The 56270-nt window shown below is 69.9% G+C and carries 59 protein-coding genes (2 of these 59 running past the window's edge); 15 read left to right on the plus strand and 44 right to left on the minus strand.

Features of this window, described 5'->3' with window-relative positions:
• Positions 1–417: the 5' portion of a tetratricopeptide repeat protein gene (locus G6N45_RS21500; protein WP_163724433.1), read on the minus strand. The gene continues 51 nt to the left of window position 1, outside the view; 417 of the gene's 468 nt are visible here — the first part of the coding sequence; it begins with the start codon at positions 415–417; its stop codon lies beyond the left edge, outside the window.
• Positions 414–1151, minus strand: a complete 738-nt coding sequence (gene dapB, locus G6N45_RS21505; protein ID WP_163724436.1) for a 4-hydroxy-tetrahydrodipicolinate reductase — start codon at positions 1149–1151, stop codon at positions 414–416. The genes G6N45_RS21500 and dapB overlap by 4 nt, the downstream gene beginning before the upstream one ends.
• A 195-nt stretch (positions 1152–1346) precedes the next feature.
• Between dapB and G6N45_RS21510 the strand changes: the two genes are divergently transcribed.
• Together G6N45_RS21510 and G6N45_RS21515 are read left to right on the plus strand one after the other, a co-directional pair.
• A complete protein-coding gene (locus G6N45_RS21510) occupies positions 1347–2705 on the plus strand; it encodes an HNH endonuclease signature motif containing protein (protein ID WP_163724439.1) in 1359 nt (452 codons plus the stop codon).
• A 22-nt stretch (positions 2706–2727) separates the two neighbouring features.
• The gene (locus tag G6N45_RS21515; protein WP_163724442.1) at positions 2728–3099 is read left to right on the plus strand and encodes a hypothetical protein; all 372 of its coding nucleotides are present in this window, start codon (positions 2728–2730) and stop codon (positions 3097–3099) included.
• Here the strand turns inward: G6N45_RS21515 and G6N45_RS21520 are convergent.
• The 9 genes from G6N45_RS21520 to G6N45_RS21560 all read right to left on the minus strand — a co-directional run bounded on the left by G6N45_RS21520 (position 3086) and on the right by G6N45_RS21560 (position 11502).
• Positions 3086–3919 carry a hypothetical protein gene (locus G6N45_RS21520; RefSeq protein WP_170312462.1) on the minus strand — a complete coding sequence of 278 codons (834 nt, stop codon included), beginning with the start codon at positions 3917–3919 and terminating at the stop codon, positions 3086–3088. The two genes, G6N45_RS21515 and G6N45_RS21520, sit on opposite strands and share 14 nt — an antisense overlap.
• Positions 3916–5109, minus strand: coding sequence for an NHL repeat-containing protein (locus G6N45_RS21525; RefSeq protein WP_163724445.1), 1194 nt, complete (start codon positions 5107–5109; stop codon positions 3916–3918). The genes G6N45_RS21520 and G6N45_RS21525 overlap by 4 nt, the downstream gene beginning before the upstream one ends.
• Complete coding sequence (locus G6N45_RS21530) at positions 5106–5957, minus strand: NifU family protein (RefSeq protein WP_163724449.1); 852 nt, start codon at positions 5955–5957, stop codon at positions 5106–5108. The genes G6N45_RS21525 and G6N45_RS21530 overlap by 4 nt, the downstream gene beginning before the upstream one ends.
• Complete coding sequence (locus G6N45_RS21535; protein ID WP_246228754.1) at positions 5954–7189, minus strand: tetratricopeptide repeat protein; 1236 nt, start codon at positions 7187–7189, stop codon at positions 5954–5956. Before G6N45_RS21535 ends, G6N45_RS21530 begins: the two co-directional genes overlap by 4 nt.
• 16 nt (positions 7190–7205) lie before the next feature.
• A complete protein-coding gene (locus G6N45_RS21540; RefSeq protein ID WP_057147693.1) occupies positions 7206–7448 on the minus strand; it encodes a hypothetical protein in 243 nt (80 codons plus the stop codon).
• 5 nt (positions 7449–7453) lie between these two features.
• Positions 7454–8227 (minus strand): hydrogenase maturation protease, encoded by a 774-nt coding sequence (locus G6N45_RS21545; protein ID WP_163728840.1) that lies wholly within the window; start codon positions 8225–8227, stop codon positions 7454–7456.
• Positions 8228–8303: 76 nt separating this feature from the next.
• A complete protein-coding gene (locus G6N45_RS21550) occupies positions 8304–9914 on the minus strand; it encodes a nickel-dependent hydrogenase large subunit (protein WP_163724452.1) in 1611 nt (536 codons plus the stop codon).
• Between the two features lie 20 nt (positions 9915–9934).
• Positions 9935–10900, minus strand: a complete 966-nt coding sequence (locus G6N45_RS21555) for an NADH-quinone oxidoreductase subunit B family protein (protein WP_163724455.1) — start codon at positions 10898–10900, stop codon at positions 9935–9937.
• A gap of 74 nt (positions 10901–10974) precedes the next feature.
• Positions 10975–11502, minus strand: coding sequence for a DUF1641 domain-containing protein (locus G6N45_RS21560; RefSeq protein WP_163724458.1), 528 nt, complete (start codon positions 11500–11502; stop codon positions 10975–10977).
• A 224-nt stretch (positions 11503–11726) separates the two neighbouring features.
• On the opposite strand from G6N45_RS21560, the gene G6N45_RS21565 reads away from it, so the two are divergent.
• Positions 11727–12788 (plus strand): AraC family transcriptional regulator, encoded by a 1062-nt coding sequence (locus tag G6N45_RS21565; protein WP_163724461.1) that lies wholly within the window; start codon positions 11727–11729, stop codon positions 12786–12788.
• A gap of 1 nt (position 12789) precedes the next feature.
• Here the strand turns inward: G6N45_RS21565 and hypE are convergent, their stop codons facing one another.
• From hypE to hypF, 4 genes are read right to left on the minus strand one after another with little or no spacing between them, the layout of a single operon-like run.
• Entirely contained in the window at positions 12790–13860 is a 1071-nt protein-coding gene (hypE, locus tag G6N45_RS21570) for a hydrogenase expression/formation protein HypE (RefSeq protein ID WP_163724465.1), read from the minus strand.
• On the minus strand, positions 13853–14959 hold the full coding sequence (gene hypD, locus G6N45_RS21575; RefSeq protein ID WP_163724468.1) for a hydrogenase formation protein HypD: 1107 nt from the start codon (positions 14957–14959) through the stop codon (positions 13853–13855). Before hypD ends, hypE begins: the two co-directional genes overlap by 8 nt.
• Positions 14956–15231: a HypC/HybG/HupF family hydrogenase formation chaperone gene (locus tag G6N45_RS21580; protein ID WP_057147370.1), complete on the minus strand. Its 276-nt coding sequence runs from the start codon at positions 15229–15231 to the stop codon at positions 14956–14958. The genes hypD and G6N45_RS21580 overlap by 4 nt, the downstream gene beginning before the upstream one ends.
• Positions 15204–17540, minus strand: a complete 2337-nt coding sequence (hypF, locus tag G6N45_RS21585) for a carbamoyltransferase HypF (protein ID WP_163724471.1) — start codon at positions 17538–17540, stop codon at positions 15204–15206. Before hypF ends, G6N45_RS21580 begins: the two co-directional genes overlap by 28 nt.
• 121 nt (positions 17541–17661) lie before the next feature.
• Here hypF and G6N45_RS21590 point away from each other — a divergent pair, with 121 nt between their 5' ends.
• Together G6N45_RS21590 and hypB are read left to right on the plus strand one after the other, a co-directional pair.
• Positions 17662–18027, plus strand: a complete 366-nt coding sequence (locus G6N45_RS21590; protein ID WP_163724474.1) for a hydrogenase maturation nickel metallochaperone HypA — start codon at positions 17662–17664, stop codon at positions 18025–18027.
• A complete protein-coding gene (gene hypB, locus G6N45_RS21595) occupies positions 18020–18784 on the plus strand; it encodes a hydrogenase nickel incorporation protein HypB (RefSeq protein ID WP_163724477.1) in 765 nt (254 codons plus the stop codon). Before G6N45_RS21590 ends, hypB begins: the two co-directional genes overlap by 8 nt.
• A gap of 3 nt (positions 18785–18787) precedes the next feature.
• On the opposite strand, the gene G6N45_RS21600 is transcribed toward hypB, so the two are convergent.
• Entirely contained in the window at positions 18788–19300 is a 513-nt protein-coding gene (locus G6N45_RS21600) for an HTH-type transcriptional regulator AldR (protein ID WP_163724480.1), read from the minus strand.
• A 95-nt stretch (positions 19301–19395) separates the two neighbouring features.
• On the opposite strand from G6N45_RS21600, the gene ald reads away from it, so the two are divergent.
• Positions 19396–20511 carry an alanine dehydrogenase gene (ald, locus tag G6N45_RS21605; RefSeq protein ID WP_163724483.1) on the plus strand — a complete coding sequence of 372 codons (1116 nt, stop codon included), beginning with the start codon at positions 19396–19398 and terminating at the stop codon, positions 20509–20511.
• 7 nt (positions 20512–20518) lie between these two features.
• On the opposite strand, the gene G6N45_RS21610 is transcribed toward ald, so the two are convergent.
• Positions 20519–20887 (minus strand): YchJ family protein, encoded by a 369-nt coding sequence (locus tag G6N45_RS21610; RefSeq protein WP_163724486.1) that lies wholly within the window; start codon positions 20885–20887, stop codon positions 20519–20521.
• A gap of 46 nt (positions 20888–20933) precedes the next feature.
• Here G6N45_RS21610 and G6N45_RS21615 point away from each other — a divergent pair, with 46 nt between their 5' ends.
• A complete protein-coding gene (locus G6N45_RS21615) occupies positions 20934–21491 on the plus strand; it encodes a DUF4334 domain-containing protein (protein ID WP_163724491.1) in 558 nt (185 codons plus the stop codon).
• On the opposite strand, the gene bla is transcribed toward G6N45_RS21615, so the two are convergent.
• The 6 genes from bla to G6N45_RS21645 form a co-directional block, all read right to left on the minus strand.
• Entirely contained in the window at positions 21474–22379 is a 906-nt protein-coding gene (gene bla / locus G6N45_RS21620; protein ID WP_163724494.1) for a class A beta-lactamase, read from the minus strand. The genes G6N45_RS21615 and bla overlap by 18 nt on opposite strands.
• On the minus strand, positions 22376–23731 hold the full coding sequence (locus G6N45_RS21625) for a M16 family metallopeptidase (protein ID WP_246228756.1): 1356 nt from the start codon (positions 23729–23731) through the stop codon (positions 22376–22378). Before G6N45_RS21625 ends, bla begins: the two co-directional genes overlap by 4 nt.
• Positions 23709–25976, minus strand: coding sequence for a polyribonucleotide nucleotidyltransferase (locus G6N45_RS21630; RefSeq protein ID WP_163724497.1), 2268 nt, complete (start codon positions 25974–25976; stop codon positions 23709–23711). Before G6N45_RS21630 ends, G6N45_RS21625 begins: the two co-directional genes overlap by 23 nt.
• A gap of 28 nt (positions 25977–26004) precedes the next feature.
• Positions 26005–27069, minus strand: a complete 1065-nt coding sequence (locus G6N45_RS21635; RefSeq protein ID WP_163724500.1) for a class I SAM-dependent methyltransferase — start codon at positions 27067–27069, stop codon at positions 26005–26007.
• A 54-nt stretch (positions 27070–27123) separates the two neighbouring features.
• On the minus strand, positions 27124–27393 hold the full coding sequence (gene rpsO / locus G6N45_RS21640; protein ID WP_057147381.1) for a 30S ribosomal protein S15: 270 nt from the start codon (positions 27391–27393) through the stop codon (positions 27124–27126).
• A gap of 124 nt (positions 27394–27517) precedes the next feature.
• Positions 27518–28492 (minus strand): bifunctional riboflavin kinase/FAD synthetase, encoded by a 975-nt coding sequence (locus tag G6N45_RS21645; RefSeq protein ID WP_163724503.1) that lies wholly within the window; start codon positions 28490–28492, stop codon positions 27518–27520.
• An 81-nt stretch (positions 28493–28573) separates the two neighbouring features.
• Between G6N45_RS21645 and mntR the strand changes: the two genes are divergently transcribed.
• On the plus strand, positions 28574–29275 hold the full coding sequence (gene mntR / locus G6N45_RS21650) for a manganese-binding transcriptional regulator MntR (protein WP_057147383.1): 702 nt from the start codon (positions 28574–28576) through the stop codon (positions 29273–29275).
• 12 nt (positions 29276–29287) lie between these two features.
• On the plus strand, positions 29288–29719 hold the full coding sequence (locus G6N45_RS21655) for a type II toxin-antitoxin system Rv0910 family toxin (RefSeq protein WP_163724506.1): 432 nt from the start codon (positions 29288–29290) through the stop codon (positions 29717–29719).
• A gap of 1 nt (position 29720) precedes the next feature.
• Here G6N45_RS21655 and truB read toward each other — a convergent pair whose 3' ends face one another.
• Genes truB through G6N45_RS21670 form a run of 3 tightly spaced genes read right to left on the minus strand, consistent with a single transcriptional unit; the run spans position 29721 to position 32220 of the window.
• A complete protein-coding gene (gene truB, locus G6N45_RS21660; protein ID WP_163724510.1) occupies positions 29721–30602 on the minus strand; it encodes a tRNA pseudouridine(55) synthase TruB in 882 nt (293 codons plus the stop codon).
• Positions 30599–31276, minus strand: a complete 678-nt coding sequence (gene pptT, locus G6N45_RS21665) for a 4'-phosphopantetheinyl transferase PptT (RefSeq protein WP_163724513.1) — start codon at positions 31274–31276, stop codon at positions 30599–30601. The genes truB and pptT overlap by 4 nt, the downstream gene beginning before the upstream one ends.
• Positions 31273–32220 carry an ACP phosphodiesterase PptH gene (locus tag G6N45_RS21670; protein WP_163724516.1) on the minus strand — a complete coding sequence of 316 codons (948 nt, stop codon included), beginning with the start codon at positions 32218–32220 and terminating at the stop codon, positions 31273–31275. Before G6N45_RS21670 ends, pptT begins: the two co-directional genes overlap by 4 nt.
• Before the next feature lie 140 nt (positions 32221–32360).
• Here G6N45_RS21670 and G6N45_RS21675 point away from each other — a divergent pair, with 140 nt between their 5' ends.
• The gene (locus tag G6N45_RS21675) at positions 32361–32933 is read left to right on the plus strand and encodes a DUF3558 domain-containing protein (RefSeq protein WP_163724519.1); all 573 of its coding nucleotides are present in this window, start codon (positions 32361–32363) and stop codon (positions 32931–32933) included.
• Positions 32934–32971: 38 nt separating this feature from the next.
• Complete coding sequence (locus G6N45_RS21680; protein ID WP_163728846.1) at positions 32972–34579, plus strand: CocE/NonD family hydrolase; 1608 nt, start codon at positions 32972–32974, stop codon at positions 34577–34579.
• Here the strand turns inward: G6N45_RS21680 and G6N45_RS21685 are convergent.
• Together G6N45_RS21685 and G6N45_RS21690 are read right to left on the minus strand one after the other, a co-directional pair.
• A complete protein-coding gene (locus tag G6N45_RS21685; RefSeq protein WP_246229158.1) occupies positions 34568–35116 on the minus strand; it encodes a DUF1802 family protein in 549 nt (182 codons plus the stop codon). The two genes, G6N45_RS21680 and G6N45_RS21685, sit on opposite strands and share 12 nt — an antisense overlap.
• 8 nt (positions 35117–35124) lie before the next feature.
• Entirely contained in the window at positions 35125–35391 is a 267-nt protein-coding gene (locus G6N45_RS21690; RefSeq protein ID WP_163724525.1) for a DUF2277 domain-containing protein, read from the minus strand.
• A 45-nt stretch (positions 35392–35436) separates the two neighbouring features.
• Between G6N45_RS21690 and G6N45_RS21695 the strand changes: the two genes are divergently transcribed.
• Both G6N45_RS21695 and G6N45_RS21700 read left to right on the plus strand, forming a co-directional pair.
• Positions 35437–36198, plus strand: a complete 762-nt coding sequence (locus G6N45_RS21695; protein ID WP_163724528.1) for an enoyl-CoA hydratase — start codon at positions 35437–35439, stop codon at positions 36196–36198.
• 120 nt (positions 36199–36318) lie between these two features.
• The gene (locus G6N45_RS21700; RefSeq protein WP_163724530.1) at positions 36319–36960 is read left to right on the plus strand and encodes a class I SAM-dependent methyltransferase; all 642 of its coding nucleotides are present in this window, start codon (positions 36319–36321) and stop codon (positions 36958–36960) included.
• On the opposite strand, the gene G6N45_RS21705 is transcribed toward G6N45_RS21700, so the two are convergent.
• From G6N45_RS21705 to rimP, 7 genes are all read right to left on the minus strand, one after another.
• Entirely contained in the window at positions 36926–38257 is a 1332-nt protein-coding gene (locus G6N45_RS21705; RefSeq protein ID WP_163724534.1) for an MATE family efflux transporter, read from the minus strand. The genes G6N45_RS21700 and G6N45_RS21705 overlap by 35 nt on opposite strands.
• Positions 38250–39242: a DHH family phosphoesterase gene (locus tag G6N45_RS21710; protein WP_163724536.1), complete on the minus strand. Its 993-nt coding sequence runs from the start codon at positions 39240–39242 to the stop codon at positions 38250–38252. Before G6N45_RS21710 ends, G6N45_RS21705 begins: the two co-directional genes overlap by 8 nt.
• Positions 39223–39738, minus strand: coding sequence for a 30S ribosome-binding factor RbfA (gene rbfA / locus G6N45_RS21715; protein WP_163724540.1), 516 nt, complete (start codon positions 39736–39738; stop codon positions 39223–39225). The genes G6N45_RS21710 and rbfA overlap by 20 nt, the downstream gene beginning before the upstream one ends.
• A 3-nt stretch (positions 39739–39741) precedes the next feature.
• Entirely contained in the window at positions 39742–42510 is a 2769-nt protein-coding gene (gene infB / locus G6N45_RS21720; protein WP_163724544.1) for a translation initiation factor IF-2, read from the minus strand.
• A 101-nt stretch (positions 42511–42611) separates the two neighbouring features.
• Positions 42612–42962 (minus strand): YlxR family protein, encoded by a 351-nt coding sequence (locus G6N45_RS21725; RefSeq protein WP_163724547.1) that lies wholly within the window; start codon positions 42960–42962, stop codon positions 42612–42614.
• A gap of 70 nt (positions 42963–43032) precedes the next feature.
• Entirely contained in the window at positions 43033–44082 is a 1050-nt protein-coding gene (gene nusA, locus G6N45_RS21730) for a transcription termination factor NusA (protein WP_163724550.1), read from the minus strand.
• Between the two features lie 2 nt (positions 44083–44084).
• Positions 44085–44612: a ribosome maturation factor RimP gene (gene rimP / locus G6N45_RS21735; RefSeq protein ID WP_163724554.1), complete on the minus strand. Its 528-nt coding sequence runs from the start codon at positions 44610–44612 to the stop codon at positions 44085–44087.
• 152 nt (positions 44613–44764) lie between these two features.
• Here rimP and G6N45_RS21740 point away from each other — a divergent pair, with 152 nt between their 5' ends.
• Together G6N45_RS21740 and G6N45_RS21745 are read left to right on the plus strand one after the other, a co-directional pair.
• A complete protein-coding gene (locus G6N45_RS21740) occupies positions 44765–45295 on the plus strand; it encodes a hypothetical protein (RefSeq protein ID WP_163724556.1) in 531 nt (176 codons plus the stop codon).
• The gene (locus tag G6N45_RS21745) at positions 45292–45762 is read left to right on the plus strand and encodes a ferritin-like domain-containing protein (RefSeq protein ID WP_163724559.1); all 471 of its coding nucleotides are present in this window, start codon (positions 45292–45294) and stop codon (positions 45760–45762) included. Before G6N45_RS21740 ends, G6N45_RS21745 begins: the two co-directional genes overlap by 4 nt.
• Before the next feature lie 3 nt (positions 45763–45765).
• Here G6N45_RS21745 and G6N45_RS21750 read toward each other — a convergent pair whose 3' ends face one another.
• The 9 genes from G6N45_RS21750 to mqo all read right to left on the minus strand — a co-directional run.
• Positions 45766–47508 (minus strand): proline--tRNA ligase, encoded by a 1743-nt coding sequence (locus tag G6N45_RS21750; protein ID WP_163724562.1) that lies wholly within the window; start codon positions 47506–47508, stop codon positions 45766–45768.
• A gap of 23 nt (positions 47509–47531) precedes the next feature.
• Positions 47532–49004 carry an MFS transporter gene (locus G6N45_RS21755; protein ID WP_163724565.1) on the minus strand — a complete coding sequence of 491 codons (1473 nt, stop codon included), beginning with the start codon at positions 49002–49004 and terminating at the stop codon, positions 47532–47534.
• Positions 49005–49082: 78 nt separating this feature from the next.
• Complete coding sequence (locus G6N45_RS21760; protein ID WP_163724569.1) at positions 49083–50687, minus strand: MFS transporter; 1605 nt, start codon at positions 50685–50687, stop codon at positions 49083–49085.
• Positions 50688–50720: 33 nt separating this feature from the next.
• The gene (gene cobA / locus G6N45_RS21765) at positions 50721–51917 is read right to left on the minus strand and encodes a uroporphyrinogen-III C-methyltransferase (protein ID WP_163724571.1); all 1197 of its coding nucleotides are present in this window, start codon (positions 51915–51917) and stop codon (positions 50721–50723) included.
• A complete protein-coding gene (locus G6N45_RS21770; protein WP_163724575.1) occupies positions 51914–53284 on the minus strand; it encodes a cobyrinic acid a,c-diamide synthase CobB in 1371 nt (456 codons plus the stop codon). Before G6N45_RS21770 ends, cobA begins: the two co-directional genes overlap by 4 nt.
• Positions 53285–53315: 31 nt before the next feature.
• The gene (cobO, locus tag G6N45_RS21775) at positions 53316–53930 is read right to left on the minus strand and encodes a cob(I)yrinic acid a,c-diamide adenosyltransferase (protein WP_163724578.1); all 615 of its coding nucleotides are present in this window, start codon (positions 53928–53930) and stop codon (positions 53316–53318) included.
• Positions 53931–53943: 13 nt separating this feature from the next.
• Positions 53944–55809 (minus strand): magnesium chelatase subunit D family protein, encoded by a 1866-nt coding sequence (locus G6N45_RS21780; RefSeq protein WP_163724581.1) that lies wholly within the window; start codon positions 55807–55809, stop codon positions 53944–53946.
• Entirely contained in the window at positions 55806–56252 is a 447-nt protein-coding gene (locus G6N45_RS21785) for a GNAT family N-acetyltransferase (RefSeq protein WP_163724584.1), read from the minus strand. Before G6N45_RS21785 ends, G6N45_RS21780 begins: the two co-directional genes overlap by 4 nt.
• 13 nt (positions 56253–56265) lie before the next feature.
• On the minus strand, positions 56266–56270 hold the final stretch of the coding sequence (mqo, locus tag G6N45_RS21790) for a malate dehydrogenase (quinone) (protein ID WP_163724587.1). 1552 nt of this gene lie beyond the right edge of the window; only the last 5 of its 1557 coding nucleotides appear in the window; its start codon lies beyond the right edge, outside the window; it ends in the stop codon at positions 56266–56268.

Here is a 56270-nt window from a genome sequence, read left to right on the forward strand (position 1 = left end):
GCGGCTGCGATCCCCGGCGTAGTCGTAGGCGCGGGCCAACCGGTACCAGCGCCGCCAGTCGTCGGGGTCGGCCTCCACTTCCTCCCGGACCGTGGCGAACAGCGCGTCGGCGGCGTCGCGGCTGATCCGACCGGAGGGCCTCCGCGGCAGGTCGCTGACGTCGAGTTCCATGCCCTGCTCGCGCGCGAGCCGCGCCAGCCGCTGATGCGCCAGACCGGCACGCAACGTGGCGATCATCGCCCAGGCGCCGACGACGGGCAGGATCAGGATCGCCGCGCCGAGTCCGATGGCGGCCGCCTCGCCGGACCGGATGAGGATGATCGCCGCCCTGCCGAGCAGCACGAAGTAGACCACGAGCGCGACGCACATGAAGCCGATCAGCAGCTGGGTGCGCAGCGCGCGGGACCCTTCGCTCATGTCAGGTCGAGCAGCGGTTCGAGACCCACAGTGAGGCCCGGGAAGTCGCGGATCTTGCGCACGGCCAGCAGCACACCCGGGACGAACGACGTGCGGTCGATGCTGTCGTGCCGGATGGTGAGCGTCTCGCCCTGAGTGCCGAAGAGGACTTCCTGGTGGGCGACGAGGCCGGCGAGCCGGACCGAGTGCACCGGGATGCCGTCGACATCGGCGCCGCGCGCCCCCTCGAGTCCGGTGCTGGTGGCATCCGGATTGGGTGGCATGCCTTTTCGCGCTTCGGCGATGAGCTTGGCGGTGCGCGCAGCCGTCCCCGACGGCGCATCGGCCTTGTGCGGATGGTGCAGTTCGATGACCTCGACGGACTCGAAGTGCTTTGCGGCCTGCTGGGCGAAATGCATCGACAGCACCGCGCCGATCGCGAAGTTGGGGGCGATCAGCACGGAGACGTCCGGCTTGGCGGCGAGCCATTCCCTAACCTGGTCGAGCCGCTCGTCGGTGAAGCCGGTGGTGCCGACGACGGCGTGAATGCCGTTGTCGATCAGGAACTTCAGGTTGTCCATGACGACGCTGGGGTGGGTGAAGTCGATGACGACCTCGGTGCCGCTGTCGGTGAGGGCCGACAGCGAATCGCCGGCGTCCACGCCGGTGGTGAACTCCAGGTCGTCGGCGGCCTCGACCGCCGCGACCATGGTGGCGCCGACCTTGCCCTTGGCTCCCAGCACTCCGACTCGCATGCGCTGAGCCTAAACCAGCGCCGCGTCGGCTCGGTTTGGCGATCGCCACTCGCGCGGCCTCCGCAGACCGTCGAGCCGCCCGGTCGAGATCCGCCTTTCAGTGTTGAGTGAGCTTCCAAATCTCTTTTGCCACTTCCGTTTCTGCTGTCACTTTTGGCGGTGGAGTTGTCAGTGGTTCGAACTAGTGTTCGATGCATGGGTGAAGTCGCGAGCGCGGTGGAGGCGATCCGGTCGCAGATCGCGATGCTGCACGACACCTGCGACACCCTGTCCCACCGCGAGCTCGTCGAGCTGCTGACGGAGCTGACGACCGTGCTGCGCGCCGTGCCCGCCCTGGAACATCGCGTGCTCGCGAAGCTGGTGACGGAGACCGAGCCGCGCCGGCTCGGCGAGGCGTCGTGGAAGAAGGTGCTCACCACCGCGCTGCGGGTCTCGGAGACCGAAGCCAAACGACGATTGGCTCACGCCGCGGCGCTGGGTCCACGGCAGTCGATGACCGGGGAGCCGCTGGCGCCGCTGTGGGAGGCCACCGCTGCCGCCCAAGCCCGTGGTGCGCTGGACGCCGAACACGTCAAAGTGATCGCCACGTTCCACGACAAGCTCCCTTCGTGGGTCGATGTGGACACCCGCGCCTCCGCCGACCGCCAACTCGCCACCCTGGGCGCCGGGTTGGCCCCCGAGGACTTGAAGAAGGCCGCGAACCGGCTGGCCACCATGATCGATCAGGACGGCCCCGCACCCACCGACGCCGAACGCGCCCGCAAACGAGGCGTCACGTTAGGCGAGCAGCAAGCCGACGGGATGAGCAAGCTCTCCGGCTGGATCACCCCGGAATTTCGGGCCGTCTACGAAGCCGTCGAGGCCAAACTCGCCGCGCCGGGAATGTGCAACCCCGACGACGAGACACCATGTGTGGACAGCCACCCCGACGACACTCAACGCCGCGCCGACACCCGCAGCCCGGCGCAGCGCCGCCACGACGCCTGGCTGGCCGTCGGCCGGATAGCGCTGATCTCGGGTGAGCTGGGCCAGCACAACGGATTACCCGTCACCGTCATCGTGTCGACGACCTTGCAGGAGTTGGAAAAGGGTGCGGGGGTGGCGGTCACCGGCGGCGGCAGCTTGCTGCCGATGGGCGATCTGATCCGGATGGCCTCGCACGCGTTCCACTATCTGGCGGTGTTCGACCAGCACACCAGCCAAGCCTTGTATCTGGGCCACACCAAGCGAATCGCCTCCCCGGCGCAGCGGATCGTGCTGCATGCCCGCGATCGGGGCTGCACACGGCCGGGCTGCACCGTGCCCGGCTACTGGACCCAGGTCCATCACGTCACCGACTGGAAGAACGGCGGCGCCACCGACGTCAACGACCTCACCCTGGCCTGCGGCCCCGAGAACCGGATGATCGAGCACACCGACTGGGACACCCGCAAAAACCGCCGAGGCCAGATCGAATGGGTACCCCCACCCGACCTCGACACCGGCCAACACCGCGTCAACGGCTACCACCACCCCGAACGCCACCTCCTCCCCGAAGACGACCAAGGACCGTAGCGGCACGGTTACGCTCGGCTGCATGAACGTCAACGTTCCCGCCCTCGTCGCGGCCGGTGCCGTGGCATCCGCGTGCGTCCTGGCAGCGCCGGCAGGTGCAGCCCCGAGCTACGGCAGCAACGGTGTGTTCGGGGTGACCACCCAACCGCGCGACGGCTGGGCCACGACGTTCATCCCGCCGGGGCGCTACCGGGTGGACCAGTCACCCAGCATGCAGCCCTACCAGAGTCCGCCCGGGTTCTGGCTGCGGTGCCGCGACTTCCCTTGTGCTGGAACATCTCCCGGGAACATCGTCGGTAACGGGGATGCGCTGCGCGATTCGCCGACGTTCGTCGACATTCTGCCGACCGACGTCGCGATCGCTTTGCACAACGTCACGCTCACCCCCGCCTGACCGCCAGCGCCGGATCGAAGGTCGCCCGCGCGGCGACCGACGCGGCCGCGGCGGCCACCACGGCACCGGCGTCGCCGTCTCGACCCTTCGCGAAGACGATCTCCGCGCTGTCTTCTCCGTCGCGGTGTGCCATCAGGTAGTCGTAGAGCAACCAGTCGAGCGCGCACGCCACGTCATAGGGGTCGGCGTCGGGGTGCGCCGCAGCCGATGTCACCGCCCGCATCGACTCGATGTGTTCCGTGCGCGCCGCATCCTTGTTGGTGCCCGAACTGTCGAACAGCAGCATCGCCAGCGTCAACGGCAGCCGCGCGCCCGACTCGGTGCGCACCACCCAGCGGCTGCCCTTCCACGGCCGTACCGGGTCGACGTGCACCATCTCGCCGTAGCCGCCGACGACACCGGGTGCCGGCTCCTGCAACTCATCCTCCAACGGCACCGGGCCCAGCATGTCCAACGGCTGGCGGGCCAGGATCGACATCAGCACCGCCGTCCCGATGATCCGGCCGGCCCGGGAGTCGGGCTGCTCGCCGAAAAGGTCGACCGCCCGCGCGTAGTCCAGGCACGCGTCGTCCAGGCTGCGGTACAGCTGCGCGAGGTCCTCCCGGTCCTGCGGCGTGGGCCGCCGGCCCCCGCCCAGCAGTTCCCCGAACCGCCGCGCAGCGTCGATCATCGCGTCGTCGAGCGCCGAGAGATGCGTCGCCGCCAAGCGGTCCGGTTCATCGTCGTCACCGACGAGGACGGCCAGCGTGGTCGGCAGTCCGGCGGCGGTAGCCCAGTGGAACCCGATCTGGTTGTCCTGCTGAATGATCCGGGGCCTCACGAACGCCGCCACAGCATCACGCGGTTGTTGCCCGAATCCGCCACCGCGAGCAGGCTTCCGTGCAAGCTCAGACCGTACGGCCAGCACAGCGTGTCGCGGCCGACCAGCGCCCACCGGTTCTCGCCATTCGACGCGAAGTCGGGTTGTGCCAGCACATGGTCGGCGGGCCGACCACCGAGCGGCTCCTCCGGCAGCCCGTCCCACATCAGGATGCGGTTGTTGGCCGTGTCGGCGACCACGAGAAGTTCGCCGTCCACATCCACCGCGTAGGGGAACCGGAACCGGTCACCGGTGTGCGGACCGTAGGGCCACTCCTGCGCGGTCACGAAATCCGGCTGTCCCAGGACCGAATTCGCCGACGCATCGGCAGCCGGGTGCGGCGTCCAGCCCAGCACGCGGTGATCACCCGCGTCGGCCACCAACAGCAGATCCGGCGTGCCGGCGATTGCGTGCGGCCAGCGGAAGCTCGCCGGTCCCGCCGCCGCACCACGGTTCTCCTCACGGCCACTCGGTGACGGTTGCCCGAGCACGATGTCGGCGACCTGTCCCGGCTCCGGCACACCGCCGCTGAATCCCAACACCCGCCGATTCCCTGTGTCGGCCACCCAGAACCGCCCGCCGAGCACCGCAAAGCCGAACGGCCAGTAGAACGTTCCCGCCGAGCACACACCGCCCGCGTTCGGTTCCACCGACGCGCTGTCGGGCTGACCCAGCACCACATCGGGGGCGACGTCGTCGGACTGCGGCACCGAGTTCCAGATCAGGATCCGATGATGCCAGGCGTCCGCCACGATTAACCGCCCGTCGACGATCGCGACGCCGGTCGGCAGGTTCATGCCGCGCTCGGGTCCGCGGCCACCCGCCGCACGGCCCTCGGTGCCCCCGTCAGGCTGACCGAGCACCACGTCGGCGGGCTGCTCGTCGGCCTGCGGCACACCGTGCCAGATGAGCACGCGGTGGTTGCCGGAGTCGGCGACCACGACATGGTTGTCATCGACGAAAACCCCGCGGGGAGAATACATCCACGACATGCTCGGCATCGCCTGCGGCAGCGCCAGCCCGCCGGGCGCGGGGGCGCCCAGCCACGTCAGCGGCCGCCACCCACCGCTGTGCTCATCGGCCAGTACCGCGGTGGGCACCCGCCCGGCGGGACGGCCGGCCACGGTGTGCCGCACCGTGTAGCGACTCATCGGCCCGTCCGAACCCAGACATCCCCGTCGTCGATCCGCAGCGGAAGCTGCTCGAGTTGCACGCCGGGAGCCGACATGCACTCCCCCGACGTCGCGTCGTAGCAGAAGCCGTGCCACGGGCATGTCAACGTGCCCGCGGACGCATCGAGAATCGCCTCGTCGAGCGGCAGAGCCTCGTGTGCGCACTCGTTGCGGTACGCCGAAAGCCTCTGACCGAGATTGACAACGATGACGCCGTCGGCGGGCACCGTGATCCCGTCGACCGGGACCGACTCCGCGCGGGTCACCTTCACCCAGCCGTCGTCGGCCGGCCGCGGCGGCATCCGCAGCGACTCGACCGGGATCACCGCCGGTGACGGCTCGGCGGGCACCACCTCGACCGCTCGCAGCGACGGAATACTCTGTCGCAGAGCGGTTTCGACGAGCTCCCGCAGCGTCACCGACGACATCGAGCACCCGTTGCACGCGCCCTCGAGACGTACGAAGGCGACGCCGTCCTCGATGCGGACGAGCGCCACGTCGCCGCCGTGGCTGTGCAGCTGCGGACGCACCGCGGCCAGCGCGCGCTCGGCCAGCGTCACCGGGTCGGGCCGGATGATGCCGTGCAGCGTCAGGAGCATCCTCACCACGGGGTCGTCGACGAGGTCGAACAACAGCGGACGCGCGCCGTCGTCGGCCCGCATCCGCGATACGATCGTCGTCAGCCCGGCGCGGTGGATGCCCTCCAGCGCGGTCTTGAGCTCCTCGGCGGCGGCCCGGGCGGCAGGATCCAGGTCGGCCAGCGCCGCGACCGCGGCGTCGACCCTGCCGGCGAGGACGTCGAGATCGGTGGTGTCGGCGAGCGTCATCGCGCCCCCTCCCGGGAGATCTCGTCGAGCACTCCGCGCACCGAGCGCACCGCATCGGTGTCCCCGAGTTCCTCGAACAGGAACCGCGCCTCGTAGAGTTTCGCCTTCGCCTGGTCGAACGCGCCGAGGTGGGCGAGCACGTTGCCCTGGTTGGCCAGTACCCGCGCACGCCCGCTCGGGTCGGTGTCACGATCGCGGGCTTCGAGCACCGCCTCGTAGATCTCGACCGCCTCGACCAGATTCTCCTGACGGTGCCGAGACGGGGTGTACACCAACGAGTTCGCGAGATTCAGCTGGACACTGGCCCACCGCTGCGGATGCTCGTCGCGGGTGAACACGGTCAGCGCCTGCCGCAGCGACTGCGCGGCGATGCCGAGCCTCAACTGACTGGACGCCTCCACCATCGGCATCGTCAGGTAGGCCGTGGCCAGGTCGGCGTGGCCGGACGCCCACAACAGCGGCGCGTCGTCGCGCCGGATCAGCTGCAGCGCCGAGTGGTAGTGCGGGATCGCGGCGGGCATCAGCTCGGGCCGCTGCGCGGCCTGCTCGTGCAGCACGCCCGCCGCGGCCAGGTGCAGTTCGGCACGGGCGATCTTGAGCCCGTCGGCGCCGTCGAGCAGCTTCAGCGCGCGTTCGAACCGGCTCACCGCGGACGGATCGCCCGCGTCGCGACACAGACCCGCAGCCGCACCCGACAGCACGCCTGCCAACGGGCGGCTCGCCGGCGTCGCCGCGTGCGCGGCGGTGTCGAGGATCGCCACGGCTTGTGTCGGCGCGTGGGCGTCGACGGCGGCCGACGCCGCGACGGCGAGCACCGTGGCGGCCAGCTCGCCGTCGAGGCCGTCGGCGTCGGGCACGGTGTCGCTGCGCCCGAGCACGAACAGGACCACGTCGACGAGCACCCCGAGCTCGCCCAGGCCGGTGCGTACGACGTCGGGCGAGGCGACGTCCGGATCGAGCACGAAGTGGTTGTAGCGCGACACCGGATCGTCACCGGCCAGCGCGGCCAGCGCGGCGTCGCGGTCACCGGAACAGGCGTGCCGGTGGGCGGCCATCCGCTCGGGCCACACCTCGGGCAGACATCCCGACAGCAGTGCGGCACGCGCCGCATCGGTGTCCTGTCCTGCGGGGATGAGCAGGTATCCCAGGGGAAGGCCGAACACGCCCAGCGGTTGCGGGCGCGTCACCAGCCCGGCGCCCGCCTCGGTTGGTTCGACGGCGATATCGGTCACGGCCCTCCCCTGCTTGTCACCTCAGATCACGCTCCGCGGCGCGCTTGATGAGGTCGGCGGCCAGGTCGGCGCGCCGTCGTGTGCGGTGGGTGTTGATCCGTTTGCGGACCACGCCGTCGTCGAACACCACGACGATGTCCACGGCCCACTGACCGCGGTCGGGCACGACCACGGTGTCAACGGCGCGGGCCTCGGCGGCGGAGCTGTCGGGGCGCACCACGGTCGGCGGCCTCTCCTGGGGGTTCTCGCGTTCAATCATGGCGATCACGTTTCCCGCTCCTCGGCCTCGGAAACCGGGATGCGCAACGCGGACTGGTCATCGTCCCAGCATGCGCGACGGACGCCGCACAGTGGGATCTCCCTCAGCAACTCGCTGACGAGCACCGACCGGTCGCCGGCGGGGGTGCGCTGCTTGAGCAGCAGGCCGCCGCTGCGCGGCCCGCGCAGCGGGATCAGCCACAGGGCGCCGTCGCGCAGCAACGCGGCCACCGCGTCGGACGGGAACCGGGCGGCGGCGGTCGCGGCGTCGAGCCGTAGATACCCGTCGGCGGTGAACTCGACGGTCACCTCGCGGGGGACCTCGGGCCGGAGCGGCCCGAGATAGTCACGTTCGATCAGTGCGATCACCTGTTCCATCGCCGCCGTCACCGGCTCGGACAGGTCGGCGCCCATCTCGACGGCGGCGACCTCGATGAGGAACACCGTGATGTCGGTCGGGCAGTCGTCCGCCAGCGCCCAGCGGGCGAACGCGATCGCGTGGTCCCAGCGGAACGAATGGGTGTGCAAACCCTGCAGCGGCGGGAGTTCGGCGAGTTCGGAGCCGGGCACCCGGAACGTCGTGCCCGGCGCCGAACCGGTGGCGGCGGCGTCGACGATCACCACCTGGCGGGCGCCGCGCATCTGGAACGCGACATCCATTCCGGCGGTGCCGCCGTCGACCAGCTTGGCGCCCTCGGGCACGCCGCGCTCCCACAGGTGACGGACCAGGACGGGGCCCACGCCGTCGTCGCCGCGCAGCAGGTTGCCGCAGCCGATCACCAGCACGTCGCAACCCGGCGGCTCGAGCGGCGCCGCCGGGTTGTCCGCGCCTGTGTTCACCTCTGCAGAGGGCAGCTCACACCATCCCGTTGATGACGAACTTGCTCAGCTCCCGGCCGGTCTTGCCGTCGTAGGCGTGCACCGTGCACACCAGGCAGGAGTCGAAGCTGCGGGCGACGTGGCCGAGCTCCACGGGGTCCTCGGCGTCGACGATCGGGGACCCGACCAGCGCCCGCTCGATCGGGCCGAGCACCTCCGAACCGTCCCGCGGGCCGATGTTCCACGCGGTCGGCGTCACCACCTGATAGTTCTTGATCTTGTTGTCCTCGAGCACAATCCAGTCCGACAGCGAACCCCGGGCCGCCTCGGTGGACCCGAAGCCCTTGCCCTCGGCGTACTCGGTCGGCTTGGTGTAGAAGCTCTCCTTGAGCTCCAGCGCGTCGAGCCACTGCCGCGCCCACTTGTAGTACTTCGGCGCCTCGTGCATGCGCGCGAGCTGGCGCACCATCACCGACGGACCGATGGTGTTGTAGATGTCGCCGAACAGCGGGTCGTCGTCCTGGTGCGCCGCGGGGTTCGGGCCGGCCGCCGCCATCCGCCGGGCCAGCGGGCCGGCTTCCAACGGGATGTTGCCAAGGTCGCCGACGGCGTAGCGCGGCGATTTCGCCCAGCTGTACTTGCCCTGCTTGCGTCCCTGCTCCGGGTCGATCGGGATGGTCTCGCCCTCGAACGGATGCAGCGGCCGGTCGCCCTGGTAGAAGGAGTGGGTGATGTCCTCGCGGACGTTCGCCTGGTCGAACTCATAGTACTGCCCGTCGGCGAACACCCCCGAGCGCCCGATCAACGCCGCGTTGCGACCGTCGATGGTGGGGTTCTCGTAGAGCGACGGCTCGAAATACGTTCCGGTGGCGAGATAATTGCCGACGCCCTGGCCGTACTTGTCCAGTCCGACGTCGAGGCAGTAACGGATGAAGAAGCCGCAGTCGCTGTTGTACTGCGCCTCGTTCTCGTCCACCCAGGCGAGCACGTCGTTCCAGGTCTTGTTCTCCAGCCAGCGGTCCACCGAGCAACCCAGCCACTGGCCTTCCAGCCAGGCGTCGTTCCAGTGCTCGAGGATCGCGATCGACCGGGTGACGTCCGACAGCGTCGGCGCGCACATCACGCCGCCGGGCACCATGAAGCTCGAGTGCGGCCACTGCCCGCCGTAGATCGCGTAAACCTCGACCGGCTTGGCGCTCAGCACGACACCGGGCTGATAGCTGGTCCCGACGTAGGGGGCGAAGCGTCGCACCGCCTCCTCGTACATCGAGGACTTGGCGTAGTTCTTGTTCGTCAGGTCGATCGCGAACAGCGCGTAGAAGTAGCGAGGGATCGACTGCAGCGTCTCGCAGGCCTGACAGATGTTGCGGATCAGCGTCGCGTTGTGCGGCATGTGGGTCCGCCATGCCGTGTCCAGCGCGTAGGCCGACTTGTACAGGTGGCTGCCGCCGCAGATGCCGCAGATGCGCGGGCACACCACGAGCCCGGACTGAGGATCCTTGCCGCGCAGGATGATCTCGAAGCCCCGGAACATCGCGGCCTCGGTCCAGGCGGAGGTGACGACCCCGTCCTCGATCGTGACACGCACGTCGAGGTCACCCTCCACGCGGCCCAGCGGGCTGACGAACAGGTCCAGTTGTGACGTCATTACCAGTCCTTCCAGTGGTCTCAGACCACGAACATGTCTTCTTTGGACCACTGCGGCGCCGCGATGCGCGCGGCCGCGGCCAGACCCATGTAGGTCAGGTGGTCGGTTCCCTCGGGTACTTCCTTCGGGATCATGCCGCTGACCTTCTGCGTCTTGAACAGCGTTCCGGGGGCGAGGTCGAAGTGCGGGAACTCGGGCTCGGTGCAGCCGAGGCAGGGCATGCCGGCCCGGGTCTTCGACGACTGCCGGTTCCACAGGATGCGGTTGCACGGTGAATGCGTCATCGGTCCGCGGCAGCCGAATTCATAGAACAGGCAACCGGTTCGGGTGCCCTCGCCGAACGACAGCGTCGACTGCTTGTACTCGAAGAACTGCACTCGGGTGCAGCCCGTCTGGGTGAAGGTCTTGAAGAACGTCTCGGGGCGATGCAGATCGTCGAGGGTGATGTCACCGGCGCGACCTGTGGCCAGTGCGACCAGGATCTGGGTGATCCAGTCCGGGTGGGCCGGGCAGCCGGGCACGTTGATGACCGGCAGCCCCATCTTCGACCGGAAGTCCGAGCCGAGGAAGCCGCCCTTCTCCCGCTTGTGGAACTGCAGCCCCGTCGATCCGGACGGGTTCGGTTCCATCGCCGGAATGCCGCCCCAGCAGGCGCAGTCGCCGATCGCGACCACGATCTGCGCGGCGGCGGCGAGCTCGGTGACCCAGTCCTTCATCGGGCGGTCGGCGAACATGTCGGCCCGGCCCTCGTAGGCCTCCATCACGGTGCCCTCGAACACGAAGATGTCCAGTGGGCGTTCGCCGCTGGCGCAGTCCCGGAACACCTTCTGCGCGTTCTGCCCGAGTTCGAGCCCCAGCGACGGATGCCACAGCAGGTCCAGCCCGAAGTCGACGATCAGGTCGACGACGTTCGGTTCCTCCGCGTTGAGGAAGGACATGGTGTTGCCGCTACAGGCACCACCCTGGAACCACAGCACCGATGCCATGAGGACTCCTCTCCATCACCGAAGGCGTGGGCTACTGCGGCCTCCGCAGCGAAACTTGTTGTGCGTGAGTGTTGTCAGACCCGCCGTCCGAAGACGCGGGCCACCTCGAGCAGGTACGCCACACCACGTGCCACATCGGGGTCTTTGGCCGCGCCGCGCAGCGTCTTCCACAGTCCGCGCACCCCGCGGGGCGCCGGCGGGACGGACGCGCGCGCCGACACCATGGCGTCGCCGAACGCGGCGATCACCTCCGCGCCCTGCGGGTCGGTCAGCGGCGAGTTCAGCAGCGTGGTGATCGCCGGGGCCGCGTGCACCAGGCCGCCCGACAGTTGCGCCAGGCTGGACGACAACCGGCTCAGCTCAACGGATTGGCCCTTGAGCTCGCCCAGCGCCGAGGTCAGATTCGCGGTGATGTCGTCGCCGCGGCGCACGAAGCCGTCGAGGCCGGTGACGAGCACCGCGAGGAGATCCGCGTGCTCGAGCAACGTGTTGAGCGCCTCGGCGATGCGGGGATCGTCGAGCCGTTCCCGGACGGAGGCCGACGGCCCGGAGAGAGCGGCCGGTTCCAGGACGGGAGCGCTCGCTTCACCGTTGGTGCCCATGCTCGACCTCCCTGGCGGACTCCCCTGTTGGAGGGAGAACATGCCCCAAGGTACTCAGTGGTTCTCAACCTGCCTATCGCTTTCGCGCAACTCCTATCAGGATTGCGCACAGATGGTTACGCTGAAGCGAGACCGATGTTTAGGAGTCTTGCCTTGCGCACGCGAACTGCCGTTCCCCGCTGCCAAGGCAGCCTGCCCTTCTCATCCCCCTCGCAACTGTTCTGATGTCGCGTCTGACCCGTCTCGGCTACATCGACATCCGCCGCACCAGTGATCCGGTCCGTCGCAAGGTTCGCTCCCGCGGCGTCCCCCCCGCGCTGACCGACCATGAGATCTTCTACACCGAGGACATCGCCAAGGCGACGCGGCTGATGGGTCGCGCGCTGTCTCCGCTGACCCTCACGGTGGACCCCACCGAGGCCGACGGGTTCGCGGCGACGATGCACGGCGTGCGCCTGCGCAACGTCAGCATGCTCTATGTCGACCTGCACGTGCCTGCGACGGTCGACATCCCCGAATCCGGTCGCTATTACGCGGTGCACATGCCGATGAACGGGGTCGCCACCGTCGTCCATCCGTCCTCGACGTTCCAGGCCAACACGATGCGGTCGCTGGTCTCCAGCCCCGGGGTGCCGCTGCGGCTGGAACTCGGCCTCGACACACCGCAGCTGCTGATCCGGATCGAGGCCCAGGCGATGTCCGCCCATGTGACCCGGCTGATCGGACGAAACCTGTTGCGCCCGTTGGTGTTCGAACCGGAGTTCGATCTGGCGACCGAGGCGGCGATGCGCTGGCACGCCGCGGTCCAGCTGGTGCACACCGAGGTCTACCACGCCGGATCGCTGATCCAGAAGGGGCGGGCGATCGGACCGGTCGAGGAACTGGTGATGAGCAGCCTGCTCTATCTGCAGCCGTCGAACTACCACGCAGACATCACCCAGCCGTCGTCGCCGGATCCGCGCCGCACGGTGATCCAGCAGGCGATGGACTTCATCGACGACCACCTCGCCGAGCGGATCACGATGGAGTCGCTGGCGGGCGCCGTGCACATGAGCGTGCGGTCGATCCAGCAGGGTTTCCGCTCCGAACTGGGCATGTCGCCGATGGCGTTCGTGCGTGAGCGCCGCCTCGAGCGGGTGCACGAGGAACTCACCGATGCGATCCCGTCCGACGGCGTGACGGTGACCGCCGTGGCCGAACGCTGGGGCTTTCACCACCTCGGCAGCTTCTCGGTCGAATACCGCAAACGCTGGGGCGAGGCACCGTCGGAGACGCTGCGCCGCTGATTCAACAGATGCGCGGAAGCTGTTCTCCGAGTTCGCGTTCCACTACCCGCGTGGTGCCGAACGGGGTCCGGGCCACCGCCATCCCCGGGTGCTCGTCGACGACCCGGCCGATCACCGTGGCCGCGGCGCCGTCGGGATGCGCGCGCATCGCAGCCAGCACCGCCTCGGCGTGCTCGGGTGCGACGAAGGCGACCAGCTTGCCCTCGTTGGCGACCTGCAGCGGATCGAGCCCCAGGAACGAGCAGGCGGACGCCACGGTTTCGGGCACCGGGATCGCGGCCTCATCGAGCTGGACCCCCACCGAGGCGGCCCGGGCGATCTCGACCACCGACGCCACCAGGCCGCCGCGGGTCGGGTCGCGCAGCGTGTGCACCGCCGCCGGGCCGGCTGCGGCGAGCATGGCGGCCACCAGCCGGTGCAGCGGGGCGCTGTCGGTGCGCACCTGCGTGCCGAAGTCGATGCCCTCGCGCACGCTCATGATCGCCACTCCGTGCTCGCCGATGGCGCCCGACACGATCACCACGTCGCCCGGTCGCGCGCGCTCCGGCCCGATGTCGACCCCGGCCGGCACGACGCCGACACCGGCGGTGTTGACGAAAAGCTGGTCGGCGCTGCCCTTTCCGACGACCTTGGTGTCACCGGTGACAATCGGCACCCCGGCCGCGGCGGCCGCCTTGCCCATCGTGGTGGCGACTGCGCCCAACACGTCGATCTCCAGACCCTCCTCGATGATGAAACCGGCGGTGAGCCCGATGGGTTGGGCGCCGCTGCAGGCGAGGTCGTTGATGGTGCCGTTGACCGCGAGATCGCCGATGTTGCCGCCGGGGAAGAACAGCGGTTGTACGACATAGGAATCGGTGGTCAGTGCGATGCGGCCGGCGCCGGTCTGCAGCACCGCCGAATCCCGCGACGGGCCCGCGGCACCGCCGAAGGCCGGCAGGAAGAGGTTCTCGATCAGCTCCTCGGAGAGCACGCCGCCCCCGCCGTGGCCGAGCACCACCCGCCGGGTCTCCCGCAGCGGTAACGGACACACCCAGTCCGCGGGATCGACGGACACCGGTGTCTCAGACATGGGTGGTCGCTGCTTCCAGCCGGCGGAACTGGTAGTACGCCGCGCACGCCCCCTCACTGGACACCATCGTCGCGCCGAGCGGTGTACGCGGGGTGCAGGTGCGGCCGAAGGCCGGACATTCATTGGGTTTGAGCAGTCCCTGCAGCACCTCTCCGCTGTGACACTCGGCGGACTCGGCGACCTGCAGATGGCCGACCCCGAAGCGGCGCTCGGCGTCGAATTCGGCGTAGCGGGGCGACAGCGTCCATCCTGATCTGGGGATCATGCCGATGCCCCGCCATTGCCGGTCGGTGACGGCGAAGACGTCGGCGAGGGTCTGCTGCGCCACCGGGTTGCCCTCCGCGCTGACCGCACGCGGATAGGCGTTGCGCAGCGCGGGCGTGCCCTCCTCCAGCAGCTCGACGACCTGACGGACTCCTTCGAGCAGGTCGAGTGGCTCGAAACCGGTCACCACGATCGGTACCCCGAACTCGTCGACGAGCGGCTGGTATTCGGCCGTACCCATCACCGAGCACACGTGGCCGGCAGCCAGGAAGCCCTGGACGCGTTTGCTCGGTGACGACAGGATCGCCCTCATCGCAGGCGGCACCAGCACATGGGAGACCAGCATCGAGAAGTTCGTCAGCCCCAGCCGCTGGGCGTGCAGCACCGCCATGGCGTTGGCGGGCGCGGTGGTCTCGAAGCCGACGCCGAAGAACACCACCTGCTTGTCGGGGTTGTCGGCGGCCACCCGGGTGGCGTCCAGCGGTGAGTAGACGATCCGCACGTCGCCGCCGCGGGCCCGCACCGCGAACAGGTCCCGGCTGCTGCCCGGCACCCGCAGCATGTCACCGAACGAGCAGAAGATCACGTCGTCGCGGGCCGCGATCTCCAGCGCCCGGTCGATCATCTCCAGCGGTGTGACGCACACCGGGCAGCCCGGTCCGTGGATGAACTCCACCGCGCCGTCGAGCAGCTGGTCGATCCCGTTGCGGATGATCGAATGCGTCTGGCCGCCACACACTTCCATCACCGTCCACGTCCGGGTGGCACGGCGGCGGATCGCGTCGACCAGCGTCTTGGCCGCCACCGGGTCGCGGAATTCGTCGAGGTACTTCACGCCGGATCCCTCCTCGCGAGCGGCTGCTCACCGGCGAGTTCCTCGTCGAGCACACCCAGTTCGGCAAACATGCGCAACGTCTCGTGCGCCGACGCCTCGTCGAGCCGAGTGATCGCGAAACCCGCATGCACGATCGTGTATTCGCCGACCTCCATGTCGGGCAGATACGCCAGGCACACCGTCTTGGTGGTGCCGCCGAATTCGACCGTGGACATTCGCGTCCCGGCCTCCTCCCAGATGTCGATCACCTTCCCGGGGATCCCGAGGCACATGGCTCACTCCTTTCCCGAGGCGAACTGGATGACACGGACACCGAGGCCATTGAGGCCACCACGGCCACTGCTGCCTGCCCGAGCGCCAGCCCACCGTCGTTGCACGGCACCACCCGGTGGGTGAGCACCTCCAGTCCTCGCGCGCGCAGTCCGGCTGCGATCCCGGCCAGCAGCAGGCGATTGGCGAACACGCCGCCGGTCAGCCCCACCGTCGGTATCCGCGCGACCGCCGCCGCGTCGCCGGCGGCGCGCACCGTCGCGCGGATGACGGCGTCATGGAACAGCAGCGCCAGGTCGGCGCGCGCCCGGCCGGCGCGCAGACCCTCGACCAGCGCCAGCATCACCGGCGCGGGGTCGAGCACACCGTCCGCCACGTCGAAGTCCGCCGGCGTGCCGTCACGTCCGGCCCGTGCCAGGTGCTCGAGCTCGACCGCCGCCTGGCCCTCGTAGGTGACCTGCTGGCACACCCCGAGCAGGCTCGAGACCGCGTCGAAGAGCCGGCCCATGCTGGTGGTCGGCACGCATCCCACCTCGCGGTCCAGCTGCTGGGTCAGGATGTGCATGCCCGCGGGTCCGAGCGCGGCCACCGGCGGCAGGTCGGCCGCCGGATCGATGCCGGCGCGCCGGAGCAGGTCGACCGCGATCCGCGCCGGGAACCGGACGGCGCCGTCGCCGCCGGGCAGCCGGAACGGCGCCAGGTGTCCCACCCGGGTGAACTCCACGGGGCCGGTGACCGCGAGCAGCTCGCCGCCCCAGATCGTGCCGTCGGTGCCGAACCCGGTGCCGTCGAAGGCGACGGCGAGCATCGGGTCGCCCAGCCGGCGGTGTTCGGCCAGCAGCGACATCGCGTGGGCATGGTGGTGCTGCACGGCGAGCAGCCGGCCTCCGTGGCGCTGCGCCCACCGCGTCGTCGCATACCCCGGATGCGCGTCGTGGGCGACGACGTCCGGCACACTCCCGGTCAGGAATGCCAGGTGGTCCACCGTCGCAGCGAAGCACCTCTGGGTGCGCGGGTCGGCCATGTCCCCCAGGTGCGACGACAGGTGCGCCCGGCCGTGGCTGCCGGTCAGCGCGAACGTGGTCTTCAGATCGCCGCCGGTGGCCAGCACGCACGCCGATCCGCCGTCGCCGAGCGGAACGGGCAGCGGTGCGAAGCCGCGAGAACGCCTCAGCGGCAGTTCGTTTCCGTCGGCGTCCATGCTCACGACGGAGTCCTCGCAGGGCACGTGGATGGGGCGGTCGTGGTCGAGCGCCGCGTCGGCCAATCCGTCGATCCACCCCAGATCCTCGGTGCGGTACACGATCGGCGAGCCGCCCTGGTTGGCCGACGTCATCACCAGGGCAGGCACATCGAGCTCGACGAAGAGCAGGTGGTGGATCGGCGAATAGGCGAGCATCACGCCGAGGTCGCGAAGATTCGGCGCCACCCCGTCGCTCACCGTGCCCGGGTGCGCCGCCAGCAGCACGATGGGCGCGGCGGGCGAGGTCAGCGACCGCGCCGCCGCGTCCTCGACGACGGAGATCCGGCGCGCGTGCTCGACGTCGGCGACCATCACGGCGAAAGGCTTGGCGGGCCTGTTCTTCCGCTGCCGCAGCCGGGCGACGGCGTCGTCGTCGTCCGCGCGGCACGCCAGGTGATAGCCGCCGATGCCCTTGACCGCGACGATCAGGCCGTCCCGCAGCGCCGCTGCGGCGGATTCCAGTGCGGGACCACCGGTGTGCGGGCCGTGCCAGCTCAGCCGCGGCCCGCACTCCGGGCAGGCGATGGTCTGGGCGTGATAGCGCCGGGCGGTGGGGTCGCTGTACTCCGCGGCGCAGACCGCGCACATCGGAAAGCCCGCCATCGTGGTGGCCGGCCGGTCGTAGGGCAGATCGGTGATCACCGTGTAGCGCGGCCCGCAGTTCGTGCACGTGATGAACGGGTGGCGGTGCCGCCGGTCGGCCGGGTCGAACAACTCGCGAAGGCAGTCCGGGCACGTCGCGATGTCGGGCGCCACGAGGGTGCGCCGGCCGTCGTCGCCGCCCGGGGTGCTGTCCAGGATGCGGAACACCCGTTCCCCGAGGACCGGACGGGGCGCCACCACGAAGGTGTCGACATGTGCCAGGGGCGGTGGGGCGTCGCGCAGGGTCTGCACCGCCGCGTCGACGCGCGCGCCGGGTCCCTCGAGTTCGCACTGCACCGAGCCGGCGTCGTTGAGCACGAATCCGCCCAGCCGGTGCGCAGCGGCGATCCGCGCGACCGTGGGGCGGAACCCCACTCCCTGGACCACGCCGGTGACACTCAGCCGTACGCGCGTGTGTGCGCTCATGGCGCGGACTCCTCGAACCGTCAGTATTGCCAATCTATCTGCGCGCGACGATGCCAACTATCGAAATCTCGCACAGACTTCTGCGCATTTCCGACGCCCCGTCGGGATTACGCTGGCGCCTGTGCACGAGTTGTCGCTGTGTCACGCCATCGCCGGTGTGGTGCGCACCCACGCCGACGGCCGCCCGGTCGAGGTGGTGCGGGTGCGCGTCGGAGCGCTGCGGCAGGTGGTCGCCGAATCGCTGATGTTCTGCTGGACGATCGCGGCCGAACACGAGGGTCTGGCTGAGGCCGCCCTGGAGCTGGAGCAGGTACCCGCCGCGGTGTGCTGCCGAGCGTGCGGCCGGGAGTCGGAGATCGAGTCACGGTGGTCGGTGCGCTGCCCGGCCTGCGACAGCGGCGACGTCGCGGTGGTGCGGGGCGAGGAGTTCCTGGTGACGTCGATCGACATCCGGTCGGACGAAGCGGCCGAGGCCTCCCATGGGTAGGTTCCACCGCCACGACGACGGCACCGTGCACAGCCACGACCACGATCACGACCACGACGACGCGCACGGCGACCACAGCGGCTACCAGACCGCGACCCAGCGCGTCGACGTCCTCGAAGCGATCTTCTCCGAGAACGACGTCCGCGCCGCGGAGAATCGGGACGCGTTCGCCCGCAATGGAATCCGTGCACTGAACATGATGAGCTCGCCCGGCTCGGGTAAGACCGCCGTGCTGGCCGCCACGCTGGACGAGCTTGCGGGCGACGTGGACGTCGGCATCGTCGAGGGCGACATCGCCACCGACCTGGACGCCGCTCGACTGTCCGGCCGGGGCGCGCAGATCTCACTTCTGAACACAGACAACGGTTTCGGCGGCGAGTGCCACCTCGACGCGCCGATGGTGAGCCGCGCGCTGGCCGGGTTGGACTTGCCCGGTCTGGACCTGGTGATCATCGAGAACGTCGGGAACCTGGTGTGTCCCGCGGAATTCGACGTGGGTGAGCACGCCAAGGTGATGGTCTACTCGCTGACCGAGGGCGAGGACAAGCCGCTGAAGTATCCGGTGATGTTCCGTGCCGTGGATGTGGTGCTGCTCAACAAGATCGACCTGGCCCCCTACCTGGATGCCGACGTCGCGACGTACACGGAGCGGATCAGGCAGGTGAACCCGGGTGCTGTCGTCCTGCCGGTCAGCGCCAAGACCGGCGAGGGCATGGCCGATTGGTTCGCCTGGCTTCGCGCCTTCGTCGCGGGCTGACGTTCACAGCGGGGACGCGCCGCGCAGATGCTCGAAGATCAACGACGTCTGCGTGCCGGCGACGTCGGCGTCGGCGTTGAGGTTCTCCACGACGAACGAGCGAAGGTCGTCGGTGTCGCGTGCGGCGACGTGCAGCAGGAAGTCGTCGGCACCGGCGAGGAAGTACACGTCCATCACCTGCGGCTTGCTCCGGATGTGGCCGATGAAGTTGCGGATCTTGCCGCGCGCGTTGGCCTGCAGGCTGACCGAGATCATCGCCTGCAGCGTCAGCCCGATCGCCGCGGGATCGATGTCGGCGTAGAACCCCCGGATCACGCCCAGCTCCTGCAGCCGGCGCACCCTCCCGTGGCACGTCGACGCCGCGATGCCGACGAGGTCGGCCAGCGCGCTGTTCGGCATCCGGGCGTCGTCGTGCAGGGCCGTGAGGATGCGCCGGTCGACGTCGTCGATGGCCGCTCGAACATCCTTCGGCCCTGCGTTTCGCTGGCCGGATCGTTCCGACGATTGCTCTGACACGAGGCCAGTCTAACGAATTATCGTCATAATTATTGTGCATTCACCGATAGTTCTTCACAATCGTCGTAACCCTTTCGACGATTTGAGGAGCAACAATGCGTGTCGGTGTCCCGACCGAGATCAAGAACAACGAGTACCGCGTCGCGATCACACCCGCCGGCGTGGCCGAGTTGGTGCACCGCGGCCACGAGGTGCTGATCCAGGCCGGGGCCGGCGACGGTTCGGCGATCACCGACACTGACTTCAAGGGTGCCGGCGCGCAGATCGTGGACACCGCCGACAAGGTGTGGGCGGAGGCCGAACTGCTGCTCAAGGTCAAGGAGCCGATCGAGCCGGAGTACACCAAAATGCGCTCGGGGCAGACCCTGTTCACCTATCTGCACCTCGCCGCCTCCAAGCCGTGCACCGATGCGCTGCTCACCTCCGGCACGACGTCCATCGCTTACGAGACCGTCCAGACCGCTGACGGCGCGCTGCCCCTGCTCGCCCCGATGAGCGAGGTCGCCGGCCGGCTGTCGGCCCAGGTCGGCGCCTACCACCTGATGCGCACCCAGGGTGGTCGCGGCGTTCTGATGGGCGGCGTGCCCGGTGTGGCCCCGGCCAAGGTCGTGGTGATCGGCGGCGGGATGGCCGGCGACAACGCCGCTGCCGTCGCGTGGGGCATGGGCGCGCACGTCACCGTGTTCGACCTGAACATCAACATCCTGCGCAAGATCGACGCCGAGTACGGCGGGGCCATCGAGACGCGGTACTCGTCGCGACTCGACCTGGAGACCGCGGTCAAGGAGGCCGACCTGGTGATCGGCGCCGTGCTGATCCCCGGCGCGAAGGCGCCGAAGCTGGTCACGAATTCGACTGTCGCGGCGATGAAGTCGGGTGCGGTGCTGGTCGACATCGCGATCGATCAGGGCGGCTGCTTCGAGGATTCGCGCCCGACCACGCACGACGATCCCACCTTCGCGGTGCACGACACGGTGTTCTACTGCGTGGCCAACATGCCCGGCGCTGTGCCGCGCACCTCGACCTACGCGCTCACCAACGCCACCATGCCCTACGTGCTCAAGCTCGCCGACAAGGGTTGGCAGGAAGCGTGCCGCGGCGACGGCGCGCTGGCCAAGGGCCTGTCGACGCACGAGGGCGCGCTGCTGTCCGAGCAGGTGGCCACCGATCTGAACCTGCCGTTCACCGATCCGGCCGACCTGCTCGGCTGAGATCCACTCAGAGCACATCCCCGTCGACGTAGAACCAGCGACGGGCTCTCACAGCGAACCGGGACCGCTCATGCAGCGTCCCGGTTCGTTGGCCTTCATCTTCGTAGGACGCCTGGAACTCCACCTCGTCGCCGGCCGCCTCGATGATCTTCAGGCCGGTCCACACCACCGCCGGGTCGATCGTCACCCGCTCGGGGCGGGTCCGCGGGTGCCAGGTACGCCAGAGGTAGTCGGCGTCGCCGAGCGCGAAGGCGCTGTAGCGCGAGCGCATCAGTTCCTCGGCCGTGCCCGCGTGCCGTTCTCCCCACAGCAAGGGCAGGCAGCATCGTGCCGCGGACTCAGCGCTGTCGCACGGGCAGGGTTCGACGGGGTGCATACCTGCAGTCTGCCTCAATTGACGGGTGTCAAGTAGACTTGCGGCCATGTCCGTGCTGACCGATGTGCTCCCGACCGCCCCGACGACCACGGCGGACGCCCTGGCGTTGTTCGACTCGCTCCCTGCCGTCGAGACCGAGTTCATGCTCGGCACCTGGCACGGCGCCGAGGTGCCCACCGGCCACCCCCTCGACGGCATGCTCGAGGCGAGCGGCTGGTGGGGCAAGCGCTACACCGACAGCGAGACCGTGCACCCGCTGCTGTTCCCCACCCGCGACGGCGCCGGCCTCTGGCCGCTCAACCCGCTCCCCGCATTCGCCGGCCTCGGCATCGCGACGAAGATCCCGGCGCTCAAGAACCGCAACCTCTCCGGCGTCATCACCGCGCTCAAGCCCGTGCTGGCGGCCCGGGGCCCCAAGGCGCGGCTGCGCACGACGCGCTACCGCGGCGTCGACACCGCGACGATGATCTACGACCAGTTGCCCATCAACGACGTGTTCCGCCGTCTCGACGACGAGGCCGTCCTGGGCGCGATGGACCTTCGCGGGATCAGGGCGCCGTATTTCTTCGTGCTACACCGCGATTCGTCACTGCGGCTGGTGTAGCTCGGCGACCACCACAGAGGCGATCTCGCCGATCAGCGGGCGCAGGTTCGGCGCGTCGGCATCGTCGCCCGCCGCGCGGGTCATGATCGACAGCAGCCACCGCTGCCCCTGCGGCCCGTAGGCGATGCCGACGTCGTTGGTGGTGCCGTATCCCCCGCTGCCGGTCTTGTCGGCGGTGCTCCATCCAGCCGGCAGACCCGCGCGCATGCTCGACGTCTCGTTGGCCCGCATCCAGTCCTCGAGTTGCTGCCGGTGCGCCGGATCCAGCACGTCGCCGGTCAGCACCGCGCGGAAGCCGGTGCCCAGCGCCCGCGGCGTGCCGGTGTCGCGTGGATCGCCGGGCACCGCGGAGTTCAGCGCGGTCTCCCACCGGTCCAGTCGCGAACGGTCGTCGCCGGCACCGCGGGCGAACTCGGTGATCGCGGGCGGCCCGCCCAGCGTCCGCAGCAACAGGTTCCCGGCGGCGTTGTCGCTCTGCTGCAGCGCCGCCTGGCACAGTTCGGCCAGCGTCATCGTGGTCCCCACCCGCAGTTCGGTCACCGGCGAGTGCGGTTGGATGTCGGCCCGGTCCACCCGCACCGTGCCGGTCAGGCCAAGCCGTCCCTGCTGCGCGCGCTGCAGGATCGCCGCCGACGCATACGCCTTGAACGTCGAGCACAGGGCGTAGCTGTCGCCGTCGCGAACGGCGATCTCCCGACCGGACTCGAGATCGGTTGCATAGAGCCCGATCTCGGCGTTGTGGCGGCGCCGCAGCGCGTCGATCCGGTCCCCGACCGGAGGCAGCGGTTCGGCCGGATCCGACGACCTCGGCGCCTGCGGGGATGCCGCACACCCGGCGACCGCCGCCAGCGAGAGTCCCCCGAGCAGCAGACCGCGCCGCGAGATCATCCTGCGATGGTCTGCAGGGGCCGCGGCAGTGACCGCCGGTTGCGCACCGGGCCGAGGACCGCCGCTCCGAACGGGCGGGTCAGCAGTTGCCGCGCAACGGCATTGACGTCTTCGAGAGTGACCTCGTCGATGCGGGTCAGCGTCTCGGCGATGGTGCGGTGCTTGCCGTAGTTCAGTTCGCTGCGGCCCAGCCGATTCATCCGCGACGCCGAATCCTCCAGGCCCAGCACCAGACCGCCGCGCAACGAGCCCTTCGCGATCCGGCATTCCTCCTCGGTGAGGCCGTCGCGCGCCACCTCCGCCAGCACGTCGGTGGTCACGCGGACCACCTCGTCGAAGCGCTCCGGCAGGCACCCCGCATAGATCGACAGCGCACCGCTGTCGGCGAAGGTGTCCACCGTCGAGTACACCGAGTACGCCAGGCCGCGCGTCTCCCGGATCTGTTGGAACAGACGTGAACTCAGCCCACCGCCGAGGGCGGTGTTCAGCACCGACAACGCCCAGCGCTGCTCCCAGTGCCGGCCAGGGGTGCGCACACCCATCGACAGGTGGGTCTGCTCGGCGTCCCTCTTCACCAGCTGCAACGTCGGGCGGCCGGGCACCCGGCCGGCACCCTTGCGGGGCGGCACCGGCGAGCGACCGCGCACCAGCCGGTCGCCGAAATGCTCTCGGACCAGTGCGACGACCTCGCGATGGTCGATGTTGCCCGCCACCGCCACCACCATCCGGTCGGGGGTGTAGCGGCGCAGGTGGAACGAGTGCAGTTGGGTGCGCGTCATCGCCGAGATGGAGTCGACGCTGCCGATCACCGGCCGGCCCACCGGGTGGTCGCCGAACATCGCCGAGAGGAAGACGTCGCCCAGGGTGTCCTCGGGGTCGTCGTCGCGCATCGCGATCTCCTCGAGCACCACGTCGCGCTCGATCTCGACGTCGTCGGCGAAGCACTGGCCCCGCAGCACCACGTCGGCCACCAGATCCACCGCGAGCGCCAGATCGGAGTCGAGCACGTGCGCGTAGTAGCACGTGTGCTCCCGCGAGGTGAACGCGTTCAGCTCACCGCCGACGGCGTCTACCGCCTGGGCGATCTGTACCGCGGTGCGGGTCGGCGTCGCCTTGAACAGCAGGTGCTCGAGGAAGTGCGCGGCGCCGGCCACACTGCGGCCCTCGTCGCGGGATCCGACGTTGACCCACACCCCGACCGACGCCGAGTGCACGTGCGGGATGTGCTCGGTGACCACGCGCAGGCCACCGGGCAGATCCGTACGGCGGATGGCCGTGGACTTGTCGACCGTCCCGCCGTCACCGCGCACCCGGCGCAGCGCCGCCGCGTCAGCTGCTGGCGGTCGCGGCATCAGCGGGTGCGGGTGCCTCTGTACCGGCTGCTTCGGTGGTCTTGTCCTCGCTGTCCTCAGCGACCAGGACCAGCGAGATCTTGCCGCGGTTGTCGATGTCGGCGATCTCCACGCGGAGCTTGTCGCCGACCTTCACCACGTCCTCGACCTTGTTGATCCGCTTGCCGCGGCCCAGCTTGCTGATGTGCACCAGGCCGTCACGACCCGGCAGCAAGGAGACGAAAGCTCCGAAGTCGGTGGTCTTCACCACCGTTCCGAGGAACCGCTCACCGATCTTGGGCAACTGCGGGTTGGCGATCGCGTTGATCTTGTCGATCGCCGCCTGAGCCGCCTCGCCGTTGGACGCACCGACGAACACCGTGCCGTCGTCCTCGATCGAGATCGAGGCACCGGTCTCCTCGGTGATCGAGTTGATCATCTTGCCCTTGGGCCCGATGACCTCGCCGATCTTGTCGACCGGCACCTTGATCGTGGTGATCCGCGGGGCGTACGGGCTCATCTCGTCGGGGGCGTCGATGGCCTCGGCCATCACCTCGAGGATCGTGATGCGAGCGTCCTTGGCCTGCGCCAGCGCACCGGCCAGCACCTGCGACGGAATGCCGTCGAGCTTGGTGTCGAGCTGCAGCGCGGTGACGAAGTCCTTGGTGCCCGCGCACTTGAAGTCCATGTCGCCGAAGGCATCCTCGGCGCCGAGGATGTCGGTCAGGGTGACGAAGCGACGCTCGGTCTTCCCATCCACCTCGACGTCGTCGGACACCAGACCCATCGCGATACCCGCCACCGGGGCCTTCAGCGGCACACCGGCATTGAGCAGCGACAGCGTCGACGCACACACCGAACCCATGGACGTCGAGCCGTTGGAGCTCAGCGCCTCGGAGACCTGGCGGATGGCGTAGGGGAACTCCTCGACGCTCGGCAGCACCGGCATCAACGCGCGCTCCGCCAACGCGCCGTGGCCGATCTCGCGGCGCTTGGGCGAACCGACGCGGCCGGTCTCACCGGTCGAATACGGCGGGAAGTTGTAGTGGTGCATGTAGCGCTTGCTGGTCTCGGGTCCCAGCGAGTCGATCTGCTGGGCCATCTTGACCATGTCGAGGGTGGTGACACCCATGATCTGGGTCTCGCCGCGCTCGAACAGCGCGCTGCCGTGTGCCCGCGGGATCACGGCGACCTCGGCGGACAATGCGCGGATGTCGGTGACACCGCGGCCGTCGATGCGGAAGTGGTCGGTCAGGATGCGCTGGCGCACAAGCTTTTTGGTCAGTGAGCGGTACGCGGCGCCGATTTCCTTCTCGCGCCCGGCGTACTGCTCGGACAGCCGCTCGAGGACCTCGACCTTGATCTCGTCGGTGCGGTCGTTGCGCTCTTCCTTGCCCGCGATCGTCAGCGCCTCGGACAGCGCGTCGGTGGCCACCGAGGCCACGGAGTAGTAGACGTCGTCGCCGTAGTCGGGGAACACCGGGTAGTCGGCGGTCGGCTTGGCGGCACGGCCTGCCAGCTCCTGCTGCGCATCGCACAGTGCGGCGATGAACGGCTTGGCGGCCTCCAGCCCCTCGGCCACGACGGCCTCGGTCGGCGCTCCCGCGCCACCGGCGACCAGCTCGATGACCTTGTCGGTGGCCTCGGCCTCGACCATCATGATCGCCACGTCATCGTCGGTCTTACGACCCGCGACCACCATGTCGAACACGGCGTTCTCGAGCTGCTCGACAGTCGGGAACGCGACCCACTGGCCGTCGATGAGCGCGACGCGCACACCGCCGACCGGACCCGAGAACGGGATACCGGAGATCTGCGTGGACGCCGACGCCGCGTTGATCGCCAGCACGTCGTACAGGTCCTGGGGGTCCAGGCTCAGGATCGTGACGACGACCTGGATCTCGTTGCGCAGACCCGAGATGAACGTCGGACGCAGCGGCCGGTCGATCAGCCGGCAGGTCAGGATCGCGTCGGTGGACGGACGTCCCTCGCGGCGGAAGAACGAGCCGGGAATCCGGCCCGCGGCGTACATCCGCTCCTCGACATCGATCGTCAGCGGGAAGAAGTCGAAGTGGTCCTTGGGGGTCTTGCTGGCGGTGGTCGCGCTCAGCAGCATGGTCTCGTCGTCGAGGTAGGCGACGACGGCGCCGGCGGCCTGCTTGGCCAGCCGGCCGGTCTCGAAACGAATGGTGCGGGTGCCGAAGCTCCCGTTGTCGATCACGGCGGTGGATTCGAACACGCCGTCCTCAATTTCAACTACAGACATAGACGTCCGTACGGCCTCTCTGGGTCAATCAGCTGTTTCGCGTCGTCACAGCGTGCAAACCCCGGGCCTGATGCGGCGACGGCCATCGATCGAAGCTGCCGGCTTTCGTTCCGGCAGCCACTACCGAAGACCGCGCGATCAAGCGGGTCGGCGATATGACGCGCGGGAACGGCGCTCGCGGGTCTGCGATGGCCGCACCCAAGTCGTCCGGCGGACCGAATCGGCAGCCGAACCAGGCCATCGTACTCTGCGGCCGGTGCCCGACGGAAAACGGCAGGCTCAGTGCCGCCGGCCCCAGCCCCCCACGATCGTCGGCGTGGTCCACACGGCGCCGGCGGCGCTCACCGCCTCGCCGAGGCGTTGTTCGAGGGTGTCGAGATCCAGTTCGCTTTCGGTGACGACGCCCGAGGCCACGATGGCGTCGCGCAGCGCGGACCACCCCGACGACGTACCCCGCCGCCTGCCGGTCCCTCGGCGGCCAGTACATCTGCAGACCCAGCGTGCCGACGTCGTCGAAACCCGCCTCGTCGAAGAGCACGGGGAACCGCATCCCGACGCTCGGATCTGCCTGCACATGTCGGAAACCGGCGTCCAACCACGCGCCGACGCGGGTGAACAGTTCCACCTCCGGCTGAGCCCGCACACCGCTCATGTCGTAGTCGACGGCCACGAAGACGCCGCCGGGGCGCAGATTGCGCCGGTGGTGGGCCAGCACGTCGACCGCGTCCGGCAGGTGCATCAACAGCAGCCGGCAGACCACCGCGTCGAACGGCTCGTCGGCGACGAAGGTCCTGGCGTCACCCTGACTGAACGCGACGTTGCGCAGGCCCAGCGCATCTCGGCGCCGCCCCGCGACGTCGAGCTGGGCGGGATCGCGCTCGAGGCCGAGGACATGGCCGTCGGGCCCGACGATATCGGCGACCAGGAACGACACGTCGCCGGGACCGCTGCCGAGGTCGAGGACACGCATGCCCGGCGCGACACCGCCGCGCCGGAACAGCACCGCGGTCGGTTCGGCGATGATCGCGGCCTGAGCCTGCAGCCGCTCGATCTCGTCGTCGTCGCTACCCAGGGCGTAGTCGGGTGTCGTCATGCTGCGACGGTAGCCCGGCGCCGGCAACTCCGGCGCCGGGTCAGCGGCGCAGTGTCAGCGGCGCAGGCCGAGACGCTCGATCAGCGAGCGGTAGCGCGCGACGTCGACCTGGGCGACGTACTTGAGCAGCCGGCGGCGACGGCCGACCAGCAGCAACAGACCACGACGCGAGTGGTGGTCGTGCTTGTGCAGCTTGAGGTGCTCGGTGAGATCGGAGATCCGCTTGGTCAGCAGCGCCACCTGAGCCTCCGGAGAGCCGGTGTCGGTGTCGTGCAGGCCGTACTGGCCCAGGATTTCCTTCTTCTGTTCGGCAGTGAGCGCCACGAAACAACTCCATCGATTCGGTCCGCGAGGGGAAAGGTCAGGGGTACGGCCACCGCGAACTGCAGCACGCACCCGGTCGAGGGGGGAGTTTAGCAGCGGCGACCGGCAGGAACCGAATCGCGAGCTACCGGGCCGAGAGGATGGTGCGGGCCCGTTCGGTGTCGGCGCTCATCGCCGTCACCAGGTCGTCCACCGAGCCGAACTTCTCCTGGCCGCGCAACCGGGCCACGAAGTCGACGGCGACGTGCTGGCCGTACAGATCGGCGGTGGTGTCCAGGACGAACGCCTCCACGGTCCGGGTGCGGCCGGAGAACGTCGGGTTCGTACCGACCGAAACCGCGGCCTGGTAGCGCTCCCCCGGAGTGACCGTGCCGACCACCGGGCCGTGCCCGAGCACGGTGAACCAGGCGGCGTAGACGCCGTCGGCGGGGATGGCCGAATACATCGGCGGGGCGACGTTGGCCGTCGGGAACCCCAGCACCCGGCCCCGCCCGTCACCGCGGACCACGACGCCTTCGACCCGGTGCGGGCGGCCCAGCGCCTCGGCGGCGGCCACCATGTCACCGGCGTCCACGCAGGACCGGATGTAGGTCGACGAGAACGTCACCGTCTCGTCGCGGTGATGTTCGGCGACCAGATTCAGGGAGTCGACCGCGAAACCGAAGCGCTCGCCGGCCTTACGCAGCAGCTCGACGTTGCCCGCCGCCTTCTTGCCGAACGTGAAGTTCTCCCCGACCACCACCTCGACCGCGTGCAGGCGCTCGACCAGCAGCTCGTGGATGTAGCGCTCGGGCGTGAGCTTCATGAAGTCGGCGGTGAACGGCACCACGAGGAAGACGTCGATGCCCATCTCCTCGACCAGCTCGGCACGCCGCGTCAGCGTGGTGAGCTGGGCGGGATGACTACCCGGGAAGACGACCTCCATCGGATGCGGATCGAACGTCATCAGCACCGTGGGCACGCCGCGGGAGCGGCCGGCCTTGACCGCACGGCTGATCAACTCCTGGTGTCCGCGGTGGACACCGTCGAACACGCCGATAGTGACGACGCATCGACCCCAGTCGGTGGGGATGTCGTCCTGACCCCGCCAGCGCTGCACGCCGTCAGCCTACGACGTACGGGCAACGCAGGCCCAGCAGCATCACCGGATCAGATGATGTTTGCCTAAACTCTTTGTCTTGTGAGTCCTGATCAGAAGCCCGTTGAACTGACGACGGTGGCGCAGGACTACCTCAAGGTCATCTGGACCGCCCAGGAGTGGTCCCACGAGAAGGTCAGCACCAAGTTGCTCGCCGAACGGATCGGTGTCTCGGCGAGCACCGCGTCGGAATCCATCCGCAAGCTGGCAGACCAGGGCCTGGTCGACCACGAGAAGTACGGCGCGGTGACCCTCACCGATGCCGGTCGCCGGGCCGCGTTGGCGATGGTGCGCCGACACCGACTGATGGAGACGTTCCTGGTGCGCGAGCTCGGCTACGGCTGGGACGAAGTGCACGACGAGGCCGAGGTGCTCGAGCACGCGGTGTCCGACCGGATGCTGATGCGCATCGACGCCAAGCTCGGCTATCCGACCCGCGACCCGCACGGCGATCCGATCCCCGCCGCCGACGGGCGGGTGCCCACTCCTCCGGCGCGCCAGCTCTCGGCATGCCAGAACGGCGAGGCCGGCACCGTCGCGCGGATCTCCGATGCCGACCCCGAGATGCTGCGGTACTTCGACACCGTCGGCATCAGCCTGGACTCGCACGTGCGCGTCGTGGCCCGCCGTGACTTCGCCGGGATGATCTCCGTCGCCGTGCGCGGCCCCGGCCCCGGCGGAGCCGAAGAGATCACCGTCGACCTCGGAAGCCCTGCCGCAGAAGCAATCTGGGTCGTTGGATAGGAGCACGCACTGATGGCGAAGCTGGAACTGTCCCGCTCCCTGCCGATGCCGGCCGGGGACGCCTGGCAGCACGTGGCCGACCTGTCCTCACTCGGGGACTGGATGACCATGCATCAGGGCTGGCGTTCGGAGTTGCCCGACGAACTCACCGTCGGCACCACGATCGTCGGGGTGGCCGGCGCCAAGGGGATGCGCAACCGGGTGACGTGGACCATCCGGGAGTTCGACCCGCCAACCGCGCTGGCGATCACCGGCGAGGGCGTCGGCGGCACCCGGTACAAGCTCGCGATGTCGGTGGCCGACACCGCGCAGGGCTGCACCTTCACGGTGCGGATGGATCTGGGCGGGGCCCCGTTGTTCGGCCCGATCGGAGCCGCGGCCGTGCGCGCGGTCAAAGGTGACATCGACAAGTCGATCAGACAGTTCGAGTCGCTCTACGCCTGAGTCACAGGGTCGCCGGGCGGATCACCACCATGGACCGGGTCCGTGGTCCGGCATCCTCCAGCAGCGCCATCACCCGGCCGTCCGGCGCGACCGCCGCGTACAGGCCCTCGATCCCCGCCGGCGCCAACGGCCTGCCGTGGCTGGCGTCCACCGTCTCGGCGTCGGTGATGTCGCGGCGCGGAAACGCCTGCAGGCACGCCTCGTCGAGCGTGTAGGACAGCGTCGGCGCCTCGGCGAGTTGCTCGAGCGTGCGCGCCTGATCGAGGCCGAAGCGGCCGACCCGGGTACGCCGCAGCACGGTGAGGTGTCCACCCACGCCCAGCGTGGCACCGACGTCGCGGGCCAGCGCACGGATGTAGGTCCCGCTCGAGCAGTCCACCACCACATCGACATCAACAGTATCCGAGCCCCTGCGCACCGCCAGCACGTCGAACCGGTCGATCCGCACCGGGCGCGCGGCCAGTTCGACGGTCTGGCCCTCACGGGCCAGCCGGTACGCCCGCTGACCGTCGACCTTGATCGCGCTCACCGACGACGGCACCTGAGCGATGTCCCCACGCAGCGCGGCGACCGCGTCACCGATCTCTCCGTCGGTCACATGCGACGCCGAAACGGATTGCAGCAGTTCACCTTCGGCGTCCTCGGTGGACGTGCTCTGGCCCAACCGGATGGTGGCGGTGTACCCCTTGTCGGCCGCTGTCAGCAGGCCGAGGATCTTGGTGGCGCGCTCGATGCCGACCACCAGGACACCGGTGGCCATCGGATCCAGCGTCCCGGCATGCCCGACCTTGCGGGTGCCGAACAGCCGCCGGCACCGGCCCACCACGTCGTGACTCGTCAGCCCCGGCGGCTTGTCGACGACGACCAGACCTGGCGCACTCACAACACGATCCCGGTCAACGCGATCCCGTTGCGGACGGCCCACCTCCCGGTCAGCGACGTCAGCGGCGGTCCCGACAGGGCCTCCGGGTCGATCAGGATCGTCGAGGTGAACGTGCCCGCCTCGCCGGAGCCGTCCACATCGAAGGTGATGTGGGCGTCCTCGAACCCCAGCCACCGCCGGGTCAGCGGAAACCACGCCTTGTACGTCGCCTCCTTGGCGCAGAACAGGACCCGGTCCCAGTGCACGCCGGCGGGCAGCGCCTGCAGCTCGCCACGTTCGGCGGGCAGGCTGACGGCGTCGAGCACCCCCTGCGGGAGGACACCGTGCGGCTCGGCGTCGATACCCACCGAGCGGACCTCGTCGCGACGCCCGACGACGGCGCCGCGGAAGCCCTCGCAGTGGGTGAGGCTGCCGACGAAGCCGTCGGGCCAGCACGGTTCGCCCTTCTCCCCCTTGAGGATCGGCACCGGGTCCGCTCCCAGCTCGACGAGCGCCTGGCGCGCGCAGTACCGCGCGGTGACGAACTCGTTGCGCCGCTTGGGCACCGACTTGGCGATCAACGGCTCCTCTTCGGGCAGCGGCGCCAATTCACGCGGGTCCGAATACAATTCGGCCGCCGCCAGCGCACCCAGCTCACCGGGCAGCACCCCGGCGAGCAGCGTCGCCGCGATCACGCCCGGTCCCTGATCCGCTGCTGCATCTTCTCGGCGTGCTCCCGCATCTCCTGGGTGATCTGGAAGTGGCCGCCGAACTCGTTGAGGTATCCCGGGGTGTACTGCGGATCGGGCAGGATCTGGCGCAGCCACCGATAGGGCCGCCGCCGGCGCCACTCCCGCGGATAGCCGACCGACACCTCTTCGAAGCGCACCCCGTCGTACCAGGTGGTGCGCGGGATGTGCAGATGCCCGTACACCGAGCACAGGGCGTTGTAGCGGGTGTGCCAGTCGGCGGTGGCGGTGGTGCCGCACCACAGCGCGAACTCCGGATAGAACATCGCGTCGCAGGGCTCCCGCACCATCGGGAAGTGGTTGACCTGAACGGTCTGCATCATCCAGTCGAGGTCTTCGAGCCGCTTGCGGGTGTAGGCCACCCGGTCGCGACACCAGGCGTCGCGCGTCGCATACGGCTCGGCGGACAGCAGGTATTCGTCGGTGCCGACGATGTTGCGATCCTTGGCGATCGCCAGCCCCTCGGCCTTGGTTCCCGCGCCCTGGGGCAGGAACGAATAGTCGTAGAGCAGGAACATCGGCACGATCGTCGCCGGCCCACCCTCCTCGGTCCACACCGGGAACGGGTGCTCGGGCGTGACGATGCCCATCTCGTCGCACATGTTGACCAGATAGTCGTAGCGCGCCTTGCCGAAGATCTGCATCGGGTCGCGGTTGGTGGTCCACAACTCGTGGTTGCCCGGCACCCAGATCACCTTCGCGAAGCGCTTCCGCAGCACATCGAGCGCCCAGCGGATCTCGTCGGTGCGCTCGGCGACGTCGCCTGCCACGATCAGCCAGTCGTCGGGCGAGGCGGGGTGCAGCGACTCCGTGACCGGCTTGTTGCCGGTGTGCCCGGTGTGAAGATCGCTGACCGCCCACAGCGTCGGGCGTCGATCCTCGGAACTCACAACCCGTCAGCCTACTGGTGGCGACGGAAGCGAAGCCGTCCGGCAACTAGAACAGGTTCTAAGTTCTCGCCGTGCGGGGCGTCACCGCCCGTTACACTCCGGGCAGGGACGCGACGGACGAACCGGGACAAAGGGGTGCGATGTTCGCCAAGGTGCGACTGCTCTCGGCACTGTGTGCGCTGGTCGCGGCGGTGATCGTGGTGTGGCAGGCCCAGCCGGACGCGCGTCTGGGCACCGGCGCCGTCGAGCTCCGGTCGACCGACGCTCCGATGACCACCATCAAGTCCCCCGTGCTCGACATCACCGATCCCGATCCCTTCGATCCGTGCCGCGACATCCCCCTCGACGTGGTCCAGCGGATCGGCCTGGCGTTCACACCGCCCGACCCGGAGGACAGCCTGCGGTGCCACTACGACGCCGGTAACTACCAGATGGCGGTCGAGGCGTTCGTGTGGCGCACCTACGAGCAGACACTGCCGCCCGACGCCGTGGAGCTCGACGTCGACGGCCACCGTGCGGCGCAGTACTGGATCATGAAGCCGACGGACTGGAACAACCGCTGGTGGATCACCTGCATGATCGCGTTCAAGACCAGCTACGGCCTCATTCAGCAGTCGCTGTTCTACTCGCCGGTCTACTCCGAGCCCGACCCGGACTGCATGCAGACCAACCTGCAGCGCGCGCATGAGCTCGCCCCGTTCTACAAGTACTGACCGCTAACCTCGCAGGCGTGACCGTCCAGCACTTCCTGATGCACCGGCTCTCGGGCCTCCTGCACACACCCCCGCCGACCACCGAGGTCGACGTCGACCGCGGCCTGCGCGTGCCGATGCGCGACGGGGTCGACCTGATCGCCGACCACTACGCACCCCGGACCGGCACCGCGGCGGGCACCCTGCTGGTACGCGGGCCCTACGGCCGCCGCTGGCCGTTCGCCGCGGTGTTCGCCGAGGTCTACGCCGCCCGCGGCTACCACGTGGTGCTGCAGAGCGTGCGGGGCACGTTCGGCTCCGGCGGCGACTTCGACCCGATGGTCAACGAGATCGACGACGGCGCCGACACCGTGGCCTGGCTGCGGGAGCAGCCCTGGTTCACCGGATCGTTCGGCACGGTGGGGCTGTCTTATCTCGGGTTCACGCAGTGGGCGCTTCTCACCGACCCCCCGCCGGAGCTCAAGGCCGCGGTGATCACCGTCGGCCCGCACGATGTCAGAGGACCGCGCTGGGGCCATGGTTCGTTCGGGCTCAACGACTTCCTCGGGTGGAGCGACCTGGTCGCCAACCAGGAGGATCCGCGCCGGTTCCGCGTACTGCTGCGTCAGCTGCGGGCGCAGCGGATGGTGACCGAGGCGTCGCACGGTCTGCCGCTGGGCGAGGCCAGCCGCGCACTGCTCGGCGAAGGGGCCCCCTGGTTCGAATCGTGGCTCGAGCATCCGCACGGCGACGATCCGTTCTGGGAGAGGATGCACCTGCGCGACGCGCTCGAGCGCACCGAGATCCCGGTGCTGCTGCTCAGCGGCTGGCAGGACCTGTTCCTCGAGCAGACCCTCGAGCAGTACGGCCGATTGCGCGAGCGCGGCGTGGACGTCGCGATGACGATCGGGCCGTGGACGCACTCGCACATGATGACCAAGGCTGCGCCCACGGCCATCCGGGAATCCCTGGACTGGCTGGGCTCGCATCTCGGCGGTACGCCGTCGACGCGGACAGCGCCGGTGCGCATCCATCTCGCGGGTGACGGCTGGCTCGATCTGCCGAGCTGGCCGCCCACGATGCCCGAGCGCGTGTTCCATCTCAACCCCGGCGGCCGACTGGCCGACACCGCGGAGAACGGCGGCACCGCGACGTTCGTCTACAACCCCGGCGATCCGACGCCCACCATCGGCGGCCGGCTGCTCTCTCCGGTCGGCGGCTACCGCGACGACACCGCGCTGGCCCGGCGTGCCGACGTGCTGACGTTCACCGGGGATCCGCTGCCCGCCGACCTGTACGTCGTCGGGACGCCGACCGTGGAGCTCGCCCACGTCTGCGCCAACCCGCACAACGACCTGTTCGTCCGGATCAGCCAGGTCGACGCGCACGGCGCGTCCCGCAACGTGAGCGACGGCTACGTCGCGGCGGCCCCGGACTCGGGCAAGGTGCGCGTCGACCTGGACGCGGTCGCCCACCTGTTCCCTGCCGGCTCCCGCATCCGCGTGCTCATCGCGGGCGGGTCGCATCCTCGGTTCGTGCGCAACCTCGGCACCGGTGAACCCCTCACGAGCGCGCAGACATTCGCGACCCAACGGCACACGATCACCCTCGGCGAGGAGTCGCGACTGGTGCTGCCCGCCGGGTCGCAGCCGCCGTCAGCCGACTGAGCGGCGCACCTGTGCGGCGATCTCGGACAGCACCGCGTCGTCGTGCACGGGCGCACCCCACTGCGGCGCGACCGGCAGCGTCACCCAACTCGTGCAGCCCCGGTACTCCGGCGTACGCGTGAGCCCGACCGGCTCGCGCAGCGGGACCGTCGAGACGACGAGCACCGTCAGCCGGTGCCGCGGACGGAAGTCCAGCCGGTCCTCACGCACCGATGCATCGGTCCAAATATGATGCGGCGCAATCGATTCCAGGTTATCCGGACGGGCCACCTCGACGGCGTCGACCACCCGCGCACCGGCGCGCACGACGATCTCGGCATCGGTGCTGTCGGCGGCGGCGGGCCCGATGAGGTCCCGATGCTCGGGACGGACCCGTTCGGCGTGGCTGTGCGCGACCGTCGGGAACAGCAGGAAGCGTGAGGCCGCCACCTCGAAGCGCTTCTCCCCGATGCCGCCCTTGCGCAGCAGCACGGTCTGCCTGCCGTCGAGCAATGCGTGCACCGCCGCGCTCCACTCCTTGAGCGCAGGCGTGGTCAGTGTCGCGGTCACGTCCGGCTCAGCCGGGCCCGCACCTCGGGGCGTCGCAGCGGCGGAACGGTTTTCGGCGGCTGCCTACGGGGCTGCAGGCCGGCGAGCAGCCGCTGGGTGGTGGCGGTCACCTCGGCGACAGCGGTATCGAACGCGTCGACGTTGGCCCCGGAGGGGCGGGTGACGCCGCTGACCTTGCGCACGTACTGGCGGGCCGCGGCCTCGATCTCCTCATCCGTGGCCGCCGGCTCCAGACCGCGCAACTCGGTGATGTTTCGGCACATGACCTCCACGATAGGCGCGGTCCGGTCGGCCGATACGGTGAGCGCATGACCAACGCCTCGGACGTTCTGCTGATCGACACCCGCGACCGCATCCGGACGCTGACGCTGAACCGGCCCGCGGCGCGCAACGCGCTCTCCGCGGAATTGCGGAGCCGGTTCTACGGTGCGCTGCGCGAGGCGGAGGCCGACGACGCCGTCGACGTCGTGATCGTCACGGGCACCGACCCGGTGTTCTGCGCCGGTCTGGACCTCAAGGAACTCGGCGACACCACCGAGCTGCCCGACATCTCGCCGAAGTGGCCGCCGATGTCCAAGCCGGTGATCGGCGCCGTCAACGGCGCGGCGGTGACGGGCGGACTGGAGATCGCGCTCTACTGCGACATCCTCATCGCCTCGGAGAACGCCCGCTTCGCCGACACCCACGCGCGGGTGGGGCTGCTCCCGACGTGGGGTCTGTCGGTGCGGCTTCCGCAGAAGGTCGGTGTCGGCATGGCGCGGCGCATGAGCATGACCGGCGACTACCTGTCCGCCGATGAGGCGCTGCGCACCGGCCTGGTCACCCAGGTGGTGCCACATGACCAACTGCTCGAGACCGCCCGCCAGATCGCCACGTCGATCGTCGGCAACAACCAGGAGGCGGTGCGCGCGCTGATGACGTCGTATCACCTGATCGACGACGCGCAGAACAGCAGCGGGCTCTGGCTGGAGGCGGCGTCGGCACGGGAGTGGATGAAGGCCACGTCGGGCGACGACATCGCGGCCAGCCGCAGTGCGGTGATGGAGCGCGGCCGCACTCAGGTGCGCTGACCCCTCTCGTCCTCCCCGCGAGCGCGCGGGTCTGTACGCCGACACGCCGCAGAAGCCGGCATTTCGTGCGCACTCGCGGGCCGCGAGCGTCGACTTCTTGACATCCCGCGCTGCCGGGGCATGGTCGGTGTGGTGAGTGAGAAACCGCTTCCGGTCAACCATCACGCCGACCATCCCGGCTTCTCGGGCCTGACGGGCAGCCTCTGCGCGTGGCTGTTCCTGCTCATGGGCCGGGACACCGCGCGGCTGGCAGCGGATCTGTCGGGCGTCGACACGTCAGACGTCGTCGTCGACATCGGCTCCGGCGCGGGCAACGCCGCCCGCGCTGCGGCCCGCCGCGGTGCCCGTGTCACCGGTGTCGACCCGTCGCCGACCATGCTGCGGGTCGCCCGTCGAGCCACACGCGGCTTGCCTGTCCTCACGTGGGCGCAGGGCAGCGCCGAGTCGCTGCCGGTCCCCGACGGATCCGCGACCGTCGTGTGGGCGCTCGCGACGGTGCACCACTGGCGCGACGTCGACGCGGCGTTGCCCGAGATCCTCCGCGTGCTGGCCCTGGGCGGACGGCTGCTCGCCCTCGAACGTCGGGTCGAGCCGGGCGCCACCGGGTTCGCCAGTCACGGCTGGACGGCGCAGCAGGCGGAATCGTTTGCCGCGCTGTGCCGTTCGGCGGGCATGGTCGATGTGCGCGTCACCGAACATCGAGCCGGGCGTCGCGACCTGTGGGCGGTCAGCGGATACCGGGGACCAGCCAGCGTCCGCTGAGCGCCCGCCAGCCGACGAACACCAGACGCAACACCATGAATGTGCTCAGCCCCGACCAGATGCCCAGCAGCCCCCACCCGAACGCCAGCGACAGCCAGATCAGCGGCAGGAAGCCGACCAGCGCGCTGACCAGCGTCGCGGTCCGCATGAACCGGGCGTCACCTGCGCCGAGCAACACCCCGTCGAGCGCGAACACCACCCCGGCGATCGGCAGTTGCGCCACCAGGAACCACCACGGCACGGCGATCTCGTCGAGCACGCCGCGGTCGTCGGTGAACACCGCGGGCAGGACCGACGAGCCGAGGGCGAACGTCGCGGCCAGCACCGCGCCAGCCACCGTGGAGAACAGCGTCACACGCCACGCCACCGATTTGGCGTGGGCGAGCTGGCCCGCGCCGAGCGCCGCGCCGACCAGGGACTGCGCGGCAATCGCGAGTGAATCCAGCACCAGCGCAAGGAAGTTCCACAGCTGCAGCACCACCTGGTGGGCCGCCACCGCCGCCGCGCCGAATCGGGCGGCGACCGCTCCGGCGGAGACGAAACACGCCTGGAACGCCATGGTGCGTACCACCAGATCCCGGCCCATCACCAGCTGAGCGCGCAGCACCGCGGGACGCGGGCGAATGGGCACCTGCTCGACGAACAGCGCCCGGAAGAACAGCGCGGCCGCCAGCCACTGACCGAACACATTGGCCACCGCAGAACCCGCCAGCCCCAGCGCGGGCGCCCCGAACCAGCCGTACACCAGCGTCGGACACAGCACCGCGGCCACGGCGAAGCCGACGACGACATAGCGCAGAGGCCGCATCGTGTCCTGCACGCCGCGCATCCAGCCGTTTCCGGCGGCGGCCACCAGGATCGCGGGCACCGCCAGGCTCGCGATGCGGACCCACGGCAGCGCGGTCGCAGCGATGTCGCCGCCGGCCGCCAGCGCTGACACCAACGGAACCGCCGTGAGTTGCACGGCCGCGACGATCGTCAACCCGATTCCCAGGGCCAGCCAGGTGGCCTGCACACCTTCGGAGACCGCGGCGGTGCGGTCGCCGGCCCCGTAGAACCGGGCGGCGCGCGCGGTGGTGCCGTAGGACAGGAACGTCAACTGGGAGCTCAGCACGCCCATGACGAGCGCGCCGATCGCCAGACCGGCCAGACTCAGCGCACCGAGCCTGCCGACGACGGCAAGGTCGAACAGCAGGTAGAGCGGTTCGGCGGCCAGGACTCCGAGCGCCGGAAATGCCAGGGCTGCGATCCGTCGGCTGGTGGCCGGCGCGACGGCCTCCCCGGCGGCGTCAGCCAAGAACCGTGCGGAGCGCCGTCACGACATCGTCGGCGCTGCCGGTCACCGAGTATCCCGCGGCCAGGCGGTGACCGCCTCCGCCGAAGCCGGCGGCGACGGCCGCGATGTCGAGCGACTTGGACCGCATCGACACCGACCACTGCCCCGGCTCGATCTCCTTGAACACCGCGGCCACCTCGGCCTGCTGGGTGGTCCGGACGATGTCGACGATGCTCTCGACCTCTTCAGGTCGCGCACTGGTCCACTCCTCGTTCGGCACGACCGCGTAGACCAGACCCTGCCCGTCGGCCGCGTCGGCCACCAGCCGCGCCGTGCCCAGCACCCGCGACAGCATCGGCAGCCACGCGAACGGGTGGGTGTCCATCAGCGTCCGGCTGATGGCCGTGTTGTCGACACCGAGGTCGACCAGCCGCGCGGCCAGCCGCAGCGCGCGGGCACTGGCCCAGCGGAAGGAACCGGTGTCGGTGGTCAGCCCCGCGTACAGGCAGTGCGCAACGTTCTCGTCGATCGGCTCGGCCCATGCGTCGAGCAACTCGGCAACCAGCATCGTCGTCGAGTCGGCCGACGCGTCGACGAAGTTGGCGCTGCCGAACAGATGGTTGGAGGCGTGATGGTCGATGACGAGCACCCGGCGGTCGGGCGTCACGAGATCGGCCAGCGAACCGAGGCGGTTGACACTCGGGACGTCCACGGTGACCACCAGGTCGGCGTCGCGCCGCATCAGCTCGGGCGCGACCAGCAGGTGACAGCCCGGCAGCGAGCGCAGCGACTCGGGCAACTCCGCCGGCGCGGCGAAGCCGACCTCGACGTCGCTGCCGGCGCGGTCGAGCACCAGTGCGAGCGCGAGGCCGGCACCTATGGTGTCGGCGTCAGGATGGACGTGGCACACCACGCTGACAGAACGGGCCGACGACAGCAGCGCTGCGGCGTCGCGGGCATCCGCTCGCTCACCGGGCAGCAGGGCGTCAGTCGTCGTGTCTGTCATCGAGCGTGTCGAAGTCACCCGTGTCCTCAGCGTCCGCCTCGTCCGGCCCCCCGCCGTCTTCCTCCGCCCCCGTTACACGGTACGGGTCGGCGTCGCCGGCGTGCTTGGCCCCTTGCCTAACTCTCGCCAAATCCTCATCTGCGGCCCGGGCGCGAGCCAGCAGCTCCTCCATGTGCGCCGCCGTGTCAGGCACCTTGTCGAGCACGAAGGACAGCGTCGGGGTGAATCGCACACCTGTGGCCGCACCGACCTTGCTGCGCAGCGTGCCTTTGGCCCGCTCCAGCGCCGCCGCGGCGGCCGCGTAGTCCGGCTCGTCGTCCAACGTCTCGCCCCGCACCGTGTAGAACACGGTCGCGTCGTGCAGGTCCCCCGTGACCTTCGTGTCCGTGACGGTCACGAAGGCCAGCGGAGGGTCCTTGATCTCGAACTCGATGGCCGAGGCGACGACGGTGCCGATGCGCTTGGCGAGCCGTCTGGCCCGCGCGGGATCGGCCACGACTCAGGTCCTCTCTTTTTCGACCAATTCGTAGGTCTCGATGACGTCGCCTTCTTTGATGTCGGAGTACGTCAGCGTCAGACCACACTCGTAGCCCTCGCGGACCTCGGTGGCATCGTCCTTCTCCCGCTTGAGCGAAGAGATCGTGAGGTTCTCGGCGACCACCACGTTGTCGCGAAGCAGGCGGGCCTTGGCGTTGCGCCGCATGATGCCCGACTGCACGAGGCAACCGGCGATGTTGCCGACCTTGCTCGACCGGAAGATCGCCCGGATCTCGGCGCGGCCGAGTTCCTTCTCCTCGTAGATCGGCTTGAGCATGCCCTTGAGCGCGCTCTCGATCTCGTCGATGGCCTGGTAGATCACCGAGTAGTAGCGGATCTCCACACCTTCGCGGTTGGCCAGCTCGGTGGCCTTGCCCTCAGCACGGACGTTGAAGCCGATGATGATCGCATCCGAGGCCGACGCCAGGTTGACGTTGGTCTCAGTGACGCCACCGACGCCGCGGTCGATGACACGCAGTTCGACCTCGTCGTCGACCTGGATGCCCAGCAGGGCCTCCTCGAGCGCCTCGACCGTACCGGCGTTGTCGCCCTTGAGGATCAGGTTCAGCTGGCTGGTTTCCTTCAGCGCCGAATCCAGGTCCTCCAGGCTGATCCGCTTCCGGCTGCGCGCGGCCATCGCGTTGCGCTTGCGCGCGCTGCGGCGGTCGGCGATCTGGCGGGCGATGCGGTCCTCGTCGACGACGAGGAAGTTGTCACCGGCACCGGGGACCGACGTGAAACCGATCACCTGGACCGGACGCGACGGCAGTGCCTCGGTCACGTCCTCGCCGTGCTCGTCGACCATGCGGCGCACGCGACCGTAGGCGTCGCCGGCCACCACCGAGTCGCCGACCCGCAGCGTGCCTCGCTGGATCAGCACGGTCGCGACGGGGCCGCGGCCGCGGTCCAGGTGCGCCTCGATCGCCACACCCTGGGCCTCCATGTCGGGGTTGGCCCGCAGGTCCAGCGATGCGTCGGCGGTCAGGATGACCGCTTCGAGCAGCGCCTCGATGTTGGTGCCCGCCTTGGCGGAGATGTCGACGAACATCGTGTCGCCGCCGTACTCCTCGGGCACCAGGCCGTACTCGGTGAGCTGACCGCGGATCTTGGCCGGGTCGGCGCCCTCCTTGTCGATCTTGTTGACCGCCACCACGATCGGCACATCGGCTGCCTGCGCGTGGTTGACGGCCTCGACCGTCTGCGGCATGACGCCGTCGTCGGCGGCCACCACCAGGATCGCGATGTCGGTGGCCTTCGCGCCGCGGGCACGCATGGCGGTGAACGCCTCGTGACCCGGGGTGTCGATGAAGGTGATGGGCCGCTCGTTGCCGTCGAGGTCGACCGTCACCTGGTAGGCGCCGATGTGCTGGGTGATGCCGCCGGCCTCGCCCTCGCGGACGGTGGCGTTACGGATCGTGTCCAGCAGTCGCGTCTTGCCGTGGTCGACGTGACCCATGACGGTGACGACCGGCGGCCGGAACTCGAGGTCGTCCTCGCCGCCCTCGTCCTCGCCGTAGGACAGGTCGAAGGACTGCAGCAGCTCGCGGTCCTCGTCCTCCGGGGACACGACCTGGACGACGTAGTTCATCTCGCTGCCGAGCAGCTCGAGGGTCTCGTCACCGACGGACTGGGTGGCCGTCACCATCTCGCCGAGGTTGAACAGCGCCTGCACCAGCGAGGCCGGGTTGGCGTTGATCTTGTCGGCGAAGTCGGACAGCGACGCGCCGCGGGCCAGCCGGATCGTCTCGCCGTTGCCGTGCGGCAACCGCACGCCACCGACGACCGGGGCCTGCATGTTCTCGTATTCGGCCCTCTTCGCGCGCTTCGACTTGCGGCCGCGCTTCGGGGCACCGCCGGGACGACCGAACGCACCGGCCGCGCCGCCGCGCTGCCCGGGGCGTCCACCGCCGCCGCCGCCGGGACGGCCACGGAAGCCGCCGGCAGCCGCGCCGCCGCCGGCACCGCCACCGCGGTAGTTACCGCCGCCACCACCGGCGCCGCCCGGACGGCCTGCGCCGCCTGGAGCCGGACGGGGACCGCCACCGGGACGCGGACCACCACCGGGACGGGGACCGCCGCCGGGACGGGCGCCCTGCGGGCGAGGAGGCATGTTGCCCGGCGAGGCACCAGGACGCGGGCCGCCGCCCGGACGAGGTCCACCGGCGCCGGGGCCGGGCCTGGGACCACCCGGACCCTGGGGTCGGGGCATGGGCCGGTCGACCGGCTGCTGCGACGAGAACGGGTTGTTGCCGACGCGCGGCGTGCGCGCTGCGGGCTTGGGGGCGCCGGGACGCGGCGCGCCCGGGCCGGGACGGGGACCGGGTGTCGGACCCGGACGGGTCGGGGCCGCCGGAGCGGCCGGAGCCGCCGGGGTGGCCTCCGCTGCCGGCGGGGCGGCCGCTGCGGGCGGCGCTGCCGGTGCCGGCGGTGCCGGAGGCGCAGCGGGCGGCGCCGGGGCGGGCGCGGGCTGTTGCGCTACGGGCGCGGACGGCTTGGGGCCGGGGCGCGGCGCAGCCGGCTTGGCGGATGATCCGTTGCCGCCGCTGCTGACGGGCTCGGCTGCGGGCTTGGAGCCGCCGAACGATTCCCGAAGACGGCGGGCGACGGGCGCCTCCACCGTCGAAGACGCCGACTTGACGAACTCACCTTGTTCGCTCAGCCGGGCCAGTACTTGCTTGCTTGTGACACCGAGTTCCTTTGCCAACTCGTGCACGCGGGCCTTACCTGCCACTACATCTCCTGTCTGAGAGGCGACAGCGGTGGTAGGCGCCGCGCCTCGGGTTAGCTATGACGCATGGTCATCGGGACTTCACGGTGTGCTCATGTTCTTCGCTACCTGTTCTCTTGCCCGGGTGCGTCGAGCGCTTCGGTTGAGGCGAAACGTTCGATCACCGCGGTGATGTCCGGTGAACCGGTGATCCGGAGCGCTCGGCCGAAGGCCCGCCGCCGAACCGCGTCGTTCAGACACTTCGGATCGGGATGCAGCCAGGCACCCCGCCCCGGAAGTCTCTTCGCTTCGTCGACGGTCACGGCGCGGTGGCCGGTTCCGTCGTCGACAGCGACAACTCGAAGCAGATCGACAGCCAGCTCTCGTCGCCGGCATCCGATGCATGTCCGCACCGGGCCCTCAGCAGGGTCGTTGGTGCTTTTCTGCGTCCGAGCCGATGTCTCGCGCTGGATCACACCGAAGTCTACCGTCACGACGGCGTCGAGATGAAAACCGGTGCGCCGAGCGCCGTCGACGGCGCCCGCGTCACCGTTCGCCGACGGCGCCCCGGGCCGGGTCCGGGCGGCGTTCGGTGTCGGCCGCGTCGTCGCCGCGGGTGTCGCTGCGGATGTCGATACGCCAGCCGGTGAGCCGGGCGGCCAGCCGGGCGTTCTGGCCTTCCTTGCCGATGGCCAGCGAGAGCTGGAAGTCGGGCACGATCACCCGCGCCGCCCGAGCAGCCTCGTCGATCACCGTCACCGAAACCACCTTCGCCGGGGACAGCGCGTTGGCGACGAACTTCGCCGGGTCCTCGTCGTAGTCGATGATGTCGATCTTCTCCCCCGACAACTCGCTCATGACGTTGCGCACCCGCTGCCCCATCGGCCCGATGCAGGCGCCCTTGGCGTTGAGGCCGGGCGCCCGCGACACCACGGCGATCTTGCTGCGGTGACCCGCCTCCCGGGCCACCGCCACGATCTCGACCGAACCGTCGGCGATCTCCGGCACCTCCAGCGAGAACAACTTGCGGACCAGGTTCGGGTGGGTGCGCGACAGCGTGATCAGCGGTTCGCGCGCCCCGCGGGAGACTCCCACCACATAGCAGCGCAACCGGTCGCCGTGTTCGTAACGCTCCCCTGGTACCTGTTCGGCGGCGGGGATCACGCCCTCGGATCCCTTCGTCTCGCTGCCTATGCGCACCACCACCAGGCCGCGGGCGTTCGCGCGCGCGTCGCGTTGGATGACCCCGGCGACGATGTCCCCCTCGCGGGCCGAGAACTCACCGTAGTTCTTCTCGTTCTCCGCATCGCGCAACCGCTGCAGGATCACCTGGCGCGCCGTGGTCGCCGCGATGCGGCCGAAACCCTCAGGGGTGTCGTCCCATTCGTGCAACACGTTGCCGTCGGCGTCGGTCTGGCGGGCCATCACCCGCACCACGCCGGTCTTGCGGTCGACGTCGATCCGGGCGTCGGCCTCGTGACCTTCGGTGTGCCGGTAGGCGGTCAGCAGCGCCGACTTGATGGTGTCGACGACCACGTCGACGCTGATCCCCTTGTCGGCCTCGATCGCATGCAGCGCAGCCATGTCGATGTTCATGCTCAGGTCTCTCCTCCGGTTTGGCCCGCCAACTCCAGCTCACGTGGACTCGGTGGCGAGAACTCCACCTGGACAACGGCTTTGGCGATGCTGTCGAGATCGACATCACGCAGGGTGAACGCACCGCGGGCACCGTCTTTGACGACCACGGCGACAGTCGTACCGCGCAGTTCGCCCAGCCGGCCGGTCAGCGTAGACCCGTCGCTCAGCGTCAGTTCCACGCGGCGGCCCTGGGCGCGGCGAAAGTGCTTGTCGGTGGTCAGCGGTCGGTCGACTCCCGGAGAGGTCACCTCGAGGACGTAGGGCGCCGAATCGAGTTCGTCGAGAAGGGTCGAGGCGATCCGGGACAGTTCGGCGACGGCGTCGAGGTCAAGCCCGCCGTCGGCGTCGGCGACCACTGTCACCCGCGGCGGCCGTGCTCCGGCGTCGACGACCACATCTTCGATGTCGTATCCGGCGCGCGCGAACTCCCCGTCGAGCAATTCGATCACCTGTCGTTGCGACGGTAATCCCGCAGACCGCTCCGCCACGGTGAGCTCCTCGTCTTGAGTTGTCCTTCGAACTGGGTCGACCCGGGTCTCAACGATACGCCAGCGCCGCCGGGCCAAATAACGAAAAGCAGCGACCGCGGGGGGCGCACCACCGAAGTCGGCTCGAGGCCGGTGCGCCCGGCAATGGCAGGATGTTGCACGTGCCGAGCCGACCGCCGACCGTCAGCCGCCGGGAGGTGCTCGTCGGAATGGCCGTCCTCGCGGCGACGGCGGCCACCGCGGCCGGGTGCGGGACCCCGCCGCCCCCGCCCGATCTCGACGACCTGACCACTGCGCTGGACCGGGCCCGCGCGGACGCCCGACTGGCCGGCGAGGCCGCCGCCACCGCGCGCGGGCCCGTCGCGCAGACACTCACCCAGGTCGCCGGTCAGCGGTCCGCGCACGCTGCGGCGCTGTCCGACGAGATCGTCCGGCTGACGGGCCGGCCCGCGCCCACGAGCAGCGTGTCCGTCACCACGTCGACCAGCGTTGCCGCGGGGGTACCGCCGGCGCCGGCGCCGACGTCCGACGACGTGATCGGTTCGCTGCGCGCCTCGGCCGACAGCGCAGCCCACGCTGCCGCGGCGCTGTCCGGTTACCGCGCCGGCTTGCTCGCCTCGATCGCCGCGTCCTGCACGGCCGCCTACACCGTGGCGCTGGCCTCCCGCGGCGGTGCACGATGACCTCACCCGCACCCGACCCGACCACGCGTCCCGCCGATCCTGCCGCGGGCGCGCTGTTCGACGCCGTTGCCGGCGAGCACGCCACCATCTACGGATACGGCCTGGTGTCAGCGCATTCCACGCCTGAGGACAACGACCTGGTCGCCGACACGATGGCCGAACACCGGTCCCGGCGCGAAGCCGCGATCGCCCTGCTCGAAGACGAGGGCGAAGCGGTGCCGTTGCCCGCCGCGGGCTACGCGATGCCGATGGAGGTCGACACCCCCACCCAGGCCGCCAAGCTCGCGGTCCGGATGGAGGAGGACACCGCCACCGCCTGGCGGGGGGTCGTCGAGCAGGCGACCGACGGGAAGGTCCGCGCCTTCGGGGTGGCGGCGATGCTCGAAACCGCGGTCACCGCAGCGCGGTGGCGGCGCGTCTTGGGCGAGACGCCGGTCACGGTCGCCTTCCCCGGCGGCGCGGAGTGACGGTCAGCCGATCGCGGCCAGGATGTCGGTGGCCGCGGATCCGGCAGGCACGTCGCGCTTCTCGCCGCTGAACCGGTCCCGCAGTTCCACCACACCGTCGGCCCAGCCGCGGCCCACGACGACGATCCACGGGACTCCGAGCAACTCGGCGTCCTTGAACTTGACCCCGGGCGAGGCCGACCGGTCATCGAGCAGCACGTCGACACCGAGGCGGTCCAGGTCCGCCGCGAGTTCGTTCGCACCGGCCCGCGCCTCGGTGTCCTTGTTGGCGATCACCACGTGCACGTCGAACGGCGACACCGCCGCCGGCCACCGCAGCCCGAGCTCGTCGTGCTGTTGCTCGGCAATCACCGCGACCAGCCGGGACACCCCGATGCCGTAGCTGCCCATGGTCAACCGCACCGGCTTGCCGTCCTCGCCGAGGACATCGGCGGTGAAGGCGTCGGCATATTTGCGGCCCAGCTGGAAGACGTGGCCGATCTCGATGCCGCGCGCCGCCACCAGCGGGCCCGCCCCGTCCGGCGAGGGATCGCCCTCCCGCACCTCGGCGGCCTCGATGGTGCCGTCCGGGGTGAAGTCGCGTCCCGCAACGAGGTCGACCACATGCTTGCCCACCTCGTCGGCACCGGTGATCCACGCCGTGCCGTCGACCACGCGCGGATCGACCAGATAGCGAACGCCGTTGGCCAGCAATCCCTTCGGCCCGATGTACCCCTTCTTCAGGAACGGGTACCTGGCGAAGTCGGCGTCGTCGAGCATCGCGTACTCCGCCGGCTCCAGCGCCGCGCCGAGTCGCTTGTCGTCGACCTCGCGATCGCCGGGCACCCCGACCGCCAGCAGTTCCCATTCCCCGCCGGGCGGACGGACCTTCAGCAGCACGTTCTTCAGCGTGTCGGCCGCGGTGACGGTGCGGCCCAGACCTGCGCCGTTGGCCCACTCGACCAGCGTCGCAATCGTCGGGGTGTCCCCGGTGTCGTAGACGACGGCCTCGGGCAGACCCTCGAACGGGATCGACTCGGGCACCGCGGTGATGACGGCCTCGACGTTGGCGGCGTAGCCGGATTCGACGCACCGGACGTAGGTGTCCTCACCGACCTCGCTCTCGGCCAGAAATTCTTCCGACGCGCTGCCGCCCATCGCCCCGGACACCGCGGACACGATCACGTAGCGCACCGCGAGCCGGGCGAAGATCCGCTGATAGGCCTCCCGATGCGCGTGGTAGGCCGTCTTGAGACCGTCGTCGTCGATGTCGAACGAGTAGGAGTCCTTCATCAGGAACTCCCGCCCGCGCAGGATGCCCGCACGCGGACGGGCCTCGTCGCGGTACTTGTTCTGGATCTGGAACAGGATCAGGGGAAAGTCCTTGTACGAGGAGTACTCCCCCTTGACGGTGAGAGTGAACATCTCCTCGTGCGTGGGCCCCAGCAGGTAGTCGTTGTCCCGCCGGTCCTGCAGCCGGAACAGCGTGTCGCCGTATTCGGTCCAGCGGTTGGTGGTCTCGTACGGCGCCCGCGGCAGGAGGGCGGGAAACAGGATCTCCTGTCCCCCGATCGCGGTCATCTCGTCGCGGACGATCCCCTCGATCTTGCGCAGCACCTTGAGCCCGAGGGGCAGCCAGCTGTACAGCCCGGGCCCGACGGGGCGGACGTATCCGGCGCGGATGAGCAGCTTGTGGCTGGCCACTTCGGCGTCGGCCGGATCGTCGCGCAAGGTGCGCAGGAACAGCTCAGACATGCGGGTGATCACAGCCGACCACCCTATGCGAGGTGTCACAGCTCGCCGGCCTCGACCGCCTCCCGGGTGTGCTGGGCCGCGGCGATGTCCCGGGCGGTGAATCCGATGAACAGCGCGGCGGCGCCGACGAACACCGACACACCCGCCACCCACAGCAGCGAGTAGGTGTAGCCGGCGTCCAGCGCGTCCAGTTGCGCGGACGTCATGTCCTTGACCGGTCCGGTGGTGCCGCCGAGGAACAGGGTGCGCGACGTCTGGACGGCCTGGATCACGACGAGGACCACCGGGCCGCCGAGGTTCTGCACCATCAGCGTGATCGACGAGACCGGACCGATCTCCCGCGGCCCCACGTCGGCGACCGCGCACAGCGGCAGGATCACCGAGATCACGCCGATGCCGAAGCCGCCGACCACAAGAGGGGCGACCAGGTCCGGGAAGTACGGGATGCCGCGGTTGAGCGTGGAGCCGTAGAGCATCGCGCACGGCACCAGCAGCCCGGCGCCGAGGATCAGCCACCGGGGTGCGACATGGGGCGCCAGCCGCGCCGCGACGATCGTGCCGGCACCCAGCGCCAGGGCGAACGGGATGAAGCAGACCCCCGCCACCAACGCCGAATATCCCATCACGTCCTGCACGTAGAGGCCGATCATCACCGTCGCGCTGAGCATCACCCCGCCCGCCAGGAACAGCGAGATGAACGTCGCCACCCGGTTGCGGTTGTCGAAGACCGCCATCGGGACGATCGGATGGTCGGCGGAGCGCTCGACGACGAAGAACGAGACGAAGAACAACACCGCCGCGACACCCGCTCCGACCACGAACGGGTGGGTCCAGCCCAGCGCCGGGCCCTGGGTGAAGATCAGCACTGCCGAGGTGCAGCCCAGCGTGGCCAGCAACGCGCCGGTGACGTCGAGCTTGAGCCGCTCATGGCGCGTCTCGGCCAGCCGGAAAAAGGCGATCGCGATGATGGCGATCCCGATCGGGACGTTGATGAGGAACGCCAGCCGCCAAGAGATCACGGTCAGCGCACCGCCGAGGACCAGGCCGAGCACCGAGCCGGTGGCCTGCATGGCCGCCGACACCGCGAGCGCGCGGTTGCGGGGCTGCCCGACGGCGTAGGTGGTCGCGATGAGCGCCAGCCCGGTCGGGGCGGCGACCGCCGCCCCGATGCCCTGGACCGCGCGGGCCACGATAAGCGTGGCTTCATCGGTGGCCAGCCCGCAGACCAGGGAGGCGATGGTGAACACGCCGACGCCGGACAGGAACGCCCGCTTGTGGCCGATCGCGTCGCCGATGCGGCCGCCGAGCAGCAGCAGACCCCCGAATGCCAGCACGTAGGCGGTGATGACCCAGCTCTTGCCGGCGTCGGAGAGGTCGAGTTCGGCCTGCATCCGGGGCAGCGCGACGATGACGATGGTGCCGTCGAGCGTCGACATCAGCTGCATGCCGGTGATCGCGACGATCGCGATGCCCAGCACCGACGACGCCAGCGGAGGCCGAGAGGACATGGTCAGCCACCCTACCGGTGGGATTTCGGCGTGCTTGTCGACGCTGCGCGCAGACAATCACGCCGAAATCGCGCGGAGCTAAAGCTCTCCGGCGTCGATCGCGTCCTTGACTTCCTGCGCGTGCGCCACCTGCTCGGCGGTGTACCCGATGAACAGCGCCGCACCGCCGACGATCACCGCGACCGCGGCCACCCACAGGAGACCGTAGGTGTAGCCCTGGTCGAGCGCGTGCAGCTGCACGGCGTTCATGTCCTTCACCGGACCGTTGGTGCCGCCGAGGTACAGCGTGCGGGATGTGATCACCGCCTGGATGATCGCCAGCACGACGGGCCCGCCGAGGCTCTGCAGCATCAGCGCGATCGCCGAGACCGGGCCGATCTGGTCGAACCCGACGCCGGCGATCGCCGACACCGTCAGCGGTACCACGATCATGCCGATGCCGAAGCCGCCCACCGTGATCGGCAGCACCAGGTTGGGGAAGTACGGGATGCCGGCGTCCAGCGTCGAGCCGTAGAGCATCGCAGCCAGCACCAGCACGCCGCCGCCGATGACCAGGATGCGCGGCGGGAACTTCGACACCAGCGCCGACGACAGGCCCAGACCGATGCCAAGGGCGATGACGAACGGGATGAACCCGACGCCCGCCTTCAGCGCGCTGTAGCCCATGATGTCCTGCACGTAGAGCCCGATCAGCACGGTGAGTGTGAACATCACGCCGCCTGCGAGGAAGATCGCCGCGAAGGTGGCCACGCGGTTGCGGTCCCGGAACAACACGAACGGGACCACGGGGTTCTCGGCGGTGCGCTCAACAAACAGGAACGCGATCAGGCAGCCCGCGGCGGCGATCCCGGATCCGATCGTGATCGGCGAGGCCCAGCCGGCCTCGGGACCCATCGAGAACGCGAACACCGCGGCGGTGCATCCCATGGTGGCCAACAGCGCCCCGGCGGCGTCGAGCTTGAGCCGCTCGCGGTTGGTCTCCCGCAGCGTCGTGCGGGCCAGGTGGATCATCAGCAGGCCGATGGGGACGTTGATCAGGAACGCCCAGCGCCACGACACCTCGGTCAGCGCGCCGCCGACGATCAGCCCCATCACCGAGCCGACGCCCGTCATGGCCGCGAAGATCGCCGTCGCGGCGTTGCGCGCGGGACCCTTCGGGAACGTGGTCGCGATCAGTGCCAGCGCGGTCGGCGAGGCGATCGCCGCCCCGACGCCCTGCAGCAGCCGGGCGATGACGAGGGTGGCCTCGTTCCAGGCCAGCCCGCACAGGATGGAGGCGATGGTGAACAGCGCGACGCCGACGACGAAGGTCCGCTTGCGTCCGATCACATCGCCGAGGCGCCCACCGAGCAGCATCAGGCCACCGAACGTCAGCACGTAGGCGGTGATCACCCAGCTACGGCCGGCATCGGAGAGACTGAGTTCGTCCTGGATCTTGGGGAGTGCGACGATCGCGACCGTGCTGTCCATCGTGGCGAGCAGCTGCATCCCACCGATGGCGATGACCGCGGCGATGAAGCGCCGCGACGGCAACCACGCCGGCGTCTTGGGGAAACGCGGGCCGGCGGCTCCGTCTGCAGTCCCCTTGATGCGGGCCGGCAGAGCGCGATTGGCGCCCCGCTGCCCCTTGCCTTCAGCATCCCGATGGATGGCGGCACGCTCTGCGTCATTGAGAGCCGTCATAACGAGTTACCTTACAGTACTCTTAATTTCCTTTTAACCGGCGAAGGCCGCGACAGCCCCGATCACGATGATCGCGGGGGGTCGAATGCCCTCCGAGCGGATGCGTTCCGGCGCCTCGGCGAGGGTCGCCCGCAAAGTCCGCTGCGCGGACGTCGTGCCGTGTTGGACCACCAGCACCGGCGTATCCGCAGGTCGGCCGCCTTCGAGGAGAATTCTCGCGAAGAGTTCGATCCGTTCCACCGCCATCAGCAACACGATCGTGCCCTTCATCGCGGCCAACGCATCCCAATTCACTAACGATTCGGGATGATCCGGCGCAACATGCCCGCTGACCACCACGAATTCATGGGTCAACCCGCGGTGGGTGACCGGAACGCCGGCCAGTGCGGGCACCGCTATGGCACTGGTCACACCCGGCACGACGGTGACCGGAATCCCTGCGTCGGCGCAGGCGATCACCTCTTCGAAGCCTCGCGCGAACACGAACGGGTCGCCGCCCTTGAGCCGGACGACGAACTTGCCTTCCTTGGCCCGCTCGATCAGAACCGTGTTGATGGCGTCCTGGGCCATCGCGCGCCCGTACGGGATCTTGGCCGCGTCGATGACCTCGACCTCCGGGGACAGTTCGGCGAGCAGATCCTGGGGCGCCAGCCGGTCGGCCACCACCACGTCGGCGTGGGCCAGCAGCCGCCTGCCCCTGACCGTGATGAGTTCGGGGTCGCCGGGGCCGCCGCCGACGAGTGCGACTCCGCCCTCGACGACACCGGGCGCGTCGGCCGCGATGAGTCCCTGCTGCAGGGCTTCGTGGATGGCCGATCGGATGGCTGCCGAGCGGCGGTGCTCGCCGCCTGCCAGAACACCCACCGACAGGCCCTCGTAGTCGAAGGTGGCCGGGGTGACGGCGGTGCCCTCGATCGCCACGTCGGCGCGTACGCAGAACACGCGGCGGCTCTCCGCCTCCTCGACGATGGCCGCGTTCACCGCGGGGTCGTCGGTGGCGGCGATCACATACCAGGCGCCTTCGAGATCACCGTCACGAAAAGGCCTCATGGTCAACGTGATTCCCTCGATCGCCTCCACCGCCGGCGTGGCGTCGATGGTGATGACGTGCACGTCGGCTCCGGAGGCGACCAGCAGCGGCAGTCGCCGCTGGGCGACCGTGCCGCCACCCACCACGACGACCTTCTTGCCGGCCAGGCGCAGGCCCACCAGATAGGCGTTGTCGGTCACCCGGCGAGCTTAGAGCGTGCCGCCGCACGGACGAAGCGGGCAATGGCCTGCGGATGCGACGCCGGGTGGGTGTGCAGATACCCGGCATGCACACCCGCACGCACGGCGCCGTCGTCGACGATGCCACCGCCCCTCCCCTGATACCGCCACGCGGGCTCACGGTCCTCCGCGTAATGCATTGTGGTGCGGTGGAATTCGTGTCCGGTGACCCGGTCCCCCACCTGGTGCAGTGACGAGTCGACGACCGCGACAGCGTCCCGGTAGCCGAGGGTCAGCGCGTCGGTGAACGAGGCGTTCCCGGCGATCACCCCGCACATGGGATGTCCGTCGAGGTCGTCGGCCAGATAGGTGAGGCCGGCGCACTCGGCGTGCAGGGGGCCGCCCGCGGCGGCGAGCGCGGCGATCTGCTCGCGCACCACACGGTTGGCCGACAGCTCGGGGCCGAACTCCTCGGGGAAGCCGCCCGGCAGCACGAGCGCAGAGGTTCCCGGTGGCAGCGGGTCACGCAACGGGTCGAAGGTGACGACGTCCGCGCCTGCCGCACGCAACAATTCGGCGTGCTCGGCGTAGCCGAATGTGAAGGCCCGGCCTGCGGCCAGCGCGACGGTCACCGGGGCATCCGCAGGCTCGGACAGTTCCGGGGTCCACGCGTCGGCGGCGCCGCGGCAGGCTGCGGCGGCGACGACGGCGTCGACGTCGACGTGCCGGGCGACCAGCGCGGCCATCGCGTCGACGGCCTCGGCGGCACGGCGGCCGTGCTCGACCGCGGTCACCAGTCCGAGGTGCCGCGACGGCACGGCGAGCTCGCCGGCGCGCGGAATCGCGCCGAGCACCGTGACCCCGGCCTGCTCGCACGCCTGCCGCAGGACCGCTTCGTGCCGCGGCGAGCCGACGCGGTTGAGGATCACCCCGACCAGGTGCACGGCACGGTCGAAGGTCGCGAACCCGTGCAGCAGCGCAGCCACGCTGTGGCTCTGCCCGCGGGCGTCGACGACGAGCACGACCGGGGCGCCGAGCAGCGACGCGACGTGTGCGGTCGACCCGCGGGCGACCCCGGTGGCCGGCGAGTCGCTGATGCGCCCGTCGAACAGACCCATCACGCCCTCGACGACGGCGATATCGGCGTCGGCGCTGCCGTGCCGGTACAGCGGGCCGATCAGCTCGTCGCCGACGAGGACGGGGTCGAGGTTGCGGCCGGGCCGGCCGGCGGCCAGCCCGTGGTAGCCGGGATCGATGAAGTCGGGGCCCACCTTGAAGGGCGCGACGCGATGGCCCGCGCGCCGCAGCGCCCCCATCAGCCCGGTCGCGACGGTGGTCTTCCCGCTTCCGGAGGTCGGCGCGGCGATCACCACCGCCGGAGCTACCACTCGCAGGCCCGTCTGTCGTGGTTCGCTGCGCTCACCACTCGATCCCCCGCTGGCCTTTGCGGCCCTCGTCCATCGGATGCTTGACCTTCGTCATCTCGGTCACCAGGTCCGCCGCGTCGAGCAGGGCGGCCGGAGCGTCGCGCCCGGTGATCACCACGTGCTGGGTGCCGGGCCGCGAGGCGAGCACCTCGACCACCTCGGCCACGTCGACCCAGCCCCACTTCAGCGGATACGTGAACTCGTCGAGCACGTAGAAGTCGTGGCGCTCCTCGGCGAGGCGGCGAGCGATCTCCGCCCACCCTTCCGCGGCCGCCGCGGCGTGGTCGGACTCGGTGCCCGCCTTGCGCGACCACGACCAGCCCGAGCCCATCTTGTGCCACTCGACCGGGCCGCCGACGCCGCGCTCGTCGTGTGCGCGGCCCAGCTCCCGCAGCGCGGTCTCCTCCCCGACCTTCCACTTCGCGCTCTTGACGAACTGGAACACCGCGATGTCGAATCCCTGGTTCCATGCGCGCAGCGCCATGCCGAACGCCGCGGTGGACTTCCCCTTGCCCGCGCCGGTGTGCACCGCGAGCAGCGGTGCGTTACGCCGCGCACGGGTGGTCAGCCCGTCGCTCGGCACGGTCAGCGGTTGACCCTGGGGCATCGCGTCACCTCCCTCAGGCCGCACCGCGATCGGCCTGGCGCTTCACCACGGCGGTGAGCGCATCGGCGCGCAACTGATCCAGCCGCACCGATGGCGCGTTCAGCCGGCGTGCCAGGTCGCCGGCCAATTCCAAACGGATATAGGAGGTTTCGCAGTCCACCACCACGGCCGCGGCGCCCTCGGCCAGCAGCCGGGCTGCCGCGGTGCGGGTGCGGCCCAGCGGGTCGGGCCCCCCGGTCGCGCGGCCGTCGGTGAGGACGACCACCAGGCTGCGCCGGGCGCGGTCGCGCGCCCGTTCGCGCACCACCATGTCGCGGGCGGCGAGCAATCCCTGCGCCAGCGGGGTCCGGCCGCCGGTGTCGAAGCGCGCCAACCGCGTGCTGGCCACGTAGACCGACGACGTCGGCGGCAGCAGCACCCGGGCGTCCTGGCCGCGGAAGGTGATGACCGCGACCTTGTCGCGGCGCTGATAGGCGTCGCGCAGCAGTGACAGGGTGGCGCCGCTGACCGCCGACATCCGGTCGCGCGCGGCCATCGAGCCGGACGCGTCGACGACGAAGATCACCAGGTTCCCCTCGCGACCCTCACGCACCGCGCGGCGGACGTCGTCGGGTCCGGGCCGCAGGGGGCCCGCCCCGTCGTGTCGCCCCGCGGCGGCGAGCAGCGTGCCGAAGACGTGCATGCCGTGGCCGGTCTGCGGATCGGTGGTGGCGGCGACGACCGTGCCGGTGCGGTTACGGGCGCGGGAACGCCGGCCGGGCGCCCCCTCGCCGACACCGGGGACGACGAGCGCCTTGGTCCGGAACGCCGCCGACGGGGCCGCACTGGGACGCGTCGGCGGTGCCGAATTCGGCTGCGGCGCAGCATCTTCGCTGTCGTCGCCGGGTGAAGATCCGCCGCCGGGCGGCGGGTCGGGCTCGCGATCCGTATCGGCCGCCTCCCCCGCCTGGGTCATCGCGTCGTCGAGCCGGTCGGCGTCCAGCCCCGGGTCGTCGAACGGGTCGCGGCGGCGCCGGTGCGGCAGCGCCAGCTCGGCCGCCACCCGGATGTCCTCCTCGGCCACGGTGTCGGCCCCGCGCCATGCCGCGTGCGCGACCGCGGTGCGCGCGACCACCAGATCGGCGCGCATCCCGTCGACGTCGAACGCCGCGCACAGCGCCGCGATGCGGCGCAGTTCGCTGTCGGGCAGCGCCACCGCCGCCACCCGGGCGCGGGCATCGGCGATGTGCCCGGCCAGGTCGGCGTCGGCGTCGGCGTACCGGGCGGCGAAACCCGCCGGGTCGGCCTCGTAGGCGAGGCGCTGACGGATCACCTCCGCGCGCACGTCGACGTCGCGGGAGGCCGCCACGTCGACGGTGAGCCCGAACCGGTCGAGCAGCTGCGGACGCAGTTCTCCCTCTTCGGGATTCATCGTTCCGATGAGCACGAATCGCGCGTCGTGGCTGTGGGACACGCCGTCGCGTTCGATGTGCACCCGGCCCATCGCGGCGGCGTCGAGCAACACGTCGACCAGATGGTCGTGCAGCAGGTTGACCTCGTCGACGTAGAGCACGCCGCGGTGTGCCCGCGCCAGCAGGCCCGGCGAGAACGCGTGCTCACCGTCACGCAGCACCTTCTGCAGGTCCAGCGATCCGACGACCCGGTCCTCGGTCGCGCCGATCGGCAGTTCGACCAGGTGTCCGCCGCCGCCCCCGGCCATCCGGAACGACTGCATCAGCACCTGGGCCAGGGCGCGCACGGCGGTCGACTTGGCGGTGCCCTTCTCGCCGCGGATCAGCACGCCGCCGATGTCGGGGCGCACCGCGCACAGCACCAGGGCGAGCTTGAGGCGGTCGTGCCCGACCAGCGCGCTGAAGGGGTACAGCGCGTCTGCGGTCACGGCTTCACCATCGGGATGTGCGGGATGCCGTCGTCGAGGAACTCGTCGCCGTCCCGGACGAACCCGTGCCTGCCGTACATCTCCTGCAGGTACATCTGGGCGTTGATGTGACAGGGGTAATCCCCCACCTCGGCCAGGGCCGCGGTCAGCAGCCGGGCGGTGTGGCCGTGACCGCGTTCGGTGCGCTTGGTGCACACCCGCCCGATCCGGAACGCCTTCTGCCCGGCGGGATGCTCCTCCATCAGGCGCAGCGTCGAAATCACTTGTCCCTCAGGGCTTTCCAGCCAGAAATGCCTGGTCTCGGCGAGCAGATCCCGGCCGTCGAGTTCCGGGTACGGGGTGGCCTGCTCCACGACGAACACCTCGACGCGCAGCTTGAGCAGCTCGTAGAGCGTTGCGGCGTCGAGATCCTTGGCCCAACTGCGGCGCAGCGCCACTGTCATCGGCTGACCACCGTCAAA

Origin of the sequence: Mycolicibacterium psychrotolerans, assembly GCF_010729305.1 — a bacterium.
In the GTDB taxonomy this organism is placed as follows: Bacteria; Actinomycetota; Actinomycetes; order Mycobacteriales; family Mycobacteriaceae; genus Mycobacterium; species Mycobacterium psychrotolerans.

Coding starts and splice junctions, on each gene's coding strand:
- dapB (WP_163724436.1), bottom strand. CDS start 1,151: ATGCGAGTCGGAGTGCTGGGAGCCAAGGGCAAGGTCGGCGCCACCATG.
- G6N45_RS21510 (WP_163724439.1), top strand. CDS start 1,347: ATGGGTGAAGTCGCGAGCGCGGTGGAGGCGATCCGGTCGCAGATCGCG.
- G6N45_RS21515 (WP_163724442.1), top strand. CDS start 2,728: ATGAACGTCAACGTTCCCGCCCTCGTCGCGGCCGGTGCCGTGGCATCC.
- G6N45_RS21525 (WP_163724445.1), bottom strand. CDS start 5,109: ATGAGTCGCTACACGGTGCGGCACACCGTGGCCGGCCGTCCCGCCGGG.
- G6N45_RS21530 (WP_163724449.1), bottom strand. CDS start 5,957: ATGACGCTCGCCGACACCACCGATCTCGACGTCCTCGCCGGCAGGGTC.
- G6N45_RS21540 (WP_057147693.1), bottom strand. CDS start 7,448: ATGATTGAACGCGAGAACCCCCAGGAGAGGCCGCCGACCGTGGTGCGC.
- G6N45_RS21550 (WP_163724452.1), bottom strand. CDS start 9,914: ATGACGTCACAACTGGACCTGTTCGTCAGCCCGCTGGGCCGCGTGGAG.
- G6N45_RS21555 (WP_163724455.1), bottom strand. CDS start 10,900: ATGGCATCGGTGCTGTGGTTCCAGGGTGGTGCCTGTAGCGGCAACACC.
- G6N45_RS21560 (WP_163724458.1), bottom strand. CDS start 11,502: ATGGGCACCAACGGTGAAGCGAGCGCTCCCGTCCTGGAACCGGCCGCT.
- G6N45_RS21565 (WP_163724461.1), top strand. CDS start 11,727: ATGTCGCGTCTGACCCGTCTCGGCTACATCGACATCCGCCGCACCAGT.
- hypE (WP_163724465.1), bottom strand. CDS start 13,860: ATGTCTGAGACACCGGTGTCCGTCGATCCCGCGGACTGGGTGTGTCCG.
- G6N45_RS21580 (WP_057147370.1), bottom strand. CDS start 15,231: ATGTGCCTCGGGATCCCCGGGAAGGTGATCGACATCTGGGAGGAGGCC.
- hypF (WP_163724471.1), bottom strand. CDS start 17,540: ATGAGCGCACACACGCGCGTACGGCTGAGTGTCACCGGCGTGGTCCAG.
- hypB (WP_163724477.1), top strand. CDS start 18,020: ATGGGTAGGTTCCACCGCCACGACGACGGCACCGTGCACAGCCACGAC.
- ald (WP_163724483.1), top strand. CDS start 19,396: ATGCGTGTCGGTGTCCCGACCGAGATCAAGAACAACGAGTACCGCGTC.
- G6N45_RS21610 (WP_163724486.1), bottom strand. CDS start 20,887: ATGCACCCCGTCGAACCCTGCCCGTGCGACAGCGCTGAGTCCGCGGCA.
- G6N45_RS21615 (WP_163724491.1), top strand. CDS start 20,934: ATGTCCGTGCTGACCGATGTGCTCCCGACCGCCCCGACGACCACGGCG.
- bla (WP_163724494.1), bottom strand. CDS start 22,379: ATGATCTCGCGGCGCGGTCTGCTGCTCGGGGGACTCTCGCTGGCGGCG.
- G6N45_RS21625 (WP_246228756.1), bottom strand. CDS start 23,731: ATGCCGCGACCGCCAGCAGCTGACGCGGCGGCGCTGCGCCGGGTGCGC.
- G6N45_RS21630 (WP_163724497.1), bottom strand. CDS start 25,976: ATGTCTGTAGTTGAAATTGAGGACGGCGTGTTCGAATCCACCGCCGTG.
- G6N45_RS21635 (WP_163724500.1), bottom strand. CDS start 27,069: ATGACGACACCCGACTACGCCCTGGGTAGCGACGACGACGAGATCGAG.
- G6N45_RS21655 (WP_163724506.1), top strand. CDS start 29,288: ATGGCGAAGCTGGAACTGTCCCGCTCCCTGCCGATGCCGGCCGGGGAC.
- G6N45_RS21675 (WP_163724519.1), top strand. CDS start 32,361: ATGTTCGCCAAGGTGCGACTGCTCTCGGCACTGTGTGCGCTGGTCGCG.
- G6N45_RS21680 (WP_163728846.1), top strand. CDS start 32,972: ATGCACCGGCTCTCGGGCCTCCTGCACACACCCCCGCCGACCACCGAG.
- G6N45_RS21690 (WP_163724525.1), bottom strand. CDS start 35,391: ATGTGCCGAAACATCACCGAGTTGCGCGGTCTGGAGCCGGCGGCCACG.
- G6N45_RS21695 (WP_163724528.1), top strand. CDS start 35,437: ATGACCAACGCCTCGGACGTTCTGCTGATCGACACCCGCGACCGCATC.
- G6N45_RS21700 (WP_163724530.1), top strand. CDS start 36,319: ATGGTCGGTGTGGTGAGTGAGAAACCGCTTCCGGTCAACCATCACGCC.
- G6N45_RS21710 (WP_163724536.1), bottom strand. CDS start 39,242: ATGACAGACACGACGACTGACGCCCTGCTGCCCGGTGAGCGAGCGGAT.
- nusA (WP_163724550.1), bottom strand. CDS start 44,082: ATGAACATCGACATGGCTGCGCTGCATGCGATCGAGGCCGACAAGGGG.
- G6N45_RS21740 (WP_163724556.1), top strand. CDS start 44,765: ATGTTGCACGTGCCGAGCCGACCGCCGACCGTCAGCCGCCGGGAGGTG.
- G6N45_RS21745 (WP_163724559.1), top strand. CDS start 45,292: ATGACCTCACCCGCACCCGACCCGACCACGCGTCCCGCCGATCCTGCC.
- G6N45_RS21755 (WP_163724565.1), bottom strand. CDS start 49,004: ATGTCCTCTCGGCCTCCGCTGGCGTCGTCGGTGCTGGGCATCGCGATC.
- G6N45_RS21760 (WP_163724569.1), bottom strand. CDS start 50,687: ATGACGGCTCTCAATGACGCAGAGCGTGCCGCCATCCATCGGGATGCT.
- cobO (WP_163724578.1), bottom strand. CDS start 53,930: ATGCCCCAGGGTCAACCGCTGACCGTGCCGAGCGACGGGCTGACCACC.
- G6N45_RS21785 (WP_163724584.1), bottom strand. CDS start 56,252: ATGACAGTGGCGCTGCGCCGCAGTTGGGCCAAGGATCTCGACGCCGCA.